At 69.1% G+C, this 57,008-nt stretch carries 48 protein-coding genes and 1 pseudogene (2 of these 49 cut by a window edge); 26 read left to right on the forward strand and 23 right to left on the reverse strand.

Features of this window, described 5'->3' with window-relative positions:
* The 5 genes from IPF36_RS10545 to IPF36_RS10565 all read right to left on the reverse strand — a co-directional run.
* Positions 1 to 183 carry the 5' end (the start) of an FAD-binding protein gene (locus IPF36_RS10545; RefSeq protein WP_195427944.1) on the reverse strand. 1,518 nt of this gene lie to the left of the window's left edge, so only the first 183 of its 1,701 coding nucleotides appear in the window; its start codon is at positions 181 to 183; the stop codon falls past the left edge of the window.
* 17 nt (positions 184 to 200) lie between these two features.
* Positions 201 to 725: a flavin reductase family protein gene (locus IPF36_RS10550; protein ID WP_135703599.1), complete on the reverse strand. Its 525-nt coding sequence runs from the start codon at positions 723 to 725 to the stop codon at positions 201 to 203.
* Positions 722 to 2,476, reverse strand: coding sequence for an FAD-dependent oxidoreductase (locus tag IPF36_RS10555; RefSeq protein ID WP_195427945.1), 1,755 nt, complete (start codon positions 2,474 to 2,476; stop codon positions 722 to 724). The genes IPF36_RS10550 and IPF36_RS10555 overlap by 4 nt, the downstream gene beginning before the upstream one ends.
* A gap of 27 nt (positions 2,477 to 2,503) precedes the next feature.
* Positions 2,504 to 3,697 (reverse strand): flavin-dependent monooxygenase, encoded by a 1,194-nt coding sequence (locus IPF36_RS10560; RefSeq protein ID WP_133094829.1) that lies wholly within the window; start codon positions 3,695 to 3,697, stop codon positions 2,504 to 2,506.
* A 180-nt stretch (positions 3,698 to 3,877) separates the two neighbouring features.
* Positions 3,878 to 5,029: an LLM class flavin-dependent oxidoreductase gene (locus IPF36_RS10565; protein ID WP_195427946.1), complete on the reverse strand. Its 1,152-nt coding sequence runs from the start codon at positions 5,027 to 5,029 to the stop codon at positions 3,878 to 3,880.
* A gap of 215 nt (positions 5,030 to 5,244) precedes the next feature.
* Here IPF36_RS10565 and IPF36_RS10570 point away from each other — a divergent pair, with 215 nt between their 5' ends.
* Positions 5,245 to 5,589, forward strand: coding sequence for a VOC family protein (locus tag IPF36_RS10570; RefSeq protein ID WP_135703596.1), 345 nt, complete (start codon positions 5,245 to 5,247; stop codon positions 5,587 to 5,589).
* A gap of 8 nt (positions 5,590 to 5,597) precedes the next feature.
* Here IPF36_RS10570 and IPF36_RS10575 read toward each other — a convergent pair whose 3' ends face one another.
* Positions 5,598 to 6,785, reverse strand: coding sequence for a LuxR family transcriptional regulator (locus tag IPF36_RS10575; RefSeq protein WP_135704007.1), 1,188 nt, complete (start codon positions 6,783 to 6,785; stop codon positions 5,598 to 5,600).
* 449 nt (positions 6,786 to 7,234) lie between these two features.
* Between IPF36_RS10575 and IPF36_RS10580 the strand changes: the two genes are divergently transcribed.
* Genes IPF36_RS10580 through IPF36_RS10590 form a run of 3 tightly spaced genes read left to right on the forward strand, consistent with a single transcriptional unit; the run spans position 7,235 to position 10,161 of the window.
* Complete coding sequence (locus IPF36_RS10580; RefSeq protein ID WP_133094825.1) at positions 7,235 to 8,044, forward strand: SDR family oxidoreductase; 810 nt, start codon at positions 7,235 to 7,237, stop codon at positions 8,042 to 8,044.
* Positions 8,045 to 8,089: 45 nt separating this feature from the next.
* A complete protein-coding gene (locus IPF36_RS10585) occupies positions 8,090 to 9,043 on the forward strand; it encodes an alpha/beta hydrolase (RefSeq protein ID WP_195427947.1) in 954 nt (317 codons plus the stop codon).
* Entirely contained in the window at positions 9,040 to 10,161 is a 1,122-nt protein-coding gene (locus IPF36_RS10590; protein WP_133094823.1) for a 3,4-dihydroxy-2-butanone-4-phosphate synthase, read from the forward strand. The genes IPF36_RS10585 and IPF36_RS10590 overlap by 4 nt, the downstream gene beginning before the upstream one ends.
* On the opposite strand, the gene IPF36_RS10595 is transcribed toward IPF36_RS10590, so the two are convergent.
* The 4 genes from IPF36_RS10595 to IPF36_RS10610 are packed head-to-tail and all read right to left on the reverse strand — an operon-like array spanning position 10,127 to position 14,261.
* Positions 10,127 to 11,131: an acetyltransferase gene (locus IPF36_RS10595; protein WP_195427948.1), complete on the reverse strand. Its 1,005-nt coding sequence runs from the start codon at positions 11,129 to 11,131 to the stop codon at positions 10,127 to 10,129. The two genes, IPF36_RS10590 and IPF36_RS10595, sit on opposite strands and share 35 nt — an antisense overlap.
* 33 nt (positions 11,132 to 11,164) lie before the next feature.
* The gene (locus tag IPF36_RS10600) at positions 11,165 to 11,956 is read right to left on the reverse strand and encodes an SDR family oxidoreductase (RefSeq protein WP_135703591.1); all 792 of its coding nucleotides are present in this window, start codon (positions 11,954 to 11,956) and stop codon (positions 11,165 to 11,167) included.
* 29 nt (positions 11,957 to 11,985) lie between these two features.
* Entirely contained in the window at positions 11,986 to 13,155 is a 1,170-nt protein-coding gene (locus tag IPF36_RS10605) for a sulfotransferase (RefSeq protein ID WP_195427949.1), read from the reverse strand.
* Positions 13,152 to 14,261, reverse strand: a complete 1,110-nt coding sequence (locus IPF36_RS10610) for a DUF1214 domain-containing protein (protein ID WP_135703589.1) — start codon at positions 14,259 to 14,261, stop codon at positions 13,152 to 13,154. The genes IPF36_RS10605 and IPF36_RS10610 overlap by 4 nt, the downstream gene beginning before the upstream one ends.
* Before the next feature lie 178 nt (positions 14,262 to 14,439).
* Here IPF36_RS10610 and cysD point away from each other — a divergent pair, with 178 nt between their 5' ends.
* The 4 genes from cysD (at position 14,440) to IPF36_RS10630 (ending at position 19,340) form a co-directional block, all read left to right on the forward strand.
* Positions 14,440 to 15,369, forward strand: coding sequence for a sulfate adenylyltransferase subunit CysD (gene cysD, locus IPF36_RS10615; protein ID WP_255286413.1), 930 nt, complete (start codon positions 14,440 to 14,442; stop codon positions 15,367 to 15,369).
* On the forward strand, positions 15,369 to 17,291 hold the full coding sequence (gene cysN, locus IPF36_RS10620) for a sulfate adenylyltransferase subunit CysN (protein WP_135703588.1): 1,923 nt from the start codon (positions 15,369 to 15,371) through the stop codon (positions 17,289 to 17,291). The genes cysD and cysN overlap by 1 nt, the downstream gene beginning before the upstream one ends.
* Before the next feature lie 175 nt (positions 17,292 to 17,466).
* Entirely contained in the window at positions 17,467 to 18,606 is a 1,140-nt protein-coding gene (locus IPF36_RS10625) for a helix-turn-helix transcriptional regulator (RefSeq protein WP_133094816.1), read from the forward strand.
* Between the two features lie 263 nt (positions 18,607 to 18,869).
* Positions 18,870 to 19,340, forward strand: a complete 471-nt coding sequence (locus IPF36_RS10630; protein WP_195427950.1) for an SRPBCC domain-containing protein — start codon at positions 18,870 to 18,872, stop codon at positions 19,338 to 19,340.
* Positions 19,341 to 19,675: 335 nt separating this feature from the next.
* Here the strand turns inward: IPF36_RS10630 and IPF36_RS10635 are convergent, their stop codons facing one another.
* From IPF36_RS10635 to IPF36_RS10650, 4 genes are read right to left on the reverse strand one after another with little or no spacing between them, the layout of a single operon-like run.
* Positions 19,676 to 20,314, reverse strand: coding sequence for a TetR/AcrR family transcriptional regulator (locus tag IPF36_RS10635; RefSeq protein WP_133094813.1), 639 nt, complete (start codon positions 20,312 to 20,314; stop codon positions 19,676 to 19,678).
* Positions 20,315 to 20,338: 24 nt separating this feature from the next.
* Entirely contained in the window at positions 20,339 to 20,716 is a 378-nt protein-coding gene (locus IPF36_RS10640; RefSeq protein WP_195427951.1) for a nuclear transport factor 2 family protein, read from the reverse strand.
* Between the two features lie 18 nt (positions 20,717 to 20,734).
* The gene (locus tag IPF36_RS10645; RefSeq protein WP_195427952.1) at positions 20,735 to 21,520 is read right to left on the reverse strand and encodes an SDR family NAD(P)-dependent oxidoreductase; all 786 of its coding nucleotides are present in this window, start codon (positions 21,518 to 21,520) and stop codon (positions 20,735 to 20,737) included.
* A gap of 40 nt (positions 21,521 to 21,560) precedes the next feature.
* Positions 21,561 to 22,433, reverse strand: a complete 873-nt coding sequence (locus IPF36_RS10650) for an alpha/beta fold hydrolase (RefSeq protein WP_195427953.1) — start codon at positions 22,431 to 22,433, stop codon at positions 21,561 to 21,563.
* A 129-nt stretch (positions 22,434 to 22,562) separates the two neighbouring features.
* On the opposite strand from IPF36_RS10650, the gene IPF36_RS10655 reads away from it, so the two are divergent.
* The 16 genes from IPF36_RS10655 (at position 22,563) to bcsR (ending at position 44,560) form a co-directional block, all read left to right on the forward strand.
* Positions 22,563 to 23,354, forward strand: coding sequence for an SDR family oxidoreductase (locus IPF36_RS10655; RefSeq protein WP_195427954.1), 792 nt, complete (start codon positions 22,563 to 22,565; stop codon positions 23,352 to 23,354).
* Between the two features lie 122 nt (positions 23,355 to 23,476).
* Positions 23,477 to 25,045, forward strand: a complete 1,569-nt coding sequence (locus tag IPF36_RS10660) for a DUF1302 domain-containing protein (protein WP_195427955.1) — start codon at positions 23,477 to 23,479, stop codon at positions 25,043 to 25,045.
* A gap of 59 nt (positions 25,046 to 25,104) precedes the next feature.
* Positions 25,105 to 25,887 carry a 2-oxopent-4-enoate hydratase gene (gene dmpE / locus IPF36_RS10665; RefSeq protein ID WP_133094807.1) on the forward strand — a complete coding sequence of 261 codons (783 nt, stop codon included), beginning with the start codon at positions 25,105 to 25,107 and terminating at the stop codon, positions 25,885 to 25,887.
* A gap of 59 nt (positions 25,888 to 25,946) precedes the next feature.
* Positions 25,947 to 26,870: an acetaldehyde dehydrogenase (acetylating) gene (locus tag IPF36_RS10670; protein WP_195427956.1), complete on the forward strand. Its 924-nt coding sequence runs from the start codon at positions 25,947 to 25,949 to the stop codon at positions 26,868 to 26,870.
* Positions 26,871 to 26,881: 11 nt separating this feature from the next.
* Positions 26,882 to 27,907 carry a 4-hydroxy-2-oxovalerate aldolase gene (gene dmpG / locus IPF36_RS10675; protein ID WP_133094805.1) on the forward strand — a complete coding sequence of 342 codons (1,026 nt, stop codon included), beginning with the start codon at positions 26,882 to 26,884 and terminating at the stop codon, positions 27,905 to 27,907.
* 90 nt (positions 27,908 to 27,997) lie between these two features.
* Positions 27,998 to 28,984: a 5'/3'-nucleotidase SurE gene (gene surE, locus IPF36_RS10680; RefSeq protein ID WP_133094804.1), complete on the forward strand. Its 987-nt coding sequence runs from the start codon at positions 27,998 to 28,000 to the stop codon at positions 28,982 to 28,984.
* Between the two features lie 22 nt (positions 28,985 to 29,006).
* Complete coding sequence (locus IPF36_RS10685) at positions 29,007 to 29,669, forward strand: hypothetical protein (RefSeq protein WP_135703578.1); 663 nt, start codon at positions 29,007 to 29,009, stop codon at positions 29,667 to 29,669.
* Between the two features lie 327 nt (positions 29,670 to 29,996).
* Entirely contained in the window at positions 29,997 to 32,312 is a 2,316-nt protein-coding gene (bcsB, locus tag IPF36_RS10690; RefSeq protein ID WP_135703577.1) for a cellulose biosynthesis cyclic di-GMP-binding regulatory protein BcsB, read from the forward strand.
* Between the two features lies 1 nt (position 32,313).
* Entirely contained in the window at positions 32,314 to 33,528 is a 1,215-nt protein-coding gene (bcsZ, locus tag IPF36_RS10695) for a cellulose synthase complex periplasmic endoglucanase BcsZ (RefSeq protein ID WP_133094801.1), read from the forward strand.
* Complete coding sequence (locus IPF36_RS10700) at positions 33,513 to 37,355, forward strand: cellulose synthase subunit BcsC-related outer membrane protein (RefSeq protein ID WP_195427957.1); 3,843 nt, start codon at positions 33,513 to 33,515, stop codon at positions 37,353 to 37,355. Before bcsZ ends, IPF36_RS10700 begins: the two co-directional genes overlap by 16 nt.
* A 14-nt stretch (positions 37,356 to 37,369) precedes the next feature.
* On the forward strand, positions 37,370 to 39,109 hold the full coding sequence (bcsE, locus tag IPF36_RS10705; protein ID WP_135703574.1) for a cellulose biosynthesis protein BcsE: 1,740 nt from the start codon (positions 37,370 to 37,372) through the stop codon (positions 39,107 to 39,109).
* A gap of 21 nt (positions 39,110 to 39,130) precedes the next feature.
* Positions 39,131 to 39,334, forward strand: a complete 204-nt coding sequence (locus IPF36_RS10710; protein WP_029047114.1) for a hypothetical protein — start codon at positions 39,131 to 39,133, stop codon at positions 39,332 to 39,334.
* A complete protein-coding gene (gene bcsQ / locus IPF36_RS10715; protein ID WP_195427958.1) occupies positions 39,331 to 40,143 on the forward strand; it encodes a cellulose biosynthesis protein BcsQ in 813 nt (270 codons plus the stop codon). Before IPF36_RS10710 ends, bcsQ begins: the two co-directional genes overlap by 4 nt.
* Positions 40,140 to 42,734, forward strand: coding sequence for a UDP-forming cellulose synthase catalytic subunit (gene bcsA / locus IPF36_RS10720; protein ID WP_255519742.1), 2,595 nt, complete (start codon positions 40,140 to 40,142; stop codon positions 42,732 to 42,734). Before bcsQ ends, bcsA begins: the two co-directional genes overlap by 4 nt.
* 42 nt (positions 42,735 to 42,776) lie before the next feature.
* A complete protein-coding gene (gene bcsG / locus IPF36_RS10725) occupies positions 42,777 to 44,366 on the forward strand; it encodes a cellulose biosynthesis protein BcsG (protein ID WP_195427959.1) in 1,590 nt (529 codons plus the stop codon).
* Complete coding sequence (gene bcsR / locus IPF36_RS10730; protein WP_135703571.1) at positions 44,363 to 44,560, forward strand: BcsR/BcsP family cellulose biosynthesis protein; 198 nt, start codon at positions 44,363 to 44,365, stop codon at positions 44,558 to 44,560. Before bcsG ends, bcsR begins: the two co-directional genes overlap by 4 nt.
* 65 nt (positions 44,561 to 44,625) lie before the next feature.
* Here the strand turns inward: bcsR and IPF36_RS10735 are convergent.
* Positions 44,626 to 45,025, reverse strand: a pseudogene (locus IPF36_RS10735) (thiamine pyrophosphate-dependent enzyme); the annotation flags it as partial.
* A 182-nt stretch (positions 45,026 to 45,207) separates the two neighbouring features.
* Here IPF36_RS10735 and IPF36_RS10740 point away from each other — a divergent pair.
* The gene (locus IPF36_RS10740) at positions 45,208 to 45,705 is read left to right on the forward strand and encodes a thioesterase family protein (protein WP_133094795.1); all 498 of its coding nucleotides are present in this window, start codon (positions 45,208 to 45,210) and stop codon (positions 45,703 to 45,705) included.
* Positions 45,706 to 45,816: 111 nt separating this feature from the next.
* On the opposite strand, the gene IPF36_RS10745 is transcribed toward IPF36_RS10740, so the two are convergent.
* From IPF36_RS10745 to IPF36_RS10775, 7 genes are all read right to left on the reverse strand, one after another.
* On the reverse strand, positions 45,817 to 47,235 hold the full coding sequence (locus tag IPF36_RS10745; RefSeq protein WP_195427998.1) for a sensor histidine kinase: 1,419 nt from the start codon (positions 47,233 to 47,235) through the stop codon (positions 45,817 to 45,819).
* A gap of 249 nt (positions 47,236 to 47,484) precedes the next feature.
* A complete protein-coding gene (locus IPF36_RS10750; RefSeq protein ID WP_133094794.1) occupies positions 47,485 to 47,688 on the reverse strand; it encodes a CsbD family protein in 204 nt (67 codons plus the stop codon).
* A gap of 150 nt (positions 47,689 to 47,838) precedes the next feature.
* Positions 47,839 to 48,450, reverse strand: a complete 612-nt coding sequence (locus IPF36_RS10755; RefSeq protein WP_133094793.1) for a hypothetical protein — start codon at positions 48,448 to 48,450, stop codon at positions 47,839 to 47,841.
* A gap of 255 nt (positions 48,451 to 48,705) precedes the next feature.
* Positions 48,706 to 51,828 (reverse strand): efflux RND transporter permease subunit, encoded by a 3,123-nt coding sequence (locus IPF36_RS10760; protein ID WP_133094792.1) that lies wholly within the window; start codon positions 51,826 to 51,828, stop codon positions 48,706 to 48,708.
* Between the two features lie 13 nt (positions 51,829 to 51,841).
* On the reverse strand, positions 51,842 to 53,056 hold the full coding sequence (locus IPF36_RS10765) for an efflux RND transporter periplasmic adaptor subunit (RefSeq protein WP_133094927.1): 1,215 nt from the start codon (positions 53,054 to 53,056) through the stop codon (positions 51,842 to 51,844).
* Between the two features lie 42 nt (positions 53,057 to 53,098).
* Positions 53,099 to 54,523, reverse strand: coding sequence for a TolC family protein (locus IPF36_RS10770; RefSeq protein ID WP_195427960.1), 1,425 nt, complete (start codon positions 54,521 to 54,523; stop codon positions 53,099 to 53,101).
* A gap of 384 nt (positions 54,524 to 54,907) precedes the next feature.
* Positions 54,908 to 56,065, reverse strand: a complete 1,158-nt coding sequence (locus IPF36_RS10775; RefSeq protein ID WP_135703569.1) for an acyl-CoA dehydrogenase family protein — start codon at positions 56,063 to 56,065, stop codon at positions 54,908 to 54,910.
* Between the two features lie 238 nt (positions 56,066 to 56,303).
* On the opposite strand from IPF36_RS10775, the gene IPF36_RS10780 reads away from it, so the two are divergent.
* Positions 56,304 to 56,558, forward strand: coding sequence for a hypothetical protein (locus tag IPF36_RS10780; protein WP_135703568.1), 255 nt, complete (start codon positions 56,304 to 56,306; stop codon positions 56,556 to 56,558).
* Between the two features lie 15 nt (positions 56,559 to 56,573).
* Here the strand turns inward: IPF36_RS10780 and IPF36_RS10785 are convergent, their stop codons facing one another.
* Positions 56,574 to 57,008, reverse strand: partial view of a LysR family transcriptional regulator gene (locus tag IPF36_RS10785; RefSeq protein WP_195427961.1) — the 3' portion only. The gene runs 426 nt beyond the window's last position; the window shows 435 of its 861 coding nt (coding positions 427-861); its start codon lies off the right edge, out of view — the gene reads right to left on this strand; it ends in the stop codon at positions 56,574 to 56,576.

The raw sequence follows: 57,008 nt of genomic DNA on the forward strand, positions 1-57,008 counted from the left end.
GCCGCCTTCGAAGCGCTCGGCGACGATCACGCGCGCCCCGCCGCGCGCCGCTTCCAGCGCCGCGCAGGCACCCGCGGCGCCGAAGCCCACTACCACGGCATCGCAGGCGGCCTGCCACGGATGCGCGTCCGGGTCATCGAGCCGCAGCGGTGCGTAGACCGGCGTGACGGAATCGGGATGCATGCTGGCGCCTCCGGGGCTCAGGCGGAACACAGCGCGCGCAGCGGCGCGGAGGTGGTATAGGCGCCGTCGACATAGACCAGCGGTGACACCTCGCCTGCCAGCCGCACCTCGCGCAGCCGGCCGATGAAGACAGCGTGGGTGCCATAGTCGAAGCGGCCGTCCTGCCGGCACACCAGGTTGGCCTGGGCATTGCGCAGGCACGGCACGCCGAGCAGGTCGTCCTCCCACTCGCCGCTGGTGAAGCGTTCCTCGCCCTTGAGGCGGCCGCTGCAATCGACCGCGATGTCCTGGTGGTCGGCGGCCAGCAGGTTGATGCAGAAATCGGTGCCGGCATCGAGCGGCGGATAGATCGACGAGTTGCGGTTGATGCAGATCAGCAGCGATGGCGGATCCGCCGACAGCGAATCGACCGCCGTCACCGACATCGAATAGCGGCGCTCGCCATCGCGGCAGCTGATGACCGCCACCGAGCGCGCCATGCGGCGCATCGCCTTCAGCATGTCGTCGCGCAGCGTCTGGCTGGATTCCGGATTGGCGCTCATAGGGCCTCCTGTACGGTTTGAGCGTGGGGCGCGGCGGCAGGCTGCCGCGCTTGCTGCGCGATCACGTCCGCAGCGATATAGCCGAAGGTCATCGCGGGCCCGAGCGTCGAGCCCGCGCCGGGATAGCTGGTGCCCATCATCGAGGCACTGGTATTGCCGATGGCGAACAGCCCGGCGATAGCGCTGCCGTCCTCCCGCAGCACGCGCGCGCTGGCGTCGGTCACCAGTCCGCCCTTGGTGCCGATATCGCCGGCATCGAGCCGCACGGCGTAGAACGGCGCCTTGCCGATCGGCGCCAGGCACGGGTTGGGGCGCACCGCCGGGTCGCTGTAGTAGGTATCGAACAGGTTGTCGCCCTTGCCGAATTCCTCGTCCACGCCGGTGGCGGCGTAGCGGTTCATGCGGGCGACGCTGCCGGCGAGCCCGTCGGCGTCCACGCCGATCCGCTGCGCCAGCTGCGCCAGCGTGTCGGCGCGCAACAGGATGCCGGACAGGCCGGCCGGAATGCTGCGGTCCGGCATCACCGAGGCAGGCAGGATCGGCCCGCACGGGTACTTGTGGCGGAAGGTGGCGTCGAACACCATCCACGCCGGCACGCTGCAGCCGGTCTTGTCGTGGTCGCGGTACATGGCCGGCACGAACTCGGAATACGGCGCGGCCTCGTTGACGAAGCGGCGGCCCTGCCCGTTCACCACCAGGCAGCCCGGCATGGCGCGCTCGATAAAGAGCGCGCGCTGCTTTTCCTCGCCCTGCACCTGCACAGTCGGCGCGCCCCACACATGCGACATCAGGGCGACGCCGGCGCCGGCGGCCTGCCCCGCGCGGATCGCGTCGCCGGTGTTGTTGGGCGGCGTCGCGCTCCAGCCGGCCTGCGTCGGCTGCGGCAGGTATTGCTCGCGCATGGCCTGGCTGCGCTCGAAGCCGCCGGCGGCCAGGATCACGCCATGCAGCGCGCGGATTTCCACCACCTGCCCGTCCTGCACGGCGCGCACACCGCGGACCGCGCCGTCTTCGACGACCAGGTCTTGCAGCGCGGTGTCGAGCCACAGCGGGATCGCGCGGTCCATCATTGCCCGCCGCAGGCCGCCGGCCAGGCTGTTGCCGAGCGTAAGGCGGCGGTCGCGCCGGGTCTTGCGGCGCCAGCCGAAGTCGAGCCAGTAGCGGGCGAACTGGCGCACCGCCAGTCCGAACCAGCCGGGCGAGCGGCACAGCAGCGCGTGCGCCTCGCCGGAGGTCACGGCCACGCGGCCGCCCACCAGCGTGCCGGGTGACGGCGGACGCAGCCGGTCGAACTCCTCACGCAGGCGCGCACCGTCGAACGGCATCGGGTCGAGCGCGCGGTAGCCGGGCATCGCGCCGGGCAGCTTCTGGAAGTAGTCGGCGTAGCGCGGCAGCGTGTAGTAACGCACACCGGTCTGCTGCTCCAGGTATTGCAGCATGCGCGGCGCCTGCTCCAGGTAGGCGCGGATCCGCCGCGGGTCGCCGTCGTCGCCGGTGCAGGCGAGTATGTACTCGAGCGCCTTGGCGTAGTCGTCCTGCCCGCCCGCCGGCGCGATATGGTGGTTGAGCGGGATCCAGATGCCGCCGCCGGACACCGCCGAGGTGCCGCCGTACTGGCTGCTCTTCTCCAGCACCACCACCGACAGCCCGCGGTCGGCGGCCCGGCAGGCGGCCAGCATGCCGCCGGCGCCCGAGCCGACCACCACCACGTCAAACTCCCTGGCCTGCAGGCGCGCTGTGTTCTGGGTCATGATGGGTTCCCTTGCCGGTGCGCGGCTTCAGATGAAGAAGTCGGTGTTGGCGCGGCCCATCATCACGCCGCCCAGGTTCTGGCCGAAGCGGTCCAGGTTGTTGGCGTAGTGGGCGCGTGCCGCGTGCAGGTCGAGGAAGCGGCGCACCATCGGGTTGGTGCGGTAGATGCCGTTGCCGCCGGCATAGCGCAGCAGGCTGTTGGCGAGCTGCGCGCAGCGCTCGGCCACCTGCGACGACTGGTAGCGGAAATGCAGCCGTCGCGGCGTCTGCACCTGGCCGCCTTCACGCGCTACGGCCAGCAGCTCGTCGAAATTGCGTTCGAGGACGGTGCGCATTTCGTCGACGGCCACCTGGGCATTGGCGCAGGCCAGTTGCGCACCGCCGTCCTCGGCGGTCTTGCTGCCGCCGTTGCTGCTGACGCGGCCGTCGGCGTAGGCGACGAAATCGTCAAGGGTGCCTTCCAGCGCGCCGATGCACGCGGTGCACACGGCACGCACGAAGATCTGCGCGAACGGCAGGCGATATAGCGGCACGTCGTTGACGGCAAGGCCCGGGCTGGTGCCCATGGCGCCATCGACGGCGCGATGGGTGCGGTAGTCGGGGACGAACACGTCATCGACGACGATATCGTGGCTGCCGGTGGCGCGCAGTCCCAGCACATCCCAGTTGCGCACGATCTTGTAGTCGGTGCGCGGCAGCAGGAAGGTGCGGTAATCGTAGGCACCGCCCGGTTCGGACGGCGGCACCAGGCCCCCGAGGAAGATCCAGTCGCACAGTTCGCTGCCGCTGGAGAACTTCCAGTGGCCTGAGAAACGGTAGCCGCCTTCGACCGGGGTGACCTTGCCGACCGGCATGTAGGTCGAGGCGATCAGCGTGGTGGGATCGTTGCCCCAGACCTCTTGCTGCGCGCGTTCGTCGAACAGGGCGAGCTGCCAGTTGTGCACGCCGACCACGCCGTAGACCCAGGCGGTGGACATGCAGCCTTTGGCCAGCGCCATCTGGATGCGGAAGAAGGTCTGCGGGTCGAGTTCATAGCCACCGTAGCGGCGCGGCTGCAGCACCTTGAAGAAGCCGGCGGCCTGCATCTCGGCGATAGTTTCGGCGGGGATACGCGCTTCGGACTCTGCCTGCGCGGCGCGCTGCGCCAGCACGGGGATCATCTGCTCGGCGCGCGCGATCAGGCGTGCGGCCAGTTCCTTGGGGTTGTTGTCGTGATGCACCGCGGTCTCCTTTTCGCTTTGTCTTGTGGCTGGCGTTGATGTTTGCATCGGGCGGGCGGGGCGCCATCGTCTGATGGGACTAGCTGTTTCCTGCGGCACTTCGTGGATGCGCCGGCCCTCTCCCCCGGCCCCCCTCTCCCGCTCGCGGGAGAGGGGAGCAAACCATCGATCAGCAAACGTTCACGCCACCGCGCTCAGCTTGCGGCCCTGCTTGCGGAAATGCGGGATCACGTGCTCGCCGATATTGCGGATGGTCTCCATCTGCGCCCACTGCGGCACCGTGCCCATCTGGCAGATAAACAGGATCTCGTCGGCGCCGGCATCGATCAGCCGCTGCACGTAGCCGATGCAATCCTCCACCGTGCCGTAGGCATGGTTCGGGTTCAGCATCATCATCGAGGGGTCGCTGAAGTCGACCGAGACCTTCTCGGAAGCGAACCTGGTATTGATGACGGCCTTGCCCTGCGCGTCGGTGGCGGTGACATGCTCGTCGTCCCACGCGGACGGATCCGGGCGCTCGCCGCCGGCATACCAGTACGACAGCGACTCCATGAAATAGCGCTGGCCCTTGATGCCGATCTTGCGCGCAGCCAGGCCGTCTTCCAGCACGATGGTCGGGCACAGCGCCGCCAGGTGCTGGTGCGGGCGGAAGCCCACCTGGTCCTCGGCCTTGCGGCTTTCCCACGCGGCGCGATAGATCTCGTTCTTCTTCGCCACATCCTCGGGGCCGCCAAAGCCGAGCACCAGCGCGCCCATGCCGCGCGCGCCGGCGCGCTGCAGCGTATCGGCATTAGTGCAGGCCAGGTACATCAGCGGATGCGGGTCCTGGCGCGGCTTGGGGTGGATCGGGCGGCGCGGGATCTTGATGAACTCGCCATCGTGCTCGATCTCGTCCTGCGTCATGATCCTCGGGATCAGGTACATCGACTCGTCGATCATCGGGTGCAGGCTGTTCAGGTCGTAGCCGAACGTGCCCGCCTCCTGCTGCGTGCCGCCCTTGCCCACGCCGAAGTGCACGCGGCCGCCGGACAGGATGTCGAGCGTGGCGATGCGCTCGGCCACCTTGACCGGGTGGTTCATCGCCGGCGGCAGGCACACCACGCCGTGGCCGATGCCGATGCGCTGCGTGCGCCCGGCGACAAAGGCGAGGAAAGTCTCCGGCGCGCTCATGTGCGCGTAGTTGGTCAGCGCGGTGTGCTCGACCGCCCAGACCACGTCGAAGCCCATGTCCTCGGCCAGCACCACCTGTTCCATGATTTCATCGAACACCCTGTGGTCGCCGGCGCGCGAGGCATCGACGGTCTGTGCTTCATAGATCAGCGAAAAACGCATTGCAGTCCCCTTCCCTGGCATTGATGGTTCAGGACCGCTGCCGGGACGCCGCCGGTTGCCGCGCCTCGGGCCGGAAGCGGCCTGTGTGCTTGCAGTGTGGGCGGCGCAAGGCGTTGCAACATCGTCTGATTGGATTATGAGCAGTGCCTGGCCCATCCCTATCATGATTCGCGGGCAACGATGCCCGCTTTTGACCTTCGAAAGGACCAGGACACATGCAAGCCAGACTGCTGCTTTACCCCGTCACGGACATCGACACCGCGCTGCCGTTCTTCACGCAAGGACTCGGACTCGCCGTGAAATTTCGCGACGGCGACCGCTATTGCGCGCTGGACGCGGGCGCGCTGACGCTGGCGCTGGTGGCCGGTGAAGAACGGCTGGTCGACCAGCCCGCGCTCGCGTTCAAGGTGGATGAGGGGAAAGACTTTGCCGCGGCGATTGCGCGGCTGGTGGGTGCGGGAGCCAGCGTGACGCTGCCCGCGGCGCAGGGCCCGCATGAGACCCGCGCGGTACTGCAGACCCCGCAGGGCTTTGCGCTGGTGCTCAGCGCAAAGCCCTGACGCTTACATCAGCCCAGCGAAATCACGCTGCTCAGCAGCATGCGCACCAGCGTGGCCTGCCGGGTCACGCCGGTCTTGGAGAAGATCGCGCGCAGGTGCGCGCGGGCCGTATTCTTGCTGATGCCGAGCTCGTCCGCAGCTTCGTCGAGCGTGAGCCCGTTGGCCAGCTGCAGCGCCAGTTGCGTTTCCGCCGGCGTGAAGTCGAACAGCTGGCGCACCACATCGTGCGAGGCCTGCGAGCGCCGCTCCGGATCGCGGATGAAGACCACGCAGGCCGGGCGCTTGCGGTTGTCCTCCGACCACTCGCTGAGCGGGATGGTGCGGATCAGCACGCCCAGCCTGGCGCTGCCGGACGGACGCGTGATCGACATCGCCTCCATCACCGCCGGCGCGGTGCCCAGGTGCCCCATCATTGCCTGGCGCAGCAGGCGCTGGAACTTGCGGTTCTCCTGGCCGTACTCGACGTCCAGCCCGCCCTTGGCAATCCGGATGCCGTCCTTGGCGCCCAGGATCTCGTCGGCCGCGGCGTTGGTCTTGATGATGGCGCCGGTCTCGTCCAGGATCACCATGCCGACCAGCATGCGGTCGATGGCGCTGGCATAGACGGTGCGCTCCGACTCCACCACGTCGAGGCGCGAATGCAGGTCCACCGCGCGCTTCAGGTGCGGCAGCAGCGCGGTGCACAGCGCCTTGTCCGCGGCCGAGAAATCGCGGCCCTCATGCTTGCGGCAGACACGGAAGCGGCATTCGACGCCGTCGTCGGTACGCAGGTCCGCGCCCAGGATGTAGCGGATGCCGACGTCCTTGAGGAACTGCAGGTAGATCTCGCTCTGGCACCAGACGCCCGGCCCTAGATGCTCGTCGATGGTCACCACCCGGTCCGACGGCAGGCCGATGAAGGGATCGAGCGCGTAGTAGTAGTTGTTGTACGAGGTCTCCCCCGGCAGGGTCGAACCGCCATGCTCCGAGGCATTGATCATGAGCCCGCGCCGGTCCGTGGCCGGCGAACGCAGGATCAGCGTGACGTAGTTGGCGTCGAGCTGCCTGCGGATCTGCTCCAGCGCCTTGCCCCATGGCACCTGCTCCATCGGTCCCTGGTAGATATTGCCCAGCAACGCGCTGAAGTCAGACAGCGACACCGTCGTCTGCGCGAACAGGTGCGCGGCTGCCTGATTGTGGCTCGCCTCCATCAGCATTTCCTCTGTCTCCATTGTGGCGTGCGCAGCGCACCGGACGTGCCGGTCGGCTGGCCTTCCTGTGCGGGCTCTGTGGCCCTTTTTTTGTGCCCCGATTATAGGGACGGCGCAGGGGTCGCGGCTTGCCCCCTGCCTTCATGGTTTGCCCTAGTCCACGCCGGCATGGCACGCATGCCGGACTAGTCCCGAGGGACAGGCCAATCCTCACGCGCCGGCGGCGCAAACACATACTCCAAACAGACTAAGGACCAACCCATGGCCGTCCGGCCGCGGGCAAACCCCTAGGCGTCATTGGGATGCCATGTGACGCCATGTGAATCCGCATGACGCCAGGTGGCGCCGCCCCACCCAAACAGACGATGCCGCGCCGCCGCGGCGCCGCTACAAGTCGTGCATGGGCGGCAATCCCCGCCTTTTTCCACGTCTTTTTCCTAGGGAGAACCATCACCATGGCGGCAAACCCGCGGCAGCAGGCCGCAGTGATTACCGGTGCGGGCAGCGGCATCGGCCGCGCCCTGGCGCATGCATTGGCGGCGCAGGGCTATGCGCTGGCACTGGCGGACATCGACGCCGACGCGCTCGAAGCGACGCGCGCGGCGCTTGCCGGCCAGGGCGCCATCGCGATCGCGGTCCCGACCGACGTGTCCGACTTGCGGCAGATGGAGCACCTGTGCGCTGAAGCCTTCCTGCGCCTGGGCCGTGTCGACCTGCTGGTCAACAACGCCGGGGTGCTGGCCACGGGCCGCTGCTGGGAGCTGGCGCCGGAGGTCTTCGAGCGCGTGCTGCGCATCAACCTGTGGAGCGTGCTGTACGCACTGCGCTGCTTCGTGCCGCGCATGGCGGCGCAGGGTTCGGGCCATATCGTCAACGTGGCGTCGATGGCCGGGCTCGCGGTCGGCCCCTGGCTGGCGCCCTACACGCTGTCCAAGCAGGGCGTGGTAGCGCTCAGCGAAGGACTGGCGCTGGAGCTGCAGGCGGCCGGCCTGCCGATCCGGGTGTCGGTGGTCTGCCCCGGCCCGGTCGCCACCGGCATTGCCGCGGGCCTGGACGGCGCCGGGCCGCAGGAGGTGAACCAGATGAACGGCGCGCTGCGCAGCGGCATTGCCGCCGGCATGACGCCGGACGAGGTCGCGCGCGTGATCCTCGACGGCGTGTCGGCCGGCCGCTTCTGGATCCTGCCGCACGAGCAGGCGGCGCACGCCGCGCTGGCGCGCGCGCAAGGCATTGCCGCCGGCAGCCAGCCGGCCTTCGCGCTCTGAGATCGCGCTCCGAACTTGAATCCTCAACCGCAACCGGGAGACACCATGCCGCTCGACCCCCAGGCCCGCGCCATGCTTGATGCCATGGCCGCCTTGCCCAGCCCCGACTTCTCCACGCTGCGCGCCGCCGACTACCGTGCCGCGCTGGCGGCCATGCCGGGATTCGCACCCGGCGATGCCATCGCCGCGCAGCACGACCTGATCCTGGACGGTGCGGCCGGCCCGCTGCGGGCGCGCCTGTACCGGCCGGACGACAGCGCCGCGCTGCCGCTGGTGATCTATTTCCACGGCGGCGGCTTCGTGCTGTGCGGCCTCGATTCGCACGACAACATCTGCCGCACCCTGGCGCGCCGCAGCGGCGCGCTGGTGCTGTCGGTCGACTACCGGCTCGCGCCGGAAGCGCGCTTCCCGGCCGCCGCGGAAGACGCGGTCGCGGCGGTGCGATGGGCAGCTGCGCATGCGGCGCAACTGGGTGCGGATCCGGCGCGGATCGCCGTGGCGGGCGACAGCGCCGGTGGCAACCTCGCCGCCGTAGCCTGCCAGCAGGTGCGCGGCAGCGGCATCGCCCTGCGGCACCAGTTGCTGCTCTACCCTTACCTGGACTGCACCGATGCCGCGACCGGCAGCGCCAGCTACCGCGAATGCGCAACCGGCTACTTCCTGAGCGCGGCGGAACTGAACTGGTATCGCGCCCAGTATCTCGGCAATCGCGCCGATGCCGCGGACGTGCGCGCCAGCCCGCTGCGCCAGCGCGACCTGCATGGCTTGCCACCGGCCACCATCATCACCGCCGAGTACGACCCGCTGCGCGACCAGGGCGAAGGCTACGGCGAAGCGCTGCAGCGCGCGGGCAACAGCGCCACCGTGCGCCGCTGGCCGGGGCAGTTCCATGGCTTCATCAGCATGCAGGGCGTGATCGATGCCGCCAGCGACGCACTGGATGCGGCCGCAGCGGCGCTGCGCCACGCGTTCGGCAGCAGCCGGCAGGAGGCAGCATGAGCACGGCCAACGCCTTGCCGCCGATGGCCGACGTGCTTGCCGCACTGGCCGCTGGCCAGCGCGTGGTGGTGATCGAGGACGAGACCACCGAGGCCACCGGCTGCGTGCTGGTTACCGCCGAACGCACCACCGAGGCCGACGTCAACTTCATGGCCGCCGAGGCGCGCGGCCTGGTCTGCATGGCCATCACCGAGGCGCGCCGCGACCGGCTGCAGTTGCCGCCGATGGCCGCCAGCCAGCGCCAGCGCGAGCGCTACACGGTGTCGATCGAAGCGGCCACCGGCGTCAGCACCGGCATTTCCGCGGCGGACCGGGCGCTGACGCTGCGCGTAGCGGCAGCGGCGCGCGCCCAACCGGCAGACCTGGTCCAGCCGGGACACATCTTTCCGGTGGTAGCGCAGGCCGACGGCGTGCTGCGCCGCGCCGGCTTTGCCGAGGCCTGCTCCGACCTGCCGCGGCTGGCCGGGCGTGTCGCCGCCGGCGCCTATGCGATGCTGCTTGATGACGACGGCGACCTGCTGCGCGGCCCCGGCCTGCTGGCGTTTGCGCAACGCCACGGGTTAGCCGCGGTCTCGATCAGCGGGCTGATCCACCACCGGCTGCTGACCGAAGGCGCGCTGCGCCGTACCCGCTCGACCGGGCTGGATACGCCGTTCGGGCGCTTCACCGTGCACGCGTACCACGACGCCCCTGCCGACGCGCTGCACCTGGCATTGGTGCTGGGCGAGCCCGATCCGTCCAGGCCGGTACTGACGCGCGTGCAGGCGGTGGAAATGCAGCGCGACGTGCTGGCCTTCGGCACGCCGGCACAGTCCACCTCTCAGCCCGCCTGGAACCTGGAACGCTCGCTCGCCCGCATCGGCGCGGAGGGCTGCGGCGTGCTGGTGCTGCTGGACGAGCGCGAATCGCCGCAGCAGCGGCTGGCGCGGCTGGCCGCGCCGCCTGCCGCCGCGCCGGCGCCGGCCTTCGCGCAGCGCGCGCTGGGGGTCGGGGCGCAGATCCTGCGCGATGTGGGCGCGCACAAGCTGCGCCTGCTCAGCCATCCGGTGCCTTACCGCGCGGTCACCGGCTTCGACCTGGAGGTTACGGAGTTTGTCCCGCCGGGCCAGCCTGGTTGAACGGCGCGCCGAAGCAGTCGGCAAAGCTGCGCGTGAAGCGCTCCACTTCGGCGTCGGGCAGGTGGTTGATGCCCCCGGCCAGGCGCCGGCCGCCTCCGGTCTCGAAGGCGCGGCAGAAGTCGGCCGCACCGGTGATGCTGTGCGCCGGCACGCGCACGCTGACCGCAAAGCCGCCGCCGGATTTGGGCGACAGCAGGCCGATCGCATCGCCGGGACGTCCGCGCACCAGCTCGTTGGCCAGCACACCGATCGCGCGCCGTGCCCACGGTGCGTCCGGCAGCACCAGCAGCGCGGCGCCGGGGACTTCATGCACGGGCGACAGGCGGCGCGCCTGGGCCATGTCGTCCTCGTAGCCATCGCACAGCAGTGCGTAGGTGGCGCACTGCGCGGCGAACTCCAGCGGGTCGGCGAACGGCAGCATGTGCTGCGCCAGCTCGGCGGGATCGCAATGCAGGTCCGCCACGCACTCGCCATACGCGTTGTAGTTCAGGCAGGTGCCGAGCCGTTCCAGCATCAGGGTTTCGCGCGCGTCCAGCCGCGCCTGCGCCGCCATCGCGCGCGCCACGTCGCCGAGGTTGTCGCCAAAGGCGGCGGTGATCGCCCAGCGCCGGTGGCGCCCGTCGAGGTGGCGGTCGACCAGGATGCTGGTGCAGACCGCCGCGCTTTCGTCGATATGCGCGCGCAGACCGGCATGCGACGGCAGCTCGCCGGCGTGGTGGTGGTCGAAGTAGTCCACCTGCGCACCGGCGGCGAGCAGCCGCAGCAGCCCGTCGCGGTTCTGTTCGAGCGAGATGTCCAGCGCCGTCACGGTATCTCCGGCACAGGCGTCGATCCGCTCGAGCAGGCGGATATCGCGCTTGACGCCGGTGACCAGCGTCGCATCGCCGGGGTGCAAACGACGGGCCAGGCGCAGCTGCTGCAGGGCACACAGGCCGTCGGCGTCGCCGTTGAAGGCAAAGTAGCGGGTCATGGCAGTTGGCAGTAGAGCAGTCGGTCCGGCCGGTCAGGGCATGAAGTCGCCACCGTTGGCATCCAGCGAGGCCCCGGTGATCGCACGGGCGTAGTCCGACACCAGGAACAGCGCCGCGCGCGCGCAGTCGTCGTCCGTCGGCATGCGGCCCAACGCAATCTGGGAAGCCACCGGTGCGATGATAGCGTCCTCGGCGACCCCCTGTTCGGCCGCGGCGTGGCGCACATAACCCTGCACCGGCGCGCCCCACATCCAGCCCATGAAGATGCTGTTGGCGCGGATGCCATGCGGCCCCAGTTCGCGCGCCAGGTACTTGACCGCCACCGCCAGCGCGCCCTTGGACGCGGCGTAGCCCGATTCGCCGGGCATCGGCTTGCGCGTGGCCTGGGTGTTGATCATCACGATGGCGCCGCCGCCCTGCGGCTTCATCAGCGCGGCCACCTCCTGCGTCAGCGTCATGGTGCCGAAGACATTGGTGTCGAACACCTGGCGCCAGACGTCCAGGTCGGCTGCTTCCACCGGCTCGGGGAAATTGCCGTGCTGGAAGGCGCTGTTGACCAGCGCGTCGATGCGGCCGAAGCGGCGCACGGTCTCGCTGGCGAGATGGCGGGACTGGGCGCGGTCGGTGATGTCGGTCACCACCTTCAGCACTTCACAGTCGGCGCCCAGTGCATCGATGCGGGCCTGGGCCTCGTCCAGCTTCGCGGCGGTGCGCGCGGCGATGGCAACGGCGCGGGCGCCCTCGCGCGCGGCCTCTACCGCCAGCTTGATGCCCAGACCCGGGCCGATGCCCGATACGATCACGATCTTGTCTTTCAGCAGCATGTGGATGTCTCCTCGGTGTGTTTTCGGTATCAGTCGCGGCTCAGCACATGGCGTGCGCGATAGCCGGCGAAATCGCGTGCCAGCTGTGCCTGGCTCAGCCCGAACTGCTCGGGCGTATAGGCGTGCGCCGCGCGCCGGTTGCGCGGATTGCTTTCCATCCATGCCCACATGCCGGCGCGCGCGGCCTCGGTCAGCGGCATGCCGGCGAAGCGATAGACCGCCTGCGCCACGCCGAAGGGATCGCGCACCGTATCCTCGAAACGCACGTCGAGGAAGCGGCCGGCGGGCATGGCGTCGCGCACGGCCATGGCGTGATCGGTGCCGCGCCGCATCTGTTCGCTCCATTGGCGGCCTACCGCGACCGGATCCGGCGCATCGGCGTACATCTTCCACAACGTATGCGCCATGCTGGCCATCGACGGGATGGTCTGGACCGGATCGCGGTGGGTCAGCACCACCTGCGCGCCCGGGAACACCCGGAACAGGACTTCCAGCGTATGCAAATGCTGCGGGGTCTTCAGCACCCAGCGCTGCGCGGTCCCCTCGCCGCGCTGGCGCTTCTGCCACTGAAGGAACTGCAGCATGGTCTTCAGGTAGTCGTAGACCTCGGTGCGGTCCTGGCACGCCAGCCAGCCGGTGTAGCCGGGCACGTTGGCGTAGGAGTCCATTGCGCACAGGAATGAATGCTCCATCAGCATGAATTCCTCGTCGGCGGCCATGGCGTCGAGCGGATGGATGGCGAGGATGTCCGGGATGAAGCGGATCATCTGCGCCACTTCGTCGCGCGCCAGCGCAATGCGCCGGCTGGCATCGCGCACGTCCTCGCCGGGCAGCGGCGCGGGGTAGCGGGTTTCCCACCACGCCGCCGAGCAGAAGCGCGCGTCGGTAGCCAGCATGCGCTGCAGCAGCGTGGTGCCGGTGCGCGGCAGCCCGACGATGACCAGCGGGTCTTCAACGCGCTCCTGCAGGATCCCCGGATGGCGCCTGCAGTAGTCCTGGATCACCAGCCGGTTCACCAGCTGGGCCTGCAGCTTGGCTTGCAGCAGTTGCTCGCCTTGCTGCGAGAGGCCGGCCTCGCGTGCCAGCGAATCGGACAGCACGTCCAGGGCCTCGCGGTAGTTGCCCGGGCCGAAGTCGGCCAGGCCGCCGGCCTGCTCGCTCGCCTGCGCAAGCAGGCCCTTCACGTTGATGCCCTTCATGCGTTGTTCTCCCTGAGCGATGCGAGCTTGACCACGCGCGTGCGCGGATGCGCCGGCTGCGCCGCGCCCACCCAGCGCCAGCACATGGTGCCGTTGCGATGGCCGGCGGTCTCCAGCCAGTTGGACAGGCCCGGATCGCCCGCACTGAGGATGACGGTGACGCCGCCACCGGCATCGAGCCGGGCGCCGTGCTTGTTGATGCAGATGTCGTGGTAGCGGTAGTCGAGCGACTCCATCCAGTAGTTGTTGATCTGGAAGTTCCAGAACTCGCAGTCCGGCACCCGGTCGACCTCGACCACCAGCGCCTCGTCATCCGCGAGCTGCCAGCAGGAGTGGTAGTAGAAGATGTTGGGATCGCCGCCCGCCGCCTGGCACACGGCCTGGTCCGCGGGCGGCAGGGCGTTGACGTGGCCACCGTAGCCCCTGGCCCAGTCGGCAAAGATGCGCGCGGTGCTTTCGACAAAGCCGGCGGCGCGCAGCAGGCCGCCGTGCAGGCGCTCGGCGCTCAGCGCGGGCGGCTTGCCGTTGCCGTCAACGCGTTCGATATGCAGTTCGGCCGGGGTCTCTGCCTTGCGGTCGAGGAAGGTCTGGCGCACCACCAGCGCATTGGTGGCCGGCTCCATGCGCACCCAGTTGCCCTGCTGCGGCTGAGCGCCGAGGACGATCTCGAAGCTGCCGTCCGCCGCCACCGCCAGCTGGCTGCTGTCGATAAAGCCGGTCTGGACCATGCGTCCATCGGTTTCGTAGCCACCCTTCTGCGTGCCGAAGCTGAGGTACGCCACCGTGCCGCGCCGGCCGCGGATGCGGTACGCCGCATTGCCGTCCAGGCGCGCGTAGCGGTACAGGTTGTCCGGATTGTCAGCGCCGATCTTGGCGGTCTCGTGCGACGGCGAGAAGAAGCCGGGAAACGCCGGATCGGCGAACTCCACATGCATCTCCAGCGCAATGCGCAGCAAGCGGCTCAGGTAGCGGAAGCCCTCGGCGCGCGTGAGCGCGTCGGTCGGCGCTTCGGGGCGCAGGATCTGCTGCCCGCTGCGCTTGAGCACTTCGCAAAACTCGGCCCAGGTGTGGCCGCTCAGCAATTGGTCTTCGGCGGAGGTCGCCATCTGCCTGCTCCCGTGGTTCGTCGGCGAAGCAACGATACCCAGTGCAGGCCCAGCGCTTCCTCGTCCGGGGGGACTAGGAATTGCATGCCGCGGCCCGCGATTTCCTAGTCCGCCCGGACGAAGTGGCGCGGGGCCCCGGCTCGCTACCTTGTGGCCATGCCAGGCCACCGCGAGATCCGTGCATGGGCCGGCAAACCAAGAGGAGAACCCGATGTTGACCCACCTGGAGCAACTGGAGGCGGAGAGCATCCACATCATGCGGGAGGTGGTGGCGGAATGCGAAAACCCCGTCATGCTCTATTCCATCGGCAAGGACAGCGCCGTGATGCTGCACCTTGCGATGAAGGCCTTCCATCCCGCGCGGCCGCCGTTCCCGCTGCTGCATGTCGATACCACGTGGAAATTCCGCGAGATGATCGCGTTCCGCGACCAGACCGCCGACCGGCTCGGCCTGGACCTGCGCGTGCATATCAACCCCGAAGGGGTGGAGCGCAATATCAGCCCGCACGAGCACGGCTCGGCCGTCCACACCGACGTATGGAAAACGCAGGGCCTGAAGCAGGCGCTGGACCACTACGGCTTTGACGCCGCTTTCGGCGGCGCGCGCCGCGACGAGGAAAAGTCGCGCGCCAAGGAGCGGGTGTTCTCGGTGCGCACCGCCCAGCACCGCTGGGACCCGAAGATGCAGCGCCCCGAACTCTGGCGCCAGTACAACACCCGCAAGCGCAAAGGCGAGAGCCTGCGCGTGTTTCCGCTGTCGAACTGGACCGAGCTCGATATCTGGCAATACATCTACCTCAACGACATCCCGATCGTGCCGCTCTACTTTGCCAGGGAGCGTCCGGTAGTCGAGCGCGACGGCACGCTGATCATGGTCGACGACGAGCGCCTGCCGCTGCGCCCCGGCGAAACGCCGCGGATGCGCAAGGTCCGCTTCCGCACGCTGGGCTGCTACCCGCTCACCGGCGCGATCGAGAGCGAGGCCGACACGCTCGGCGGCATCATCCAGGAAATGCTGCTGGCGACCACGTCGGAGCGCCAGGGACGGCTGATCGACAGCGATTCGGCCGGTTCGATGGAGAAGAAGAAGCAGGAGGGATACTTCTGATGGCAACGCTGATCGACACCGCGCCGCCGATGGCGCAGCCCGCGGGCACGCAGAGCGAGATCGCCCACTACCTCCATGCCCAGCAAGGCAAGAGCCTGCTGCGCTTCATCACCTGCGGCAGCGTCGACGACGGCAAGAGCACGCTGATCGGCCGGCTGCTGTATGAGTCGAAGATGCTGTTCGAGGACCAGCTGGCGCAACTCGAAGCCGATTCGAGGAAGATGGGCACGCAGGGCGACAACCTCGACTTCGCGCTGCTGGTGGATGGCCTGGCCGCCGAACGCGAACAGGGCATCACCATCGACGTGGCCTATCGCTTCTTTGCCACCGACAAGCGCAAGTTCATCGTTGCCGACACGCCGGGGCACGAGCAATACACCCGCAACATGGTCACGGGCGCGTCCACCGCCGACCTGGCCATCCTGCTGGTGGACGCGCGCCGCGGCGTGCAGACGCAGACGCGCCGGCACAGCTACCTGGTGTCAACGCTGGGCATCCGGCGCGTGGTGCTGGCGGTCAACAAGCTCGACATGGTGGACTACTCGCGCGAGGTCCATACGCGCATCGAAACCGAGTACCGCGAATTCGCACGCCAGATCGGGCTGACCGATATCACCTGCATCCCGATGTCCGCGCTGCGTGGGGACAACATCACCGCGCCCAGCGCCAGCACGCCGTGGTACCAGGGCCCGACGCTGATGCAGCACCTGGAAACCGTGCCGATCGACAGCGCACCCGTGCAGGACGAGTCGTTCCGGCTGCCGGTGCAGTGGGTCAACCGGCCCAACCTGGATTTCCGCGGCTTCGCCGGCACCGTCAGCGCCGGCGAAATCCGCCGCGGCGACCGGGTGCGCGCGCTGCCCTCGGGCCGCGAAAGCCGCGTGGCCGCCATCGTCGGCGCCAATGGCGAATGCGAGCATGCGGTACGCGGCCAGGCGGTGACGCTGACGCTGGCCGACGAGATCGACATCAGCCGCGGCGATGTGCTCGCGTGCGCGGAAGACCCGCCCGCGGTGGCCGACCAGTTCGAAGCCACGCTGGTGTGGATGAGCGAGGATGCGATGCTGCCCGGCCGCCCCTACCTGCTCAAGCTCGGCACGCGCACCGTGGGCGTGACGGTCGCGCAGCCCAAGTACAAGGTCAACGTCAACACGCTCGAACACCTGGCCGCGCGCACGCTGGAGCTCAACGAGATCGGCGTGTGCAACCTGCACCTGGACCGGCCGGTGGCGTTCGACCCCTATGCGCGCAGCCGCGAACTGGGCGGCTTCATCGTCATCGACCGCCTGACCAACAACACCGTCGGCGCCGGCATGCTGCATTTTGCGCTGCGCCGGGCGCAGAACGTCCACTGGCAGGCGATCGACGTAGACCGCCGCGCCCACGCCGCGCTCAAGCACCAGTCACCTCGCATCGTCTGGTTCACCGGGCTGTCCGGCGCGGGCAAGTCCACCATCGCCAACCTGGTGGAAAAACGTCTGCATGCGCTCGGCCACCACACCTACCTGCTCGATGGCGACAACGTGCGCCATGGGCTGAACAAGGACCTGGGCTTCTCCGAGGCCGACCGCGTCGAGAACATCCGGCGCGTGGCTGAAGTGGCAAGGCTGATGCTCGATGCGGGGCTGATCGTGCTGGTGTCGTTCATCTCGCCGTTCCGCTCCGAGCGTGAGATGGCGCGCACGCTGGCGGGCGACGGCGAATTCGTCGAGGTCTTCATCGATACGCCGCTGGCGGTGGCCGAGCAGCGCGACCCCAAGGGCCTGTACCGCAAGGCGCGGCGCGGCGAGCTGAAGAACTTCACCGGCATCGATTCGCCGTACGAGGCGCCCGACCGGCCCGAGCTGCGCATCGACACCACCGCCGACACGGCTGAGCAGGCGGCGGAACGGATCGTGGCGTGGCTGCGGGATAGGACTTAGGCTGAATGGACGATGAGGCCGTGGTGGGGGTGGGTACGATGGGTGAATCCGAGTTTCTGCCGGAGATCCTGACCGCGCCCACCCGGGACCAATGCGCTTGCATGGCCGACTGCTTGCTCCCTCTCCCGCCTGCGGGAGAGGGAGCACACCGGCCATCAACCCACACGCCTCGACCATGCTGCCACATTCCCTGCAGGCCGCCGAACTCAGCGCCCTGCTCGCCCAGCTCTACCAGGGTCCCACCGAAGCCGTCCCCTGGGCCGGCTTCCTCGAAACCGTGCGCCAGCGCCTCGAGGCCGTCTTCGTCACGCTGGTGCTGCGCCACCCCGCCACCGACCGCCCCGGCCTGATCGTCAACGCCTCCGCCTACGGCCCGCACCTGCCCGGCGAACCCTCGTACAGCGAGCAGTACTACGCGCTGTGCCCCTTCCTCGACCTCCATCCCGACCGCCTCTTCAGCGCCGATGAACTGTTCGGCGAAGCCGGGTGGCTGGCCCACCCGTTCTATACCCAGTACCTCGCGCCGCTGGACCTGCGCTATATCCTCGCCGCCAACCTCGTCACCGCCGACGGCGTGGAATGCGCGCTGTTCATCAGCCGCGGCGAGGCCGGCCAGGATTTCGGCGCCACCGAGAGGGCGCTGCTGCAAGGCCTGCTGCCGCACCTGAAGCGCGCGGTCGACCTGCATGCCGCGCTCGACCTGCTGCAATCCGAGCGCGCCCTGTACGCGGAAGCCGTGGACCGGCTGCTGGTCGGCACCATCATCCTCGACGAACACGGCAAGGCCATCCGCAGCAACGACGTCGCCAGGCGCCTGCTGCAAGAGCGCGACGGCCTCCATCTGTCCGGCGGCACGCTGCACGCACACTGCCCGGTGGAAAACCGCCGCTTCCGCAAGATCCTCGAAGACGCCGCGCAAGCCCACGCACTGGCCACCTCGCGCAGCGAAGTCACGCTGCTCAGCCGCCCCGCGGCGGCCACGCCGCTGAGCGTGCTGGTGCGGCCCATTCCCCTCAGCTACCGCACCGAAGACAAGGCCCGCCGCCCCGCGGTCGCGGTATTCATCCGCGACCCGGCCGGGTCGCCGCGCAACACGCACGCCAGCCTGCGCAAGCTGTTCCACCTGACGCCAACGGAGATCGAGCTGGCCTTGCTGATGGTCGATGGCCTGACGCTGGATGAAGCAGCCGTCAGGCTCGGCGTGAAGAAGAACACGGTACGCGCGCACCTGCGGGGGATCTTTGCCAAGACCGGGGCGACAAGGCAGGCGGTGTTGGTGAAGATGCTGTTGTCTAGTGTGGTGGGGATGGGGTGAGGCCCCCACAGCTCTGGGCTCGTTCAACAATCGCGTCAATGCCGAGCCGCAAGCCAACATTCCATAAAAAAAATGCCGACCATCACCCCCAAGGCCGGCACCAAGCTCACAGCATCCGGAGACTCGCGGAGCATACCCCCAGTATCCCCCAGCAACACCAAATCATCATCGTCCACCCAGACTCGTCCATTCAGGGTATGCGCCCCGCACAGCCCAGCCCTAGTGTTGGATTCCCAAACAAAGAAATGAAAGGAGACAACAGAATGGCCAAGCCAGAAAATCTGGTCACCTCAATCACCGTGGAAATCGAAGCCCCCGCTTCCCTAGTATGGGAAGTCCTGACCGACTTCCCCCGCTACGCGGAATGGAACACCTTCTGCCCCGGCCTGGAAACCACTGCGAAGCTTGGCGACATGGTCCACATGCAAGTCCGCATCCCGGGCACCGACCAGATCATCCCGGTCAATGAGTACCTCGTGGCATGGGAACCGGAACGCCTGCTGTCGTGGGAGCAACGCCCCACCGACGCAAACAAGGACGCCGCCCGCCGCGACCAGTACATAGAAGCAATCGCACCCGCCCGCACCCGCTACTTCACCACCGACCTGTTCCTGGGCCTGAACGCCGAAACCATCATGCGCGAACACGGCGCCTGGGTAAAACAGGGCTTCGACCAGGTGGCAAGGGATGTCAAGGCGCGCGCCGAAGCGCTGCACGCGCAGCGCCAGGGCTGACCCATAGCGTGGAAGACCACCCCGCCGCCGTCATTGCGGCGGGCGCTGGCTGAGCACCACCATGGCCGCAACGCCCCGGCTGCGCACGCAGGCAGCATCGCACCCATCCGGACCCGCCGTGCCGGCAGCACGGGCTTCATCGTGGCCGCCGTATGCCACGGCGACCCCATTCCCGCCTGCAAGCACCCAGGCCACTCCCAGGCCGGCCCCTACCGCGGCCAGCCCGGCCGCCCAACGCAATCCGAGCCGCTTCATCGCTGTCTCCTCCGCACCCTTTCCGGGTCCTTTGACAGCATCGTAGGCGGCGCTCGCCGCCGTCTCTTCGTCCGAGCAGACTAGGGGGTATCCCGAGGAAATGCCGGGCCGGTGGCCCCGTCCGGGCATGCACCGCGTTGCATACCAGGTGCCGCATACAGCCGCGCCAGCGATGCCGCGCACCCGGACAAGCCGGACGGCGCCAGCTGCAGCGCATGGGCGCTGAGCAAGCCCCACAGGTGCGCGACCAGCAGGCCAGCCTGGGCTGGCTCGGCCATCCGGGCCGCCAGCGCGTTGCGCAGGGTATTGGCACCCTGCAACACGCGCGCGCGCAGCGGACACAGCTCGCAGGCGGTGCCGCACTTGTGCTGCAGCAGGAACGCCAGCAGGCTGACATGGCATGCCATGCCATCGCCATCATCGCCATCGAGCAAGGCGGCAAGCGCCGGCTCCAGCAGGTCCGTGGCCGCGCCGGCGGAGCGCCGGGCCAGCGGTGCGAGCCGTTCGGCAAGATCCGCTTCGGCACAGGACAGCAGCGCGCCCATCAATGCGGCGCGCGAACGGAAATGGGCATACACCGCCCCGCGCGTCATGCCGATGGCGCGGGCCACATCCTCCAGCGTGACGCAATGCACGCCCCGCTGGCGCATCAGTTGCTGCGCGCTGGCAAGAATGCGCCCGCGCGTGGCTACGGCATCGTCTCGGCTACGCCGGACCATCGGTGCGGTGGGTGCGGTGTCGTCTTAGAGGAAATGCACGTCGTCCGGCGCCCAGTGGGCGCGCATGCTCTGGATGCGCCCGTCCGCGCCGAACGTCATGATGTCGGTCACGTCGATGCGTGCCGCCCGTCCTTCAAGCCGGGCATGCACCGCGAAGGTCAGGGCGGCGGCATTGCCGTGCGAACCGCGCGGCGGCGCCACCATCTCCAGGCGCGCGCCGAGCGAGGTGGCGTGCTGGTAGAAGGCAAGGATGGCCGGCTTGCCGGCAAGCGGCTGCGCGCCGACCGGATCCTCCACCGTGGCATCGTCCGCGTAGAGCGCGGCGATGCCCTCGGCATCGCCGGCATTGAAGCGTTCGACATAGGCAAGCAGCGTGGCTTTCATCGCGGCGCTATCGGGCATCGTGCTCTCCTCGTCCTGTCAGCGCGCGGTGTAGCCGCCGTCGATCACCAGCTCGGCGCCGGTGACATAGCGTCCGGCATCGGAGACCAGGTACAGGATGCCCGCCGCGATGTCGCGCGGCTGCCCGACTTGGCCGACCGGCGTCAGGCCGCCGAGATAGTCGAACAGCGCCTCGCCCTGCCCCGAGGCCTGGGCCACGTGCTCGAGCATTGGCGTGCGGATATAGCCGGGATGGATAGAGTTGGCGCGAATCCCCTTGGCCGCATAGAGCATGGCATCGGTCTTGGCCATCATCCGCACCGCGGCCTTCGACGCATGGTAAGGCGGCACGTCCGGCCCCGCGGCAATGCCATACATCGACGACACGTTGACGATGGCCCCGCTGCCGGCGCGCTCCATGTGCGCGATGGCATGCTTGGTGCACAGGAAGGTGCCGGTCACATTCACCGCCATCACCTTCTGCCATTGCTCCAGCGCCACCTGGTGGGTCGGTTCGTTCGGGCCTTCGATGCCGGCGTTGTTGACGAGGATGTCGAGCCCGCCGAAGCGCGCCGCCACCGCGCCCAGCACGCGCGCCACGTCGATTTCGCTGGTGACGTCGAGCTGCCAGAACGCGGCCTCGCCGCCTGCGCCGCAGATGGCCTCGGCGGTGGCCTTGCCGTCGGCTTCCAGCACATCGAGCACGGCCACCTTCGCGCCTGCCGCCGCCAGCACACGGGCGGTTTCCGCGCCGATGCCGCGCGCGGCGCCGGTGATGGCGGCTACCTTGCCGCGCAGGTCGAACAGGCTATACGGGTATTCCATGATGTCTCCTGAGATGTCGTTGTATGGATATGCGCGCCAATTATGCCGCCACGGCCTGCGCGGTATCGGCCAGGAAGCCTAGGCATTCGCGATTGAAATACGCGGCGTGCTCGACCATCACCCAGTGCCCGCAGCGGTTGATCATGACAAAGCGGGCATCGGCGCAGCCGCCGAGGAACTTCATCGCGCCGGCGGCGGGATTGAACTGGTCCTCCGTGCCCCAGAAGCCGAGCACCGGGCAGCGGATCTCGCCCAGCCGCTCCGTCAGGTTGGGCACCCTCATGGTGGCCAGCACCTCGCGCGGCTGCTCGCGGCACACCGCCATGCGCTCGTCCACCAGCGCGTCGGTGACCAGGCTGGCGTCATGCACCAGCAATTGCAGCAGCTGCCGCATGGTGTCCGGGTTCATGTGCCCGCCGGTGAACAGCGACACCATGCGCTGGATGCCTTCCATCTGGAAGTAGGTCTCGCGCTCTTCCACGCCGCCCGGGGCCATCATGACCAGCCGGCTCACATGCTCGGGATAGTCCAGCGCGTACTTCAGCGCAATCGCGCCGCCGAGCGAATTGCCGACCAATACGCAGCGCTGCAGCTCCAGTGCCACCAGCTGCTCCCGTAGCGCGCCGACGAAGAAATCCAGCGTGTATTCGACGTCATCCGGCTTGGACGACAAGCCATAGCCGGGCAGATCCACCACCACGGTACGGAAGCCCGCCGCAGCGAAGGCCGGCACGTTGAAGCGGAAGTTGCTGTGCCCGCTCGCGCCCGGGCCGCTGCCGTGGATAAAGACCACGGGTTCGCCACTGCCAGCGTCCAGGCTGTGCAGCCGCAGGCCCCCGGACGTGGTGACGAAGCGCCCGACCGGCAGGTTGGGATGCAGGGATGAAGGCGGTTGCTGTGGCGTAGCGGACATGAGGGCGTCTCCCGTGGAATCGTGCAGCGATATTGCGCAGCCACGGCCTGCCGGGCATCGTTCATTCGGACTAAGAGCGATCCCTCCACTTCTCCTACGATGGGCCCTCCATGCATCAGGGGGGACCCCATGACAGGATTCGACTACACCGGCCAGGCCGTGCTGGTGACCGGCGGCATGCGCGGCATCGGCCGCGCCATCAGCGAGGCTTTCCTGCGCGCGGGCGCGCAGGTCTTCGTCTGCGGACGCACCGCGCCCGCGCACGACGGCGAGCTGCCGAGCGCAGACGGGCGCAGCGCCCGCTTTATCGCCGCGGACATACGCGACCTCGAACAGGCCGATGCCATGCTGGCCGAGATCGCGCAGGCCAGCCCCACGCTGGACGTCGTGATCCACAACGCCGGCGGCTCGCCGTACGCGCTGGTCGCCGAAGCCTCGCCACGCCTGCTGGAATCGGTGATCCGGCTGAACCTGGTGGCACCGCTGCAGCTGGCGCAGCGCGTCAATGCCCGCATGCAGCGGCAGCCCGGCGGCGGCACGCAACTGTTCGTCGGCAGCGTCAGCGCGCTGCGGCCCTCGCCCGGCACCGCGGCCTATGGCGCCGCCAAGGCCGGCATCCTCAACGCGGTGCGCACCCTCGCGGTGGAATGGGCGCCGCGCGTGCGCGTTGCCGCGGTCAGTCCGGGCATGGTGCTGACCGACACCTCGCGCGACCAGCACTACGGCGATCCCGGGGCACTGCGCGCGATGGCCGCGACAGTGCCGCTGGGCCGCCTGGCACAGCCTGATGACATCGCCAATGCATGCCTGTTCCTGGCTTCGCCGCAGGCGTCGTATGTGTCGGGCGCCAACCTCGTGATCGATGGCGGCGGCGAACGCCCGGCCTTTCTCGACGCGGCATCGCTCAACCGCGTGCCGTAGGGAAACCGCCTAGTCCGTTCTGCCGATTTGTGCAGGTCTCCCCCTCTCTACGCTTGCGGCCAGATGCGCGCCATTCGAAGTGCCAGGCCATGAACCACCACCGAAACCAAGGGGAGACCACCATGCAACAACCACCACGCGGCCCAGTGAAGCGCCGCAGCCGGCTGCGGCCGATCGCCGCCGCGGCACTGGCTACGCTGGCCACGCTGCTCGCGCCTGCCGCGCATGCCGGCGACACCATCGAATTCGGCCGCGGCACCACGCTCGACTACAGCGTCACCGCATCCTACGGCGCCGCCGTGCGCACCGGCCACCGCAGCGACACGCTGCTGAGCCCGGCGAATATCAACGGCGACGACGGCGACCGCAACTTCAAGCCCGGCGACATGATCGCCAACCGCGTGTCGCTGCTGGGCGAGGCACATCTGCGCCACGGCGCCTTCGGCGCGCTGGTGCGCGGCAGCGTGTTCTACGACTGGGCCTACCGCGGCACCAACTCGAACAACGCGCCGTTCACGGTCAACCACAGCGGCCCGTTCAACCAGTTCACGGAATCGGCGCAGGACTACCACGAGCATCGCGCCCAGCTGCTCGATGCCTATGTCTACGGCGCCACGCCGGTCGGCGGCACCCAGTTGAGCTTCAAGCTGGGCAACCAGGTGGTGGCATGGGGCGAGAGCCTGTTCTTCGCCAATATCGCCGGCGCGCAGGGGCCAGCGGACGCCACCAAGGCGTTCGTGCCTGGCGCAGAGGTCAAGGACATCCTGCTGCCGGTGCCGCAGGCCTCGCTGCAGCTGCAGGTCACGCCGTCGTTCAGCCTGATGGGCTATTACCAGTTCACCTTCAAGCCGAACCAGCTGTCGGCGCCGGGCAGCTATTTCAGCACCAGCGACGTGGTCGGCCCGGGTGCGGAGTTCATCATCGGGCCCGGCTTCCGCATCCCGCGCGGGCCGGACGTGCGCCCGTCCGACTGGGGACAGTGGGGCGTGGGCGCGCGCTGGCGCGTGCTCGAGGGCACCGAGCTCGGGCTCTACCAGCTGCGCTACCACGACAAGAACCCGAGCGTCGTGACCTCGCTGTTCCCCACGCTGCAATACCAGGAGAAGTTCTTCGGCGGCATCAACCTGACCGGCGCCAGCTTCTCCACCCAGGTGCTCGGCGCCAACATCGCCGGCGAAGTCAGCTACAAGGACGGCATCCCGATGCTGGTAGACGTGGCCGGCTCGCCCACCGCCTCGCGCGGCAAGGCACTGCAGGGACAGCTGTCCGCGATCTACTCGGTGGGGCCGACCTTCCTCGCCAACTCGCAGTCGCTGCTCGGTGAAGTCGCCTACCTGCATGTGCTGAGCGTCGATCCGGTGATGGGCTTCAGCCAGCTGACCAACACGCGCAACTCGGCGGCGTTCCAGCTCGGCTGGTCGCTGACCTACAACAACGTGTTCGATGGCTGGGACCTGACCGTGCCGCTCACCTACGCGCACCAGTTCAGCGGCCGCTCGGCGGTGGCCGGCGCCTTCGGCACGCTGATGGGCTATGGCGACCGGCGCGCCAGCGTGGGGCTGACCTTCAAGTACCTGAACAACCTGGAGCTCAACCTGACCTACGCGGCGTTCATCGGCGGGCCGAGCATTACCAACCGTCCGCTGGCTGACCGCGACTACGTGGCGTTCAACGCCAAGTATTCGTTCTGACGCCTGCTTCGTCCCTGGCTGCCGCGGCAGGTCCGCGGCAGCGCAACCCGTTCCTCCCCATGCACCCGGACCAGATCGCCACGCTCAGCCAAGAACTCCACCACGCGCTCGTCACGCGCTCGCCGGTGCCGCCACTGAGCGGCCGCGGCCTGGCGCTGGATGTGAACGACGCCTATCGCATCCAGCAAGGCTTCATTGCCCACCGCCTCGCCGCGGGCGACCGCGTCGCCGGCAAGAAGATCGGCGTGACCAGCAAGCCCGTGCAGCAGATGCTGGACGTGCACCAGCCGGACTTCGGCATCCTGCTGCAGAGCATGCACTACGCGGCGGGCCAGCCCATTCCGACCGATACGCTGATCCAGCCCCGCGCCGAGGGCGAAATCGCCTTTTTCCTGCGGCGCGACCTGCGCGGGCCGGGCGTGACGCGCGAGGACGTGCTCGACGCGACCGAGTCGGTGGCGGCGTGCTTCGAGATCGTTGACTCGCGCATCCGCGACTGGCGCATCCGCATCGAGGACACCGTCGCCGACAACGCATCCTGCGGCGTCTACGTACTCGGCGACGAGCGCGTCAGCCCGCACGGACTCGACCTGGCCGCCTGCGCGATGACGCTGGAGAAAAACGGCGAATGCGTAGCCACGGGCCTGGGCAGCGCCGCGCTCGGCCATCCCGCCGATGCGGTGGCCTGGCTGGCCAACACGCTGGGCAGCTTCGGCATCCCGCTGCTGGCCGGCGAGGCCATCCTGTCGGGCTCGCTCGCGGCGCTGATCCCGGTCCAGGCCGGCGACCGGCTGTCCATGCACATCACCGGCATCGGCGGCTGCAGCGCCGCGTTTTGCTGACTTCCTTGCTGACTCCCTTGCTGACTTCCTGATTCCTTCCACTTGCCACGCGAGACACCATGAACAAGATCCGATGCGCCCTGATCGGGCCCGGCAATATCGGCACCGACCTGCTCTACAAGCTGCGCCGCAGCGACATCCTGGAACCGGTCTGGATGGTCGGCGTGGAGCCGTCATCCGAGGGCCTGGCACGCGCGCGCGAGCTCGGCCTGAAGACTACCAGCGACGGCATCGACGGCCTGCTGCCGCACCTGGAGGCCGACGATATCCGCATCGCCTTCGATGCCACGTCGGCCTACGTCCACGCCGGGCACTCGGCCAGGCTGACCGCGCGCGGCGTGCGCGTGATCGACCTGACGCCGGCGGCGATCGGGCCGTTCTGCGTGCCGCCCGTCAACCTCGAGGCCCATATCGGCAGCAACGAGATGAACGTGAACATGGTCACCTGCGGCGGCCAGGCCACCATTCCGATGGTGTTTGCGGTGTCGCGCGTGCAGCCGGTGGCCTATGGCGAGATCGTGGCGACGGTGTCGTCGCGCTCGGTCGGGCCCGGCACGCGCCGCAATATCGACGAATTCACGCGCACCACGGCAGGCGCGATCGAAGCCGTGGGCGGCGCGCGCCAGGGCAAGGCCATCATCGTGATCAACCCGGCCGAGCCGCCGCTGATCATGCGCGACACCATCCACTGCCTGACCGACGAGGCGCCAGACGTCGCGGCGATTACCGCGTCGGTGCACGACATGATCGCCGAGGTGCGCAAGTACGTGCCCGGCTACACGCTGAAGAACGGCCCGGTGTTCGACGGCAAGCGCGGCCCGGTGTTCGACGGCAAGCGCGTCTCGATCTTCCTGGAGGTCCAGGGCCTGGGCGACTACCTGCCGAAGTACGCCGGCAACCTAGACATCATGACCGCCTCCGCCGCCCGCACCGCGGAGTGCATCGCCGCCGCGATGCTGTCCAGCGCCACCACCACTGCCTGAGGAGCCACGCCATGGTCCAACGCATCACCCTGCACGACATGACCCTGCGCGACGGCATGCATCCGAAGCGCCACCAGATCTCGCTGGAACAGATGAAGGGCATCGCCCGCGGCCTGGACGCCGCCGGCGTGCCGCTGATCGAAGTGACCCACGGCGATGGCCTGGGCGGCGCCTCGGTCAACTACGGCTTTCCGGCGCACAGCGATGAAGAGTATTTGCGCGCGGTGCTGGGCGAACTGAAGAACGCGCACGTGTCCGCGCTGCTGCTGCCCGGCATCGGCACCGTCGACCACCTGCGCATGGCGCACGACATCGGCGTGCAGACCATCCGCGTCGCCACCCATTGCACCGAGGCCGACGTGTCCGAGCAGCATATCGGCATGGCGCGCCGGCTCGGCATGGATACCGTGGGCTTCCTGATGATGGCGCACATGGCGCCCGTAGAGGTGCTGGTGCAGCAGGCGCTGCTGATGGAAAGCTATGGCGCCAACTGCCTGTACATCACCGACTCGGCCGGCCACATGCTGCCGCACGACGTCACCGAAAAGCTGACCGCGGTCCGGCAGGCGCTGCGTCCCGAAACCGAACTGGGCTTCCACGGCCACCACAACCTCGCCATGGGCGTGGCCAACTCGCTCGCCGCGATTGCCGCCGGCGCCACCCGCATCGACGCCGCCGCCGCGGGACTGGGCGCCGGCGCGGGCAACACGCCGATGGAGGTGCTGGTGGCGGTGTGCGAGCGCATGGGCATCGAGACCGGCGTCGATGTGTTCCGCATCGCCGACGTGGCCGAAGACCTGGTCGTGCCGATCATGGACCAGCCCATCCGCATCGACCGCGACGCGCTCACGCTGGGCTATGCCGGCGTGTATTCGTCGTTCCTGCTGTTCGCCAAGCGCGCCGAGGCCAAGTACCGCATCCCCGCGCGCGAGATCCTGGTCGAACTGGGCCGGCAGCGCCTGGTGGGCGGCCAGGAAGACATGATCGAGGACACGGCGATCACGCTGGCGCGCGCGCGGGGATTGCTCGCGGCGTAGGGCGCCGCTTCATCGGTTCGCTTCATTACTTTTACCCGGCGCCGCGGCCATGCAGCGCTTTCCACACCATCAGAACGAGGAACTGGTTCCATGCTTCGACTTCCCGCCGCTTTGCGGCTGAGTCTCGCTGCCGCGGCCCTGGCCGCTGTGGCCACCCCCGCCCAGGCGCTCAATGTGCTGCTGACCAATGACGACGGCTGCGCCGCGCCCGGTATCACCGCGGTGCGCAAGGCCTTGCAGGATGCCGGGCACCGCGTCATCACGGTTGGCCCGGCCAGCAACCAGAGCGGCTCCGGTGCCGCCTATGCCGTGCCCGACGGACGCACGCGGCTGGTGGTGGAACCGCTGGCCGGCGGCGCCGACACGTACTGCGTGCACCGGGTCAAGCCCACCTACGTGGCCGGCGGCGCGCTCAACGCCACCAATGCCGACTACATCGGCAGCGGCTCGCCGGTCGATGCCACCGCCATGGGCCTGAAGATCGTCGGCCCGGAAAGCGGTTTCACGCCCGACCTCGTCGTCTCCGGCGCCAATTTCGGCGAGAACCTGTCGGACTCGATCCCGCATTCGGGGACGGTGATGAACGTGCTGTTCGCCGCGCGGCGCGGCGTGCCGGCCATCGCGTTGAGCGTCGGCGTCGACTTTGCCGAGGCGCGCAGCGGGTTTCCGGCAACGCTGGCAGCCTTTCCCAAGGCCGGGGCCTTCCTGGCCCGCGTGATCGCCAGCCTGGAGGCCACGCGGCGCGCGGGGCAGCCGTTGCTGCCCGTGGCCAATCCGCTCAGCATCAACTACCCGATCACCGCGGGCGGCCAGGCCCCGGCCGGCGTGCGCCTGACCGTGCCGGGCACGGTGGATTCGTTCACCACCGCATACAAGCGCAATGCCGACAACACGGTGTCGATCGAAGCCGGCGCAGCGGATGCCGAGTTGAAGGCGCTCGCCCGCACCGCCGAGACCCCGGCGTTCCTGGCCAAGTTCATCACCATCTCGCCGCTCGACGTGGATTTCCGCCCGACGCCGCTTGCGCGCGGCCTGTTCAACCGCTCGCACCGCGACCTGGCCGCGCTGGCGCCCTGAGGACGACACTGAGGAAGACATCATGGGCAAGCAACCTGGAAACTGGCGCCACCTCGTGCTCGCAGGCGCGGTGGCGGCCCTGGCGGCATGCGGGGATGACGAATCGCGCGACATCGGCGGCACCGCCGCGGTCGGCGCGGCCCTGGCAGGCGCATCGGTCCAGCTGCGCGACACGCAAGGCCAGGTGCGCCAGGCCACCGCCGACGCCAGCGGCGCCTTCCGCCTGCACAGCGTGCCGGACGGCGCGGTGATGGTGCGTTGCGACGGCGGGCAGGCACAGGGCGAGGCCAACCGGCAGCGGCTCCACGGCCTGGTGCTGGCCGGGCAAACCGTCAATTGCACCCCGTTGACCGAACTGGCACTGTGGAAGCTGCTGGACGGGCCGCCGGCGCAAGCCTTCGACAGCTTCGGCCCGCAGCACGCGGCGCGCCTGGGCGCCGATGCCATCGCGGCGGCCGAGCAGGCGGTGCTTGACGCGCTGGCCGAGGGCGCCGGTGTCGGCATCGATCCCGCCGCCGTGCCGCGCCGCTGGCATGACACGCCGCTTGCGGCCGGCAACCCCGCCGATCCGCACGACGCCGCGCTGGATGCCATGCGCGAGGCGATCGCCGACCAGCCAGCCCTGGACCTGATGGGAGAGATGGTGCTGCACGGCGTTTGCCGGGCAGACGACTCCTGCGGGTAAGTGGCACGCCGGAGTGGACGGAGTGAAGCGCGGGCGACTTGCCGTGCTTCCGCGCCGGTGCTTCTCCTACCAAACCGCGCGGAAATGTCCCCTTTGGCAAGAGGGTGGCTTTTCCGCCTTTTTTATTCGCCGTTGAATCTTTTTTAGAGCGCTGTCGCAAAGTGGAGCCCCGGGGTGCATTTGCAGCTACACTTGCGCGACCGTTATCAGCCAGAAGCCGTACCAGTTGCCGCAACATTGCGCCGTGCCATCGCGGCGGGTATCAAAGTTCCCGCGCCGCGTGGGCCGTCCGCCCTGGAAGCATGCAAAGGAACTGCCATCCTGCCCATGACCCGCTCCGTCCCGCCCCGCTTCCACCGGCCCCCGCTACACGCCGCCGCCGGCCTGCTCGCCCTGTCATGCCTGTCGTGGCCGGCGGGCGCGCAAGCTCCGGCCGCGGGCGCCGCGTCCGTGCCTGCCGCAAGGCCGTCAGCCACGCTCCTCACGCCTGCCGCAACCGCGCCGGCCAACTCCGCCACCCACGTCCTCACCCTGCGCCAGATGGGCGCCTACGGACCGATCGCGCTGCGCGGCGTGGACCACGCGCGCCAGCTCGATATCGGCGTGCGGCTCGATGAAGTGGTCACGGCGGCCAGGCTCAAGCTGGCGTTTACCTATTCGCCGGCGCTGGTGTTCCCGCTGTCGCATATCAAGCTGACGCTGAACGACGAGGTCATCGCGACTTTGCCGCTGGAAGAGAAGGAAGCCGGGCGACTGGTCACGCGCGAGCTCGATATCGACCCGCGCTTCTTCACCGACTTCAACCACCTGCGGGTGCAGCTGATCGCGCACTACACGCTGGATCATTGCGAGGACCCGCTGCACTCGAGCCTGTGGGCCGACATCAGCCCGGCCACCACGCTGACGCTCAATACCTTGCGCGTGTCGCTGCCGGATAACCTGGCGCTGCTGCCGGCACCGTTCTTCGACCGCCGCGACAACCGCCGCGTGACCGTGCCGTTCGTGCTGCCGGCCGGCGCCGACAGCGCGACGCTGCGCGCCGCCGGCGTGGCGGCATCGTGGCTGGGCGCGCTGGCCGCCTGGCGCGAGGCGCGCTTCCCCGTGGCGCGGACCGCGCCGGCCGGCAGCGATGCCATTGCCTTCGTCACGCCGCAGACCATTCCGGCGGGCCTTAACCTGCCGGCGATCGCCGGCCCCACCGTGAGTCTCATGCCCAACCCGGCCAGCCCGGACCGCAAGCTGCTGGTGGTGGCCGGCCGCAATGCGCAGGAGCTGCAGACCGCGGTCAATGCCCTGGTGCTGGGCAAGGTGGCCATGGCCGGCAACAGCGCGCGGGTGGAGTCGGTCGACATAGGCAAGCCGCGCCGGCCCTATGACGCGCCGGCGTGGGCGCCGACCGACCGCCCGGTGCTGTTACGCGAACTGGTGGCGGACCCGCGGGACCTGCAGGTCGCCGGCGGCAACCCGAACCCGATCCGCGTCAACCTGCGCGTGCCGGCGGACCTGTACGACTGGACCCGCAGCAACGTGCCGCTGAACCTGCGCTACCGCTACACCGCGCCGCCCACCTACAACGACTCGGTACTGAGCATCGACATCAACGACCAGCTGGTGCGCTCGTACCGGCTGCGCCCGCTGGCCAGCACCGACGACCACAACGTGGTCAGCGTGCCGCTGCTGTCGGGCACCACCGCGTCGGCGGCGCAGCGGGTCGGCATCCCGGCGTTCCGCGTCGGCAGCAACAACCAGATGCAGTTCCAGTTCCATATCGATTCGCAGAAGACGGCGCTGTGCAGCTCCACCGCGACCGACGTGGCCCGTGCGGCGATCGATCCCGACTCGACCATCGACTTCAGCCAATTTTCCCACTACACCGGCCTGCCCAACCTGGCGTACTTCGCCAACAGCGGCTATCCCTTCACCCGGCTGGCCGATCTCGCCGACACCGCCGTGGTCGTGCCCGACGCGCCAACCGCGACGGACCAGGAAGCGCTGCTGTCGCTGCTGGGCCACATGGGCAAGTGGACCGGCCTGCCGTCGCTGCGCGTGACGGTGGTGCCGACGGCAAAGATCGATACCGTGCGCGACCATAACCTGCTGCTGATCGGCACCGGCAGCGGCGCCGCCACGCTGGAAAAATGGGGCAAGTCGCTGCCGCTGCTGATCGCGCGCGGCAAGACCGAGATCTCGCTGCGCGACCAGCGCACCAGCATCCGGTCGAACTGGCTCGCCGGCATGCGCGAAGACCCGGTCACGCCGGTGGGGCGCGCCATCCTGTCAGCCGATGGCCCGGTGGCGGCGCTGGTCGGCTTCGAATCGCCGCTGGCCGACGGCAATACCGTGGTCGCGCTGACCGCCACCGAGGACCGCCGCGTGGCCGACGTGCTGGACGCCCTCGAGAACCCCGGCAAGGTGGCGCAGATGCGCGGCGACCTGACCGTGATCCGGCAGGACCAGGTCGATGGCCTGCGCCTGGGCGAGCGCTACTACGTCGGCGACCTGCCGTGGTATGCGCGCATCTGGGTGCGGGTGTCGGCCTTCCCGAGCCTGATGGCGATCGGCGGGTTGCTGGCCGGACTGGTGGTGGCGCTGTCGCTGTTCTGGACATTGGGCAGGCTGGCGGCGCGGCGCGGCGGGAGCTGACATGCGGCGCACGCTGACAGGGCTGGGCCGATGGCTGGCGGCCGGCGCGCTGGCCTGTGCCGCGCTGGCCCCCATTGCGGCCAATGCCGCGCCCGCACCGGCCTGCAAGTGGGCCGACTGGGATGCCTTCCGCCAGCACCTCATGAGCGCCGACGGGCGCGTGATCGACCGCAGCTCGGACCAGCAGGCCACCGTGTCCGAAGGCCAGGCCTATGGCCTGTTCTTCGCGCTGGTGGCCAATGACCGCGCCAGCTTCGAGAAATTGCTGGCCTGGACCGAGAACAACTTGGCCCAGGGCGACCTGGCCTCGCGCCTGCCCGCGTGGATCTGGGGCAAGCTCACGCCCGCGCAGGCAGCCAGCGCCGGCCATGTGGACAACCCGGGCAGCGGCTGGGGCGTGATCGACAGCAACCCGGCATCCGACGCTGACCTGTGGATCGCCTACGCGCTGCTGGAAGCGGGCCGGCTGTGGCAGGAGCGCCGCTTCACCGCGCTCGGCACCTTGCTGGCGCGCCGCATCCTGCGCGAGGAAACCGCGCTGCTGCCCGGCCTGGGCCGTACTGTGCTGCCGGGTCCGCAGGGCTTCAGGCTGGGCGACAAGCGCTGGCGCCTGAACCCCAGCTACGTGCCGCTGCAGGTGATGCGCCGGCTCGCCGCCGCGCTGCCGGAAGAGCCGGCGTGGCAGCAGATGGTCGGCACGTCGGCGCGGCTGATGCTGGACACCGCGCCGCGCGGCTTTTCGCCCGACTGGGTCGAATACGAAGCCGGCCGCGGCTTCCTGCCCGACGCGGCCACCCGCGCCGAAAGCGCCTACAACGCGATCCGCGTCTACCTGTGGGCCGGCACGCTGCCGGCCGACGAGCCCCAGCGCGCCGCGCTGCTGCGCACCTTCACGCCGCTGGCCGACTATGTCGCGGCCAGGGGCTACCCGCCCGAGCGCATCGATACCCAGACCGGCCAGCCCGGCCCCAACGCGGGCAACGGCGGCTTCAGCGCCGCGGTGGCGCCTTACCTGGCCGCGCTCGGCCGCGCCGAGCAGGCCGCCGCGCAGGCGCGCCGCACGCGCGAGCTGGCGCAGCGCGAGCCCGGCGGCCAGGCCGGCTACTACACCCAGGTGCTGACGCTGTTCGGGCTCGGCTATCTCGACGGCCAGTACCGTTTTGCCCAAGACGGCGCGCTGCTGCCCGCATGGAAGACCGGATGCCCCGCGCGCTGAACCCGATCCTGCTGCCGGCACTGTTCGGCGCCGCCACGGTGGCACCGATGGCGGCCGCGCCGGCGCTGGCCCAACCGGCTGCAAAGCCCTCGCCCGAGCTGGCGCAACTGCTGTCCGCGGCACGCATGTGGGAAGCCAAGAACCGCACCGACGTGGCCCGCGGCATCCTCGACAAGGCGCTGCTGATCGATCCCAACCAGCCCGACGCGCTGATGCTGATGGGCCTGATCGAGCTGCGCTCCAACCGCCCGCTCGAAGCCGAGAAGATCCTGCGCCGGCTGCGCCAGGCCAACCCCGGCCATCCCGCCACGCTCGAACTGGAAGACGCCTGGCGCATCGCCACGCGCGACAAGGCCGAGATGGCGCGCATCCGGCTGCTGGCGCGCGCCGGCAAGTCCGACGAAGCGATCGCCCGGCTGCACAGGCTGTTCCCGCACGGCGCCCCGCGCGGCGAGCTGGCGATCGATTACTACCGCATCCTGGCCGGCACGCCCGCCGGGCGCACCGCCACCATTGCCGAGCTGCGCACGCGCGTGCGCCAGAACCCTGACGACCTGCGCCTGCAGATGGCACTGGCCAGCCTGCTGACCGACCGCGAGGCGACGCGCCAGGAAGGGCTCGGCATCCTGCAGCGCATTGCCCGGCGGCCCGACGGCGACCGCAAGGGCGCGCTGGAGATGTGGCGGCGCACGCTCTACAACGTCAGCGACGATCCCGCGTACTACAAGTGGTACGAGGCCTACCTGCAGGAAGTGCCGGACGACGACGCCGCGCGCCAGACGCTGGCCGAGCTGGGCAAGCACGGCACCGCGCGCCAGCGCGAGCAGGCCAGCCCGGCCTACCAGGCGCGGCGCGAGGGCGAGAAGCAGCTGGCGCGCGGCAATGTGCGCGAGGCCGAAACCGCGCTGGAGAGCGCCAACCGCAAGCGCCGCAACGAAGGCGAGACGCTTGGCAACCTGGGGCTGGTGCGCCTGCGCCAGGGACGCCACGACGAAGCGCGCGAACTGTTCACGCGCGCCGCCGAGCTCGATCCCGGCAACCGCGGCAAATGGCGCAGCCTGCAGGGCACCGCCACGTTCTGGGGCACGCTGGCGCGCGCGCGCGAGGCCAACGCCCAGGGCAAGCCGGCGCAGGCCGAAGCGCTGGCGCGCCAGGCGCTGCAGCAGCAGCCGGACAACGCCAATGCCCGCGCCATCCTCGCCGACGCGCTGATCGCGCAGGACCGGCCGGCCGAGGCCGAACGCCTGCTGCGCGCCAACCTTGCCGGCCCCGAGCCGGATATCGGCAGCCTGCGCACGCTGGTCAGGCTGCTCAATGAAAGCGGGCGTGGCGACGAGACCGGGCCACTGATCGCCAGCACCGCAAGCCGCCTCAAGGACTCGGCCGAAGAGCTGCGCAGCCTGCGCGCCGAACTGCTCGCGCTGCAGGGCGAACAGCTGCTGGCGCAGCGCAAGCAGAGCCCGGCGCTGGCACGGCTGGAAGAATCGATCCGGCTGGCGCCGCAGGATCCCTGGACGCGCTTCACGCTGGCACGCGCCTACCGCGACCTGGGCCTGCCCGTGCTGGCCCGGCGCGTGATGGACGAAGGCGTGGCCGCCGCCGGCAACGCCGAGATGCGCTATGCCGCGGCGCTCTACCTGAATTCGGTCGACGACATCGACGCCGCCAGTGCGCTGCTGGCTGGCGTGCCGGACGCCGAGCGCTCCGACGGCATGCGCCGCCTGTCCGGCAACCTGGCCGCGCAGCGCCTCCTGCGCGAAGCGCGCCAGCTGTCCGCGCAGGGCCGCGAAGACGAAGCCATGGCCCGGCTGCGCGCGGCCGCAGCCGAGGTGCCCGACGATCCGCAGATGCTGGCCTCGGTCGGGCGCGAATGGATCGCGCTGGGCCAGCCGGACACCGGCCTGAAGCTGGTCACGGACTGGCTCGACGCGCATCCGGACGACCCCGCCATCGACGTGCGCATCCGCTATGGCGAACTGCTGGCCGCGGCCGGGCACGACGATGCGCTGCGCGCGTGGATCGCCGACGTGCGCGCGCGTCCCGGCCTGAACGCCGCGCAGCGCGCCGATCTCGACGACCAGTCGCTGCGGCTGGCGGTGCGCGAGAGCGACCGCCTGATTGCCGAGGGCGATTTCGCCGGGGCGCAGCGCACGCTGATGGCCGTGCCCGCAGCGCAGCAGCGCGAGCGCCGCTGGCTGCTGGCGCTGGCCGACCTGCGCGAGGCCCGCGGCGACTATGCCGGCGCCGCCGACGCCGCGCGCCAGGTGCTGGCGGCCAACCCGACGGACGCCGGCGCGCGCCTGATGGTGGCCAACATGCTGGAGCGCCAGGGCGACGAGAACCAGGCGCTGGAGATCGTGCGCGCGGTGCTCGCCGATACCCCGGGGGACGACATCGACACGCGCCTGTCGATCGCGCGCCGCTTCACGGCGATGCGGCGCGAGGACGAGGCGGTGGCGGTGGTCGGCCCGCTGCGCCAGCGCTATCCCGGGCGCGCCGACATCGCGGTGCAGGCCGGGCGCATCGCGCAGTCGCGCGGCGATTTCGACCAGGCCGCGGCGCTGTACCGCGAGGCGCGCGTGCTGGAGCAGCGCGAGGGCGTCAGCCCGGGCCCCGAGGGCGCCGAAGGCACCGCGGCCGGCCGCGCGCTGGCCTCGCTCGAAGCCCGGCGCGAAGGCCAGGTGGCCTCGGCGGTGCTGTTCTCGCACAAGACCGGCGATCCCGGCATCTCGCGCCTGCTGGCAACCGAGATCCCGCTGTACGTGCGCATTCCGCACGGCTACACCGGCCACACATTCTTCCATGCCGACACGGTGCTGCTCGATGCCGGCACGCTGCCCGCCGACAACCTGTCCGCCTCGCGCGACTTCGGGCGCATCCGCGCGCTCGGCAACACCGGCCTCGGCCCGATCGGCCAGAACGACCGCGGCGTGGCGCTGGCGGCCGGCTACGAGTTCAACGGCGCCTACAACAGCTGGCGTGCCGACATCGGCACCACGCCGCTGGGCTTCCTGCGGCAGAACATCGTCGGCGGGCTGCGCTGGCGCGGCGAGATGGGGCCGGCATCGACCACCATCGACGTCTCGCGCCGCGCCGTCACCAGCAGCCTGGTGTCGTACGCCGGCGCCACCGATCCCGCCCATGTCGACCCGACCACCGGCGTGGTCTCGCCCGCGGCCACCTGGGGCGGCGTGGTGCGCAACGGCGTGCATGTGCGATATGCGCGCGACGTGGGGCGCTTTGGCCTGTTCGCCGATCTGGGATACGGCATCTACACTGGTCACAATGTCCTGACCAACCGCGAGTTCACCGTGCGCACCGGCTTCGACGTGCCCGTCTTCGTGCGGCGCGACCAGCGCCTCACCAGCGGCCTGGTGCTGAACTACTGGCGCTACAGCGAGAACGAGCGCTACTACAGCTTCGGACACGGCGGCTACTACAGCCCGCAGCGCTACCTGTCGTTCGGCATCCCGCTGGACTGGACCGGGCGCCGCGACAAGCTGTCGTGGCGCGTGCGCGGCTCGGTGGGGCTGTCGAGCACGTATGAGAAGTCGATGCCGTACTACCCGACGGATTCCCGGCTGCAGGAACTCTCCGGCAATGCCACCTATGGCGGCGGCTCCGGCGGCGGCTTCAGCTATACCATCGGCGCGGCGATCGAGTACCGTCTTGCCCCGCACTGGGTCGCCGGCGCGGTGTTCGAGATCGACCGCTCGCGCGACTACGCGCCAAACCGCGCGCAGGCCTACGTGCGCTATATCTTCGACAAGCAACAGGGCCCCGTGCCCTACCCGCCCACCCCGGTGCGGCCGTATTCGACTTACTGAGCCATCCCGACACGATGAACGACGCCAGCCGCCCCACCGCCCCGCCGCCGCCGCGCACGCGCAACAAGCCGCGCGCCTGGCTGCAGGCGCGCCCGGCGCTGGCCATCGATGCGCTGCCGCCGGCGCTGGCGGCGCTCGAGCCCACCGCCGTGCACGTGGTCTATGCCGACGCCACGCCCGCCTGCGACGCGCTGTTCTGGCAGAGCGCGGCACGGCTGCTGCGCGCACGCACCACGGTGCTGTCCCCGCGCGAACCGGCCGGGATCGCCGACATGCTGCGCGCGCACGGCCTCGACATCGAACGCTCGCGCACGCTGCATCCGCGCGCCAACGTCTGCACGCTGCGTGGCGTGCCCGGCCGCTCCGGCATCGCCGTGCTGACCGAAGCGCTGCAGGCCATGGTGGACCAGTGCGGCGCACAGGGCAGCCAGTTCCTGGTGGAAGGCGCGCAGGCGTATTTCCGCTGGGACGACCCGGTCGCGCTGGCCGATGACGGCGAGCTGCTGGCACGATGGTGCAGAAGCAACAGCTGTGGCGTGCTGCTGGTGATGGCGCCGCCCGGCGGCACGGAAGCGCTGCAGCTGGCGTCGCTGGCGGGGTTCCACCGGCATTTCGCCGGCGTCGCGCGGCTGGCGCAGCAGCACGGGCACTTTGTCTGGGAAGTCGGCTTCTGGCGCCACAAGGACGCGATCCTGCCGCCCGAGATGGTGCCGCTGCGCTTCTCGCCGGTAGACCGCGGCCTGGTGGCTGGCAGCGGCGCCGACGAAGCCATCGCGCCCGGCGAGGCGCCGACGCTGCTGGCCCCCGACGAGGACCGCATCATCGTCAGCCGCGCAGCCGTGCTGCGCGAACGCTGGATCCCCGCGCACTGGCAGGTGGTCGACGACAACGCCGCCGCGGTGGCCGCCGCCGCCGGAGCGGTCGCGGCCACCGTGGTGTTGCACTACGGCCAGATCGCCGAGCTCGAGACCCTGGCCGGCCAGGTGCACCAGCTGCGCCATGACGGCGGCAAGGCGCTCAAGATCGTGGTGCGCGAGGACCACGAGATCCTGCGCCAGCGCTACGAGCTGCTGATGTTGACGCTGGGCGCCAGCCTGGTGATCCACCGCAACACGCCGTTCGCGCGCGTGCAGACCATGATCGAGGCGATCCAGGGCCAGGTGTTCTCGCGCCCGATCCTGCCGGACTACAAGAACGCGCTGTCCGCGGTGGTGGCCACCGCCGCCACGGGCTACGTGCCGCCCGCCGACTTTGTCTCGTTGGTGCGCACCACGCTCGAACGCAGCAGCGTGATCCGGCTGCCGCACGTGCTGCTGGAGCTGCCGCTGCTGCCCGAGGTGGCGCATGTCGACGCGCTGCGCGCGTGCCAGATGCAGGATGCCGGCGACCTGTGCACCGCCGGCAGCAACGCGGTCTACGCCTTCTTCTTCGCCTGCCGCATGGAGAACGTCGAGACCGCGTGCCGCCATGTGTTTGTGCGGCCGATGTCCGAGCTGTTCGGCGGGGAGCTGCGCTGCGGCGATCCCGAATCGATCCTGGGCTCGCTTAAACGGCTCGAATCCGATCTCGCGCAGCGCCCGGTGCAGGACTACAGCGGCTGGCTGGCCAGCCAGCCCGGTCCGTCGCCGGTGGCGGCGCCGGCGGAACTGCCGCCGCAGGACGCGCCGATCCCGCTGCCCGCGACCTCGCGCGCGCGCCGTGGCCGGCGCGCGCAGCCACAGGCGTTTGCCATCCCGCTGAAGCCGCAACGCTAGGCAAGATCGACAGGAAACACCATGGACTTGTTTCTCGGCTATTTCATCTGGGGGCTGATCCTGGCCGTGCCGGTGGCCTGGGTCGTCTGGCACTTCCGGCTGCTGCGCCTGCTGCCGCGCTGGCGCCTGCCGCGCGCGCGCCGCGCGGTGCGGCTGCCGCCCCAGCTGCAGCCGGTGGTGATCCGCGGCCGGCGCTGGCGCGAGGCGAGCGGAGAGCGCGAATGAAGACCGTGGCCATCGTCTCGACCGTCGGCGGCGCGGGCCGCACCACCGTCACCGCCGAACTCGCCACGCTGCTGGCCTGGCACGGCCATCCGGCGCTGGCCGTCGAATGCGACCCGCGCGGGGTGCTTGGCTTCCACTTCGGCCTGCGCGCGCCGGCCGGCGCAGGGTTGTGCAACAGCGCCAGGTGGAATGAAGCGGGACAGCGCAGCGACGACGGCGTGCTGTTCGTGCCGTGGGGCGATCCCGGCAGCGCGGCCGAGCAAGGCCGCATGGCCGAGCGGATGGAGCGCGATCCGCACTTGCTGCGCGGCCTGCTGGCCCAGGTCGACCTGCCGAGCAATGCTTTGGCGCTGGTCGACAGCGCGCCGTGGCCGTCGCCGCATGCGCGCCAGGCCATTGCCGCGGCCGATCTCGTGCTGGTGCTGGTGCCGCCGCAGCCGCAGACCTGCGCCACGCTGCCGCCGCTGCGCGCGGCGCTGCGCGAGAGCGGCGCCGCCGTGGCCTGCGCGGTCACGCGGCTGCAGCCGGCGCGCCAGCTCCATACCGATATCTCGGTGCTGCTGCGCGCCACGCTGGACGGCGAGCTGCTGCCGTATGAAGTGCACGAGGACGCCGCCGTGCCCGAAGCCTTTGCCCGCGGCGAGAGCTTCTGCCGCAGCACGCCGTACTCGCAGGCGGCCCATGACCTGCAGGGGTTGGCCTCGTGGGTATCGGGCTGGAGCCTGCTGACCGTGCGCGGCAAGGCCGGACCCGCCAGCGTGCGCGACATGGGCGCCCGCCAGATGGCCGCCGAGGCCGACCGGACATGATGCGCGCGCTGCTGCCCCTGCCGCTGCGCCAGCGCGCGGCCGACTGGTTCCAGGCGCTGCGCCGCGCGCTGGCGCGCGAGCTGGGCGTGGCCGCCGAAGCCCCGGTCAGCCTGTGGCTGCTGCGGGTGTTCTTCCGCACCCCGCCGCGCGGGCGCCCCGACCTGGCGCTGCTCGCCGCCAGCTGGATGCGGCGGCGCCTGCGCCAGCGCCTGGACATCCCGCGCCACCGGCACGGCCCCGGCATCTGGCTGAGCCGGGCGCTGCTGCGGCCCCCGCGCGCACTGGTGCCGCTCGCCGCCGACGTGCACCATCGCCGCAAGCCGCAGGCGCCGCCCGAGCCGAGCGCGCTGCGCCGCTGGTTCCGCAGCTGGCTCGAGCCGGTCTACTTCCGCGCCAAGCGGCTGCGCCGGCGACTGCTGGCGCGGCTGCCGGGCATCGACTGGAAGCGCGTGGGACTGCGCCTCGAGTCGCTGTCGCCCACCTTGTCCGGCGTGCCGTGGCTAATGCCGGCGCTGCTGTCGCTGGCCGCCGCCGCGGGCATCCTGCTGTGCACCACGCCGCTGCCACTGCGCGACCAGCTCCTGCTGGCCGTGCTGATCATCCTGGGGCTGCTGGTGCTGCGCCGCATCCCGGGGCGCGCCGCCACGCTGGCCATGGCCGCGCTGTCGGTAATGATGGCCGGCCGCTATATCTGGTGGCGCATCACGACCACGCTGCAGTTCGAGAGCGTGCCGGAGGCTGTCTTCGGCTACCTGCTGTTCGCGGCCGAGGTCTATACCTGGATCGTGCTGTTCCTGGGCTACGTTCAAACCATCTGGCCGCTCAACCGCCAGCCGGCGCCGCTGCCTCCCGATACCGCGAGCTGGCCTACCGTCGACGTGCTGATCCCCACCTACAACGAGCCGTTGCGGGTGCTGCAGCCGACCGTCTACGCCGCACTGGGACTGGACTGGCCGCAGGACAAGCTGCGCATCTATATCCTCGACGACGGTGCCCGCGACGAAGTGCGCGACTTCGCGCGCGACGCCGGCGTGGGCTACCTGGCACGCACCGAGCACGCGCATGCCAAGGCGGGCAATATCAATTCGGCGCTGCGGCACACGCAGGGCGAGTACGTCGCGATTTTCGACTGCGACCACATGCCGGTGCGCTCCTTCCTGCAGATGACGATGGGCGAGTTCCTCGCCGACCCCAAATGCGCGATGGTGCAGACGCCGCACCATTTCTTCTCGCCGGACCCGTTCGAGCGCAACTTCGACACCTTCCGCCGCGTGCCCAATGAAGGCAGCCTGTTCTACGGCCTGATCCAGGACGGCAACGACTTCTGGAATGCCACCTTCTTCTGCGGTTCGTGCGCGGTGATCAAGCGCGCGCCGCTGGAAGAAGTCGGCGGCATCGCGGTGGAGACCGTGACCGAGGACGCCCACACCGCGCTCAAACTGCATCGCCGCGGCTACAACAGCGCCTATATCCGCATCGTGCAGGCCGCCGGGCTCGCCACCGAGAACCTGGCGGGCCATATCGGCCAGCGCATCCGCTGGGCGCGCGGCATGGCGCAGATCTTCCGCATCGACAATCCGATGTTCGGCAAGGGCCTGCACCTGTTCCAGCGCCTGTGCTACACCAACGCGATGCTGCACTTCTTCTACGGCGTGCCGCGGCTGATCTTCCTGACCATGCCGATCGCGTACCTGTATTTCGGGCTGCATGTGATCCATACCTCGGCGGTACTGATCATGGCCTACGTGCTGCCCTACCTGTTCGTCGCCAACATCACCAACTCGCGCCTGCAGGGACGCTACCGGCATTCGTTCTGGGCCGAGGTCTATGAATCGGTGCTGGCGTGGTACATCGTGCTGCCGACCACGATGGCGTTCATCAACCCGAAGCTGGGCAAGTTCAACGTCACGGCCAAGGGCGGACAAATCCGCGAGGAATACCTGGACTGGACCATTTCCAAGCCTTACCTGGTATTGCTGGCGCTGAACGTGATCGCGCTGCTGCTGGGGCTGGGGCGCATCCTGTTCGATCCGGCCTTCGAGCCCTCGGCGATCATCATGAACCTGGGCTGGGCGCTGGCCAACCTGGTGATGCTGGGCGCGGCCATCGGCGTGGCGCGCGAGGCGCGCCAGGTGCGCGTGTCGCACCGCATCCCGATGCGCGTGCCGGCGACGCTGCTGCTGCCCGACGGCCGCACGCTCGCCTGCAAGACCGAGAATTACTCGCTGGGCGGGCTGGGCCTGGCGCTGCCGGTGGAGGCCAGGGTCGAGCCCGGCACGCACGTCGGCGTGTGCCTGTCGCGCGGCACCCGCAGCTACCATTTCCCGGCGGTGGTGACGCGCAATGTCGAGCGGCAGATGGGCGTGCGCTTCGACGGCATGGACGCGCGCACCGAGCAGCAACTGGTCCAGTGCACCTTCGGCCGCGCCGACGCCTGGATCCACTGGGTCGACGAGCAACCGGTGGACGTGCCGCTGCGCGGTCTCAAGGAAGTGATCGAGATGGGCTACCAGGGGCTGCTGCGGCTGGTCGATGCGTTCCGCGGCGCCACCACGGCGCTGGCCGAGCGCGTGCGCCCGCGACGGCTCTGAACTCAAACACAACGGAAACGCGGCCACGCCACGCTTCGGACAATGGGCATCTGGAACCTTTACTTCATCGCCAAGCTGTACCTGTTTTTTATCGGCCGGCTGCATCCGCAATGGCTGCTGAACCTGCTGTTCGCGCTGGTGCTGGTGGTGCGCATCCGCCATCCGGCGCTGTCCGCGCTGCGGCACATGCTGGCGGTGGTGGCGGGCGCCGCGCTGATGTACCGCGAATCGGAGCTGCCGCCCTTCGCGCGCGTGGTCTCGCAGTTCACCAGCCTGCAGGCGTTTACGCCCGCGTACATGCTGGAACTGGCGCAGCGCGTGATCACGCGCGAGATGCTGCTGGTCGCGCTGGCCGCGCTGGTGACCTTCTGGCTCGTGAACCGCTGGGTGCGGGTGACAACGCTGGTGCTGGGCGCGCTGGTCGCGGTTCCGCTGTGGCAGGCGCTGTACGGCGCCGGCGGACCGGGCGGCATCGCGGGCGCCCGCGCCGGCACCGCGACCGCGGCGCTGACCACGGGCGCTGCGCTGGGCACTGGCGGTGCCGAGGTCGCCGCAAGCGGCCCGGATGCCCGGCTGGCCGCGTTCCGCAACCAGGAAGCGCTGCGCCAGGTCAGCTTCCCGCGGATGGCGGCCACGCCAGACACGCAGTACGACGTGATCGTGCTGCATGTCTGCTCGCTGTCATGGGACGACCTGGACACGGCGCGCGCGCGCGACAACCCGCTGCTGCAGCGCTTCGATTTCCTGTTCACCAATTTCAGCTCGGCGGCCAGCTATAGCGGCCCGGCGGCGATCCGCGTGCTGCGCGCGGCCTGCGGCCAGCCCGAGCACAAGGCGCTGTACGACCCGGCGCCGGCCCAGTGCCACCTGTTCCAGGCGCTGGCGCAGGCCGGTTTCTCCACGCGCATGCTGCTCAACCACGACGGCCACTTCGACAACTTCCTGAAGGAAGTGCAGAAGGAGATCGGCGTCGACGGCGTCGCGCCGCCCCCCAACACCGGCCTGCCGGTGGCGATGCGCTCGTTCGACAACTCGCCCGTCATCGGCGACTTCGACGTGCTGCAGCGCTGGTTCCGCGATCGCCAGCAGGCCGGCGGCGGGCCGCAGGCGCTGTACTACAACACCGTGACGCTGCACGACGGCAACCGCATGACCGACAACCGGCTGTCCAGCCTGGAGTCCTATCCGCTGCGGCTGTCGCGGCTGCTGGGCGACATCGACAAGGTCATCGAGATGGTGGCGCAATCGGGCCGGCGCGCGGTGATCGTGTTCGTGCCCGAGCATGGCGCGGCCTTGCGCGGCGACGCCAACCAGATCGCCGGCATGCGCGAGATCCCGACCCCGCGCATCATCAACGTGCCGGTGGGCGTCAAGCTGGTGGGACTGCCCAGGCCCAACAACAGCACCGTCACCATCGATGCGCCCACCAGCTACCTGGGCCTGTCGCAGCTGCTGTCCAACCTGATTGCCGAGAACCCGTTCGCCGCGCAGGCGCCGGCGCTGGCCAGCTATGCCAGCGACCTGCCGCAGACGCAGATGGTCGGCGAGAACGAGGCCACCGTGACCATGCGCGAAGGCAACGGCTATGTCGTGCGCACGCCGGACGGGGTCTGGATCGAGGGCAAGCCATGAAGCCGGCCAACGCACGCGGACAGCCGCTGGCGCGCAGCGATATCGACGTCCTTGGCAGCGAGGTCGACGGCTTCGACCCGCGCCGGTATTTCGACCACCAGGAACGGCGGGCCGCGCAAGCGGCCGCGCGGCGCTGGCCGCTGCTGGCGGGGTTGCTGGGCTATGACGCGGAGGCGCCGCCGCGCGACGCCTGACCGCCGCGGCCGCCGTATCCGGCACGGCCGTTGCATGGCTCGACGGCGTGGCCGCTATCGTCCGGTCAGATCACCAGCTCGATCAGGAACGGTCCCTTGCGGCCGTTCGCCGTCCGGAACAGGTCGGCGAAGGTCTCCATGTCCTTCGCCCGCGCTCCTTCCACGCCCATGCCGTTGGCCAGCTTGACCCAGTCCAGGTCCGGTATTGCCAAGGCCCAGCATGTCGAGCGCGGTCTTGCCGGGGCTTGCCCCGACGCCGGCCAGTTCGCCCAGCAGGATCGCGTACTTGCGGTTGGCGAGCAGCACCACGGTGACATCGAGCCGTTCGCGCGCCATGGTCCACAGCGACTGCAGCGTGTACATGGCCGAGCCGTCGGCCTGCAGCGACACCACGCGCCGGTCCGGTGGCGCCACCGCCGCGCCGACCGCCAGGGGCAGGCCGTCGCCGATGGCGCCACCGGTCAGAGCCTTCGGTATCGGCGGTCAGCGGCGCATCGAGCGGCCGGTGGCAGGTGGCCTGGTCGCCGATGATGTTGCGTGCCACACCATGCACATCAGCGCACCGCATCCGGCCAGAATGCCAGCATGCCCCGACCTCCCCGGGGCAGGCGCGGCTGCCGCCTGCAGCCCTTTCAAGGAGTCAACACATGTTGATGCGAGACGTGATCCCCCAAGTCCTGAACCACGCGACGACGATGCCGGAGCCAGGCTCGCTCGAGGCCGGCGAACACAAGACCTTCCACCATGCAATCGACATCTACCTCAAGGATTCCAACGCCTTCATGAATACGTACTTCGCCCGCTATTTCGAATGGCAGGGCATCTGCCGCGAGCGGTGGTTCCATGAATGCATCCATGACAACCTGCTGGCCGCCGGCGGCGTCTTCGTGACCAAGCGCGCGCACCAGGAGTATGTCGAGGAGACCTTCCCGTTCCAGCGCGTGGACTGCTACCTGAACACCTTCCAGGTGCGCCAGTGCTCGGCCTACCTGCTGTTCCGCTTCTGCGTGGGCGGCAAGCCGGTGTCGCTGGGTTACCAGCAGATCGTGTTTGCCGACCGTCAGAAGCGCATTTCGCGCTTCCCGGCGGGAATCATCGAACGGGTGAAGGAGTATGAGCTGGCGTTGCCCCGGTTTGCCAGCTGATGCAGCGGCCCGGCGTGGCATGCGTCAGTGCAGCGCCTGGCCTGATACCCGCTGAAATGCACGCTGAAAGGCAGCAAGACGTTGTGGCATGACCCCTACCGCCGGCGTGGTTCAGCCGGCGGTGCTGGTGCGCAGCCGGCTGTCGGCCATCGGGGTGAAGCGCGGCAGCCGCAGCGTGAAGGTGGTGTGCACCCTGGGCACCGACTCGCACTCGATGCGGCCGCCAAAGGTCTCGATCACGCGGCGGCAGAATGCCAGCCCGAGGCCGGCGCCGAGGCCATGCGCCTTGGTCGAGAAAAACGGCTCGAAGATGCGCGGCAGCACGTCGGCCGCGATGCCGGGGCCGGAATCGCGGAAGCGGATCACATGGTGCTGGCCTTCGGTCGCGCCGGTGATGTCGATGCGCCCGCCGCCGGTGGCGCGGATCGCATGCAGCGCATTCTTGAGCAGGTTGAACAGCACGTAGACCAGCAGCGTGTCGGAACCGACGAAGCGCCAGCCCGCATCGATGCCGCGCACATGCACCCAGCCGCGCTCATCGCCCTGGAACGGGTAGCGCTCCAGCGCCGCATGGACACAGTCGGCAATGCCGTGCGGCGCGAAGGTGCTGCGGTCCAGCCGCTCGAGCGTGACCGAGGCCAGCGCCATGTCGATCACCGTGCTGGTGCCATCGACCTCGCGCGTGATCGCGCCGACCAGGCTCGACACGCGCTCGAGCTGCCCGGGGCGCATGCGGTCTTCGCACAGGCCCTGCTCGACCGCCAGCTGGTAACCCTGCAGCACCTGCGGCCAGGTGCACGCCAGCTCCTGCGCCTGCATGCGGATCGTGGCCAGCGGCGTGCGCACTTCATGCGCGACCGTGGCCGCCAGCGAATACGGATGCATCAGGTCGTAGCGCACCACGCTGACAGCCAGCATGCCCAGGCTCGCCGCCACGAAGACCACACCCGGCGGGTAGAAGGCCACGCCGTAGTTGACCAGGTAGTCCACCGCCGCCAGCGAATACAGCACCACCGCCACCAGGCACAGGTTGTAGCGCTTGCGGCGTTCGGCGGTGGCGTTGCGGCGGGCCTCGGCCAGGATCCAGGCGCTGCGGATCGCCACCAGCACGGTCTGCGCGAGGTGCAGCGGATGCAGCGGCCCGGCCTTGGGATAGTCGCCGAAGAAATAGGTGTAGTAGCCCGACACCACCTGCCCGGTGGTCAGCAGCAGCACCACCAGCACCAGGCTGAGCCCATAGGAGGCCAGCAGCAGCGGCCGTTCCCGGCGGCGCTCGGTCACTTCGGCGATGAAGTGGTAGAACGTCGTCGGCAGGAACAGGATGAACAGGTAACCCAGGCGGGCCAGCAACAGCGCCACGTCGGGATGCGTGGCCTGGTACAGGAAGACCCACGTGCCCTGCCAGGCGAAGGTGGTCACGCACAGCAGGAAGAACGATGCCGACACGCGCGTGACCCCCTTGGTCACCAGCACGTAGAGGCCGTAACCGAGGAAGGTGGACGAGACGAAGGCAGGCAGGGCAGCGTACATGCGCGGTGCGGGTAGCCAGCAGGCGTACAGCGGCAGGTCGGCGCCCATCGCTGGCGCGCTGCCGCGACGCGACATGTTATGACGTCTGCGCGTGATGCGTGCTTCATTTCTTTGCATACAGAGCTAACGCCTGCTTAATGCAGCGGGGATCACTCCCCACGACGTGGGGGTATCCAGAGCGCAGCCCGGGCAACAAAGAAGGCGGGACGTCCAAGGACGTCCCGCCTTATGCTGCCGTGACAAACCGGCTTACCAGCGCGAGTCGTTTTCCCACGCCTTCATCTCTTCCTCGGCGCGCTCCTTGGAGTAGCCATAGCGCTCCTGGATGCGGCCGGCGAGCTGGTCGCGCTTGCCATTGATCTGCGCGATGTCATCGTCGGTGAGCTTGCCCCACTTTTCCTTGATCTTGCCCTTGGCCTGCTCCCACTTGCCTTCGATCTGGTCCCAGTTCATGTTGTGCTCCTTCATGCGGGGGCGGACGGGCCGCGCGGTGGCCGCCCGCCATTGCGTCGATGAATGGTCCGCCAGGGGCTGGCGGACGGCCCGGCTGGACCATGCCGGCGACAGCGCCGGCATGGGCTGCCTGTCGGCCTACTTGCCACCTTACTTGCCGTACTTGGCCTTTACGTCAGCCTGGCACTTGTCCTTGGCATCGCCGGACATTGCATCGCAACGTTCCTTGTCGGCCTTGTAAGCGGCGTCCATCGTGTCCTTCTTGGCATCTGCGCGGGCTTCCGCCACATCGGTGCGCGAGCCGGTTGCCGCGGCCTTGTCGACCTTGGCGGCGGTCAGGGCCTTTTCATGGGCAGCCTTGGCGTCCTTCTTGCAAACGTCCTTGTCGTTGCCCTTCTTGTCGTCGCACATTTCCTTGGCAACGTCGTAGTCACGGTCGGCCTTCACTTTCTCGGCCTTGGCCATGGACTTCTGCGTGCCGTCGCGCCGGGCTTCGGCCTGGGCCTTGGCCACGTCGCGGTCGCGCTTGGCCTCGGCCTTGCACACGTCCTTGGCGTTGTCCTTCATGCCGTCGCACTTGGCGGTGGCAGCCTTGTAGTCCGCATCAGCCTGCTTGGCCGCGGCGTCATAGTCGGCGCGGGTGCCAGCGGCGGCCGTGGTGGCCGGCGGCGTGCCGGGCGCTGTCGCCTGGGCCAGGGCATAGCCCGCGGGGGCCGCGACCATCATCGAACACACTGCTGCAGTGAGCCATTTCTTCATCATGTCGAGCTCCTTTCCAGTTGGTTGCGTGGTCGTACGCATAGTCGTACGCATAAGGGGCCGGCGGCGATGCGCTGCTGGCCACGCCGTATGTACAGCGTAGGCTGCAGGGGTAATGGGAAGCAGGCGTTGGGTTCCGAAAGGCGCGTCAGACTATTCCGACACCAGGGTCCGGGAGCGGCACTTGCGGGGATAGCGCGCAAAAAAAGAATCCCCTGTACCGCTCACGGAACAGGGGAGGACACCAGCCGGGGAGCCTCAGCCGGAGATAGACGTCGTCAGCCTGTTCTCGTCAGGCGCCGGGGCTTCTTCGTCCGGCCAGTTGCGGCCGACCATCCATTCGTACAGCGTCGGCAGCACGATCAGCGTCAGCACCGTGGCGGTGATCAGGCCGCCGATGATGACGATGGCCAGCGGGCGCTGCGTCTCCGAACCGATCGCGCGCGAGATCGCCATCGGGAACAGGCCAAGCATTGCCAGCAGCGCCGTCATCAGCACTGTGCGCAGCCGGTCCATCGAACCGGTCAGCACGGCCTGGCGCACCGGCATGCCCTCGTCGCGCAGCTGGTTGAAGTAGGTCACCATCACCACGCCGTTGAGCACGGCCTGGCCGAACAGTGCGATAAAGCCGATCGCCGCCGACACCGACAGCGGGATGCCGGTCAGGAACAGCGCGAACACGCCGCCGACCAGCGCGAACGGGATGTTCGAGATAATCAGCGTCGCGCTCTTGAACGACTTGAACGCGTTGAACAGCAGCAGGAAGATCATCAGCACCGACAGCGGCACCACGATCGCCAGCCGCGCCATGGCGCGCTCCTGGTTCTCGAATTCGCCCGACCAGCTGATCTTGACGTCGTCGGCCTTGACGTTCTTCTTCACCAGCGCCTGCATGTCCTTGACCACGCTGCCCATGTCGCGGTCGCGGATGAAGATGCCGATCGAGGTGGTGCGCTGGCCGTTCTCGCGGCTGATGTTCATCGCGCCCGACGCTGCGCGGAAGGTCACCAGCTGCGACAGCGGCACCTGCGCGCCATCGGCGGTCTGCATGAAGATATTGGGCAGGTTGGGCAGCTCGCGCTCGGACGGCTTCAGGCGCACCGCCACGCTGAAGTGGCGCTCGCCTTCCCACAGCTCGGTGGCGGCCTTGCCCGCCAGCGCGGTTTCCATCAGGTCCTGCACGTCGGCCACGTTGATGCCGTAGCGCGCGGCCTGGGCGCGGTCGAACTCCAGCACATACTGCGGCAGCTCGCCGTCGCGGTCGATAAAGGCGCGCATCACGCCCTTGACCGACTGCACGTTGGCCAGGATCTGGTCGGCCACCTTCTTGTTCTGCTCAAGGCTGTCGCTCTGCACCTTGATCACGATCTGGCCCTTGATCTGCGAGATGCTTTCCAGGATGTTGTCGCGCACCGGCTGCGAGAAATTGGGCTCGATGCCAGGCAGCTGGCGCAGGTTCTTGTCGATTTCGCCGATGATGGCGCGCTTGTTGAAGCCATCGCGCCATTGCTTCTCGGGCTTGAGATCGACCAGGACCTCGACGGTGTTGATCAGCTTGGGATCGGTGCCGTCGTCGGGGCGGCCCACCTTGGAGATGGTGGTATTGACCTCCGGCGTCTTGCGGATGATGCTGCGCAGCAGCCGCGCCTGGTCGCGCGCCTCATCGACCGAGACCGAGGCCGGCAGGTCGAAGCTGACCCACATCGAGCCTTCGTCCAGTTCGGGCAGGAATTCGCTGCCGAGGAACTTGCCCACGCCCACCGTCACCAGCAGCAGGCCCAGCGCGGCACCGATCACCAGCTTCTTGTGGTCCAGCGCCCAGCCCAGCATGGGCTCGTACAGCCGCTTGCAATGGCGCACGATGAAGTTGTCGTCGTGCGCGATGTTCTTCGTCAGCAGCAGGTGGCACAGCAGCGGCACCAGCGTCAGCGAAATGATCAGCGAACCGATCAGCGCACCCGTCACGGTATAGGCCATCGGCGCGAAGATCTTGCCCTCGTGCCGCTGCAGCGTGAAGATCGGAATGTGCGCGGCGATGATGATGACCATCGAGAACACGGTCGGGCGGCCCACCTCGGTGGTGGCCAGCAGGATCGCGTGCAGCCGCGCCTTGCTGTCGCGGATCTGCTGCTCCTTGAGCTCGCCCAGGCGCTTGAAGATGTTCTCGACCACGATCACCGCGCCGTCGACGATGATACCGAAGTCCATCGCCCCCAATGACAGCAGGTTGGCCGGGATGCCGACCCAGGTGAGCCCGATGAAGGTCGACAGCAGCGCCAGCGGGATCACCAGCGCCACGATCGCCGCGGCGCGCACGTTGGCCAGGAACAGGTACAGCACGGCCATCACCAGCAGCGCGCCTTCGACCAGGTTGCCGAACACCGTGTGCAGCGTCTTGTCGATCAGCGTGGAGCGGTCGTAGTACGGCACGATTTTCACGCCCTTGGGCAGGATCTGGTCGTCGAGCAGGTCGATGCGCTTCTTCAGCGCTTCGAGCACCAGCGACGGGTTCTCGCCCTTGCGCATCACCACGATGCCCGAGACGATGTCGTCTTCGTCGTCCTGGCCCATCAGGCCCTGCGGCGGCGCGCTGCCAACCTTGACGTCGGCGATGTCCTTGACCAGGATCGGCGTGCCGTTGTTCTCGGCCACCACCACGTTGGCGATGTCGGCCGAGGTGCGGAAGCTGCCCAGCGAGCGCAGCAGGAACTGCTGGCGCCCGTGCGCGACGGCGCCGCCGCCGGCGTTGGCGTTGGCGCGCTGCAGCGCGGTGAACAGCTGCGACAGCGAGATCTTGGCGTCGCGCATGCGCGCGAGGTTGGGGTTGACCTCGTACTGCTTGATGGTGCCGCCGATCGTCACCAGGTCGGCCACGCCCGGCACCTGGCGCAGGTTCTTCTCGACCACCCAGTCCTGCAGCGTGCGCAGCTCCTGCGGCGTATAGCCCTTGCCGGTCAGCCGGAAGCGGAAGATCTCGCCGATCGCGGTCGACAGCGGCGCCAGGTCCGGATGCACGCCGTCGGGCAGGTCGACGCTGCGCAGCCGCTCCAGGATCTGCTGGCGCGCGGTCACGTCGGTGGCGCGGTCATTGAAGGTCACCATCATGAACGACAGGCCGAACTGGGTGTGCGAGAACACCCGCACCGCGTTGGGCGTGCCGGCCAGCGCGGTCTCGATCGGGATGGTGACCTGCCGCTCGACTTCTTCCGCGGCGCGCCCCGGGTACAGCGTGATGACGTTGACCTGGATGTCGGATACGTCGGGGAAGGCCTCGATGGGCAGGTTCTTGAACGCGGCCAGGCCGCCGCCGACGAAGATGAGCAGGCCCAGCCAGACAAAGAGCTTCTGGTGCAGGGCAAAGCTGACGATGCGCGAGATCATGTGGCGGCCGTCCTCACTTCTTGTCGGCCGCACGCGCCGCATTGACTGCTGTGGCATCGCGCAGGATGTCCTGCAGGTAGAGGTTGCCCTCGGTCACCACGGTCTCGCCTTCCTTCACGCCTTCCAGCAGTTCGGTGGTGCCGGGCATGGTCACGCCCACGCGCACCTGGCGGCGCTCGAAGGTATTGGGGGCGGTGCGCACAAAGACATAGTTGCGGTTGTCGGCCAGGAACACGGCCTTGGATGGCACCGCGATGCCTTCGAACGACGCCGCGGGCAGGCGCGCCGTGACGAACATCTCGGCCTTCAGGCGGCGCCCGGGATTGGGCACGCTCAGCCGGACCTTGATGCTGCGCGCGGTCGGGTCGACATAGTCGGCGATCTTGACCACGGTGCCGGTGAAGGTTTCGCCGGGGTAGGCGGCGGTGACCACCTGCACGATGACACCGTCGCGAAACAGGCTGAGGTCGGATTCACCGGCATCGACCTGCGCCCACAGCGTGGTGGGGTCGGTGATCAGGAACAGCGGCGCGGCCGGCGGCTGGTCGGGGCGCAGCTCCATGCCCTGGTTGATGTTGCGCTCGACCACCAGGCCGTCGATCGGGCTGCGCAGCGCGAAGCGCTGGTTCACGCCGTCGCTGCCCGCCGCTGCGCCGTACTGGCGCAGCGCCGCCTGCGTGCGCTGCAGGTCGGCCGCGGCGCGCGCCGCGTCGGCCTGCGACTGTTCCAGGTCCTTCTGTGCGATGACGCCGGCGCCGTACAGCTCGCGCTGGCGCGCCAGCGCCTTGGCCGCGACCGCGCTGTCGGCGGCAGCCTTGCGTGCGTCGGCCTGGGCCACGCCGAAGTCCGGCGACGTCAGGCTGGCCAGCGGCTGGCCGGCTTTGACCGTGGCGCCGGGCTGCACCAGGACCTCGGTCACGCGGCCGGCAAAGGGCGTGGACACGCGCACAGTCTTGTCCTCGTTCCAGACCAGCCGGCCCGGCAGGTTCAGCATGCGCTCGCCGCCGGACTTGGCGGGTTCGCCGGCAATGCCGGGCAGCGATTTCACGCTGGCCGGGAACTGGATGGTGTTGCCGCTGACCTTGGGATCGTCATCGGGCTTGGGCGGCTCGGACTTGCCGCAGGCGGCGAGCACCAGCGCGCACAGCGCCATGGCGCAGACGGAAGACAGCCGTGCGGGCACGGCGGTGGAAAGCGGACGATGGGTGCAGGACGTGCGGCGGAACATGCGTGACAAGTAAGACATGAAGAATGCGCGGGAACTGCGGTATCAGGGACGTGCCTGCGAGGCCACGGGCGCGCCCGCGGTGCCGGAGGTCTTGGAGGTCTTGGAGGTCTGCAAGGCGGCGCGGTAGGCCGACAACGCCTTGGCGTATGCGCCCTGCGCTTCGACGGCGTCGAGCCGGGTCTGGCGCAGCGCGCGGCGCGCGTCGAGCAGGTCGAGCACGCCGGTGGCGCCCTTGCTGTAGGCGAACTCGGCGCTGCCGGCGACGCTTTCCGCGGCGGGCAGCACTTCGTCGCGCATCTGGCGCAGCGACTGGCGCGCGGTTTCGAGCTGGCTGCGCAGCCGGTCGATTTCGTTGCCCGCCTCCAGCATCACGCGGTTGCGGTCGTCCAGCGCGGCGTAGTAGTCGACTTCGGCACGCCGTGCCTCGCCGCTGTTGCGGTGGCGCACGAACAGCGGGATCGACAGGAACACGCCGAAGCTGTTGCCGGTGCCATAGGAGTTGGTGGGAGAGACCGGATAGTGCTCGGCCTGCGCCCCAATGGTCACGTCAGGCACGCGTCCGGCGCGGGCCAGGTCGCGCGCGGCGGCGGCCGCTGCCAGGCGGGCCTCGGCGGCGGTCACGTCGGGGCGGCGCTCGAGCAGGTAGGGATCGGGTTGCGGCGCCGGCGCATCGAGCGCTGGCCAGTCGGCGACCAGCCGGTTATCCGACAGCGTGCCGGGAACCCCCATCGCCTGCGCCAGCGCGGCCTTGTCGCTGTAGTGGTCGGTCATGGCCTGGCGCATGTCGTTCTGCGCGCGCAGGACGTCGAGCTGCAGCTTGTTCACGTCGGCGCGCGCCACGTCGCCTGCCTTCAGCCGCGTTTCGCTGGCCTGGCGGGTACGCTCGTACAAAGCCAGCGTTTCCCGGAGCACCGCCACGTGTTCCTGGCTGACCAGCGCCTCGAAGAAGGCCTGCTCGACCGCGGCAGTCTGCTGCGCCACCACGGCCTGCACCGCCTCGCCCGCCGCGGCGCTGGCCTTTTGCGCGGCGTCGACGCGCAGGTTGCCCTTGTTGGCGGTCTCGATGAGCTGGTCGACGCGCAGCTTGGAGTCCACCGTCTTGCTGCGCAGGTTGCCGGAGCCGACGCCGGCGTGCGGGTTGATGTTCTCCACACCCAGGCTCAGCACCGGGTTGGGCCGCTGCGACGCGATCTGCACATCGGCCTGGCTGGCTTCCACGCCCCGGCGCGCGGCAATGATGGTGCGGTTGCAGCGCAGCGCGTCCAGGCGCGCCTGGGCCAGCGTCAGCGTGGCGCCGGCGGGCGGTGGCGTGCAGGGGGCGGCGGCATCGACGGTATCGGCGGCGGCGGTATCGGCGGCGGTATCGGCCGCAGGCTCGGATTCGGCGGCAATGCTGGCCGCAGGTGTGGCGAGAACGCCCAGCAGGAGCAGGGTTCCCGCGGTGGCACGGGCAAAGACAACGGGCACGGTCAGTCAGGCTCGGTTCGAAAGCGGTTTTGCGGTCAACGGTCTGCGGTAAACGACCGTGCCCCCAAAGCGGTGCACCGACCGATGAATTTTCATCCGTCTGGCAGCTGCTCCGGCGGTCGCCCGGCTGGGCTGTCATGCCGCGTCCTCGCGCGCCCTCGCCCTGCTATCCCGATGCTTCAAACGCCACCCGGGCACGATCTCCCGACGGCATTCAAACCGAATCGCTTTACAAACGGCTTTCATATCGCTGACAAAAGCCTTTAACTGCGTGAAAACCCCAGTCCGCGCGACTTCGATCAAGAATGCAAGCGGCCCGGGAATCACCGACGCGTGCGTCGGTGATTCCCGGTCCGTTATTCCAGCCTTGGCCGCCCTGGTGGCTTATGCCTTGGCGCGGTCGTCCAGCCCGAGGCTGCGCCCGATGATTTCTTTCATGATTTCGCTGCTGCCGGCGTAGATTCGCGAGATCCGCGCATCGGTGTACATCCGGCAGATGCGGTACTCCTCCATATAGCCGGCGCCGCCGTGCAGCTGCACGCCCTCGTCCACCACGCGGCCCTGCAGCTCGGAGGTCAGCAGCTTGGCCGACGCCGCCGTCTCCACCGTCAGCGTGCCGGCGTTATGCTGCAGCACGCACTGGTCGACAAAGGTCTGGATCGCGTCGAGCTGGGCGCGCAGCTCGGCCAGCTTGAAGCGCGAGTTCTGGAAGGTGCCGATCGGCCGGCCGAAGGCCTTGCGTTCCTTGACGTAGTCCAGCGTCAGGTCGAACGCCACCTGCGCCGACGCCATGTAGCCGCAGGCGCCGATCAGCCGCTCCTCGGCCAGGTGCCGGGTCAGGTAGCGGAAGGCCTGGCCGGGCTCGCCGAGCACGTTGGCCTTGGGCACCTTCACGTTGTCGAAGAACAGCTCCGAGGTGTCCTGCGAATGCAGGCCCATCTTGCGCAGCTTGCGGCCGCGCTCGAAGCCCGGCATGCCTCGCTCGACGATAAACAGCGTCAGGCCGTGGCTGCGCTCGGGGTCGGTGCGCGCCACCACTACCACGTAGTCGGCCAGCTGGCCGTTGGAGATATAGGTCTTGGCGCCGTTCAGCACCCAGTGGTCGCCATGATCCTCGGCCCGGGTGCGGATGCCGGCCAGGTCGGAGCCGGTCTGCGGCTCGGTCATGGCGATGGCGAAAATCGCCTCGCCGCGCGCCGCGGCCGGCAGCAGGCGCAGGCGCTGCTCTTCGTTGCCGATGCGGCCGACATACGGCGCCACCAGGCGCGAATGGAGCGTGCCGAAGAAGCCGGAGTCGCCATGGCGCGCGTTTTCCTCGATCAGGATCTGCTCATAGCGGAAGTCATCGACGCCGGCGCCGCCGTATTTCTCGTCGGCCCACATCAGCAGGTAGCCCTGCTCGCCGGCCTTGCGGAACACCTCGCGGTCGACGCAGCCCTGCTCGCGCCAGCGCTCGCCGTGCGGCCCGACCTCACGCTGGTAGAAGCGGCGGGCGGATTCGCGGAAGGCGTCGTGTTCGGCTTCGAAGATCAGGCGTTGCATGGCTGGAGTCCCCCTTCTGGTGTGATGTTCGGATCGGTTGAGTGTCTGCCGTGCCGCGCGCCTGAGGTTCGTCGGAAAAGATGATTTTTCTACAACCCGTGCCCACGCTGGCGTTGCCGGGACAGGCCATTCAATGCAGTTTTATTGATATGAACCCATGATAACTTTCATTTACCCGCGGGCATGGTTTGTGCCAATACTAGGAGACACCGACACTTATTCGATGGAGCGGGAAATCATGGAAACCGTCCTCTGGATCGCGCTGGCGCTGGCGCTGTTGGCGCTGGGAGGCACTGTTACCTGGCTGATCGGCACGCGGGTACCTGAACCGGTATTCGAGCGCGTGCAGCGGCATGGCCGCTTCGCCGGCCTCGAACCCAGGCCGCCGCGCCGGCCGCGGGGCGGCAAGCGCGTGCGGCAGTACCGGCTGGTGCCGGCCGGCATGCCCGGCTGGGCGGGGCTGTCGGCGCGGCCCATGCCAGTGCGCGCCTGATGCCGCGGGCGCCCGCTACAGTGGCACGTCCCAACGCTGCGACCAGTCCGATTCTTCGCGCACGATATCGCGCAGCATGCGCACGGCCTCCTGCGTCATGCCGGCTGGCGTCCTGGCGCAGACAAGGAAGACCGGATACGAGAATTCCGATGCGCTGTCGACTCGCACCAGCGCGCCGCTGTCGAGGTAGCTCTGCACGACCCGCGTACGGAAATACCCGCTGCCGCCGAACTGGAGGATGTACTGCAAAGCCAGTGGCCCGAGGTTGAAATACAGCGACGCGCGCGCATGCTGGGGCAGGACGCTGTCATGCTGGCGCCGGAATTCCGGCCCCCAGTCAACGTAGACATAGGGGCCGTCGCGCTGGGCCGAGCGGATCAGGATCAGCTTTTCCTCCATCAGCGCCTCGACATGCATGCCGGGCGCGTACTCCGGCTGGTAGACCAGCGC

Source organism: Cupriavidus sp. IK-TO18, assembly GCF_015549295.1.
GTDB classification, from domain to species: Bacteria; Pseudomonadota; Gammaproteobacteria; order Burkholderiales; family Burkholderiaceae; genus Cupriavidus; species Cupriavidus oxalaticus_A.

Bases quoted from the DNA above. Each gene is read 5' to 3' on its own strand.
- bcsZ (WP_133094801.1), top strand. From the start codon at position 32,314: ATGCGGCGCACGCTGACAGGGCTGGGCCGATGGCTGGCGGCCGGCGCG.
- IPF36_RS10590 (WP_133094823.1), top strand. From the start codon at position 9,040: ATGAGCACGGCCAACGCCTTGCCGCCGATGGCCGACGTGCTTGCCGCA.
- IPF36_RS10625 (WP_133094816.1), top strand. From the start codon at position 17,467: ATGCTGCCACATTCCCTGCAGGCCGCCGAACTCAGCGCCCTGCTCGCC.
- IPF36_RS10710 (WP_029047114.1), top strand. From the start codon at position 39,131: ATGGACTTGTTTCTCGGCTATTTCATCTGGGGGCTGATCCTGGCCGTG.
- surE (WP_133094804.1), top strand. From the start codon at position 27,998: ATGCTTCGACTTCCCGCCGCTTTGCGGCTGAGTCTCGCTGCCGCGGCC.
- IPF36_RS10740 (WP_133094795.1), top strand. From the start codon at position 45,208: ATGTTGATGCGAGACGTGATCCCCCAAGTCCTGAACCACGCGACGACG.
- IPF36_RS10655 (WP_195427954.1), top strand. From the start codon at position 22,563: ATGACAGGATTCGACTACACCGGCCAGGCCGTGCTGGTGACCGGCGGC.
- IPF36_RS10640 (WP_195427951.1), bottom strand. From the start codon at position 20,716: ATGCCCGATAGCGCCGCGATGAAAGCCACGCTGCTTGCCTATGTCGAA.
- IPF36_RS10685 (WP_135703578.1), top strand. From the start codon at position 29,007: ATGGGCAAGCAACCTGGAAACTGGCGCCACCTCGTGCTCGCAGGCGCG.
- bcsA (WP_255519742.1), top strand. From the start codon at position 40,140: ATGATGCGCGCGCTGCTGCCCCTGCCGCTGCGCCAGCGCGCGGCCGAC.
- IPF36_RS10635 (WP_133094813.1), bottom strand. From the start codon at position 20,314: ATGGTCCGGCGTAGCCGAGACGATGCCGTAGCCACGCGCGGGCGCATT.
- IPF36_RS10700 (WP_195427957.1), top strand. From the start codon at position 33,513: ATGCCCCGCGCGCTGAACCCGATCCTGCTGCCGGCACTGTTCGGCGCC.
- IPF36_RS10555 (WP_195427945.1), bottom strand. From the start codon at position 2,476: ATGACCCAGAACACAGCGCGCCTGCAGGCCAGGGAGTTTGACGTGGTG.
- IPF36_RS10610 (WP_135703589.1), bottom strand. From the start codon at position 14,261: ATGGCGACCTCCGCCGAAGACCAATTGCTGAGCGGCCACACCTGGGCC.
- IPF36_RS10745 (WP_195427998.1), bottom strand. From the start codon at position 47,235: ATGTACGCTGCCCTGCCTGCCTTCGTCTCGTCCACCTTCCTCGGTTAC.
- IPF36_RS10550 (WP_135703599.1), bottom strand. From the start codon at position 725: ATGAGCGCCAATCCGGAATCCAGCCAGACGCTGCGCGACGACATGCTG.
- IPF36_RS10670 (WP_195427956.1), top strand. From the start codon at position 25,947: ATGAACAAGATCCGATGCGCCCTGATCGGGCCCGGCAATATCGGCACC.
- IPF36_RS10570 (WP_135703596.1), top strand. From the start codon at position 5,245: ATGCAAGCCAGACTGCTGCTTTACCCCGTCACGGACATCGACACCGCG.
- bcsE (WP_135703574.1), top strand. From the start codon at position 37,370: ATGAACGACGCCAGCCGCCCCACCGCCCCGCCGCCGCCGCGCACGCGC.
- IPF36_RS10645 (WP_195427952.1), bottom strand. From the start codon at position 21,520: ATGGAATACCCGTATAGCCTGTTCGACCTGCGCGGCAAGGTAGCCGCC.
- bcsB (WP_135703577.1), top strand. From the start codon at position 29,997: ATGACCCGCTCCGTCCCGCCCCGCTTCCACCGGCCCCCGCTACACGCC.
- IPF36_RS10585 (WP_195427947.1), top strand. From the start codon at position 8,090: ATGCCGCTCGACCCCCAGGCCCGCGCCATGCTTGATGCCATGGCCGCC.
- IPF36_RS10650 (WP_195427953.1), bottom strand. From the start codon at position 22,433: ATGTCCGCTACGCCACAGCAACCGCCTTCATCCCTGCATCCCAACCTG.
- IPF36_RS10565 (WP_195427946.1), bottom strand. From the start codon at position 5,029: ATGCGTTTTTCGCTGATCTATGAAGCACAGACCGTCGATGCCTCGCGC.
- IPF36_RS10595 (WP_195427948.1), bottom strand. From the start codon at position 11,131: ATGACCCGCTACTTTGCCTTCAACGGCGACGCCGACGGCCTGTGTGCC.
- bcsQ (WP_195427958.1), top strand. From the start codon at position 39,331: ATGAAGACCGTGGCCATCGTCTCGACCGTCGGCGGCGCGGGCCGCACC.
- IPF36_RS10605 (WP_195427949.1), bottom strand. From the start codon at position 13,155: ATGAAGGGCATCAACGTGAAGGGCCTGCTTGCGCAGGCGAGCGAGCAG.
- dmpG (WP_133094805.1), top strand. From the start codon at position 26,882: ATGGTCCAACGCATCACCCTGCACGACATGACCCTGCGCGACGGCATG.
- IPF36_RS10750 (WP_133094794.1), bottom strand. From the start codon at position 47,688: ATGAACTGGGACCAGATCGAAGGCAAGTGGGAGCAGGCCAAGGGCAAG.
- IPF36_RS10755 (WP_133094793.1), bottom strand. From the start codon at position 48,450: ATGATGAAGAAATGGCTCACTGCAGCAGTGTGTTCGATGATGGTCGCG.
- cysN (WP_135703588.1), top strand. From the start codon at position 15,369: ATGGCAACGCTGATCGACACCGCGCCGCCGATGGCGCAGCCCGCGGGC.
- IPF36_RS10775 (WP_135703569.1), bottom strand. From the start codon at position 56,065: ATGCAACGCCTGATCTTCGAAGCCGAACACGACGCCTTCCGCGAATCC.
- bcsG (WP_195427959.1), top strand. From the start codon at position 42,777: ATGGGCATCTGGAACCTTTACTTCATCGCCAAGCTGTACCTGTTTTTT.
- dmpE (WP_133094807.1), top strand. From the start codon at position 25,105: ATGCACCCGGACCAGATCGCCACGCTCAGCCAAGAACTCCACCACGCG.
- bcsR (WP_135703571.1), top strand. From the start codon at position 44,363: ATGAAGCCGGCCAACGCACGCGGACAGCCGCTGGCGCGCAGCGATATC.
- IPF36_RS10765 (WP_133094927.1), bottom strand. From the start codon at position 53,056: ATGTTCCGCCGCACGTCCTGCACCCATCGTCCGCTTTCCACCGCCGTG.
- IPF36_RS10760 (WP_133094792.1), bottom strand. From the start codon at position 51,828: ATGATCTCGCGCATCGTCAGCTTTGCCCTGCACCAGAAGCTCTTTGTC.
- IPF36_RS10600 (WP_135703591.1), bottom strand. From the start codon at position 11,956: ATGCTGCTGAAAGACAAGATCGTGATCGTATCGGGCATCGGCCCGGGT.
- IPF36_RS10575 (WP_135704007.1), bottom strand. From the start codon at position 6,785: ATGCTGATGGAGGCGAGCCACAATCAGGCAGCCGCGCACCTGTTCGCG.
- IPF36_RS10780 (WP_135703568.1), top strand. From the start codon at position 56,304: ATGGAAACCGTCCTCTGGATCGCGCTGGCGCTGGCGCTGTTGGCGCTG.
- IPF36_RS10660 (WP_195427955.1), top strand. From the start codon at position 23,477: ATGCAACAACCACCACGCGGCCCAGTGAAGCGCCGCAGCCGGCTGCGG.
- IPF36_RS10580 (WP_133094825.1), top strand. From the start codon at position 7,235: ATGGCGGCAAACCCGCGGCAGCAGGCCGCAGTGATTACCGGTGCGGGC.
- IPF36_RS10630 (WP_195427950.1), top strand. From the start codon at position 18,870: ATGGCCAAGCCAGAAAATCTGGTCACCTCAATCACCGTGGAAATCGAA.